The sequence below is a fragment of the Blautia sp. HCN-1074 genome, from assembly GCF_037890165.1.
Lineage (GTDB): Bacteria > Bacillota > Clostridia > Lachnospirales > Lachnospiraceae > Blautia_A.
In genome coordinates, this window is the sequence record NZ_JBBKBP010000005.1 from 57672 (window position 1) to 115342 (window position 57671).

The 57671-nt window shown below is 40.9% G+C and carries 48 protein-coding genes; 36 read left to right on the forward strand and 12 right to left on the reverse strand.

What is annotated here, in order from left to right; all coding sequences use genetic code 11:
• Positions 1 to 179: 179 nt before the first annotated feature.
• The 6 genes from WKT11_RS06210 to WKT11_RS06235 all read left to right on the forward strand — a co-directional run bounded on the left by WKT11_RS06210 (position 180) and on the right by WKT11_RS06235 (position 5892).
• Positions 180 to 1382, forward strand: a complete 1203-nt coding sequence (locus tag WKT11_RS06210; RefSeq protein ID WP_118630357.1) for an NRAMP family divalent metal transporter — start codon at positions 180 to 182, stop codon at positions 1380 to 1382.
• 133 nt (positions 1383 to 1515) lie between these two features.
• On the forward strand, positions 1516 to 2241 hold the full coding sequence (gene pxpB / locus WKT11_RS06215; protein ID WP_117676267.1) for a 5-oxoprolinase subunit PxpB: 726 nt from the start codon (positions 1516 to 1518) through the stop codon (positions 2239 to 2241).
• A 1-nt stretch (position 2242) separates the two neighbouring features.
• Positions 2243 to 3250, forward strand: a complete 1008-nt coding sequence (locus tag WKT11_RS06220; protein ID WP_117676266.1) for a 5-oxoprolinase subunit C family protein — start codon at positions 2243 to 2245, stop codon at positions 3248 to 3250.
• 42 nt (positions 3251 to 3292) lie between these two features.
• Positions 3293 to 3730, forward strand: coding sequence for an acetyl-CoA carboxylase biotin carboxyl carrier protein (accB, locus tag WKT11_RS06225; RefSeq protein ID WP_025577217.1), 438 nt, complete (start codon positions 3293 to 3295; stop codon positions 3728 to 3730).
• An 18-nt stretch (positions 3731 to 3748) separates the two neighbouring features.
• Positions 3749 to 5098 carry an acetyl-CoA carboxylase biotin carboxylase subunit gene (accC, locus tag WKT11_RS06230; RefSeq protein WP_118247566.1) on the forward strand — a complete coding sequence of 450 codons (1350 nt, stop codon included), beginning with the start codon at positions 3749 to 3751 and terminating at the stop codon, positions 5096 to 5098.
• Between the two features lie 23 nt (positions 5099 to 5121).
• Positions 5122 to 5892, forward strand: coding sequence for a LamB/YcsF family protein (locus tag WKT11_RS06235; protein WP_117676264.1), 771 nt, complete (start codon positions 5122 to 5124; stop codon positions 5890 to 5892).
• Positions 5893 to 5998: 106 nt separating this feature from the next.
• Here WKT11_RS06235 and WKT11_RS06240 read toward each other — a convergent pair whose 3' ends face one another.
• Positions 5999 to 6625 carry a cytidylate kinase-like family protein gene (locus WKT11_RS06240; protein WP_117676263.1) on the reverse strand — a complete coding sequence of 209 codons (627 nt, stop codon included), beginning with the start codon at positions 6623 to 6625 and terminating at the stop codon, positions 5999 to 6001.
• A gap of 302 nt (positions 6626 to 6927) precedes the next feature.
• Here WKT11_RS06240 and WKT11_RS06245 point away from each other — a divergent pair, with 302 nt between their 5' ends.
• A complete protein-coding gene (locus WKT11_RS06245) occupies positions 6928 to 7929 on the forward strand; it encodes a TAXI family TRAP transporter solute-binding subunit (RefSeq protein WP_118609623.1) in 1002 nt (333 codons plus the stop codon).
• Positions 7930 to 7934: 5 nt separating this feature from the next.
• Entirely contained in the window at positions 7935 to 9893 is a 1959-nt protein-coding gene (locus WKT11_RS06250) for a TRAP transporter permease (protein WP_117844957.1), read from the forward strand.
• A gap of 56 nt (positions 9894 to 9949) precedes the next feature.
• Here the strand turns inward: WKT11_RS06250 and rfbD are convergent, their stop codons facing one another.
• The 4 genes from rfbD to WKT11_RS06270 all read right to left on the reverse strand — a co-directional run bounded on the left by rfbD (position 9950) and on the right by WKT11_RS06270 (position 14407).
• On the reverse strand, positions 9950 to 10891 hold the full coding sequence (gene rfbD, locus WKT11_RS06255) for a dTDP-4-dehydrorhamnose reductase (protein ID WP_118410956.1): 942 nt from the start codon (positions 10889 to 10891) through the stop codon (positions 9950 to 9952).
• A 3-nt stretch (positions 10892 to 10894) separates the two neighbouring features.
• A complete protein-coding gene (rfbB, locus tag WKT11_RS06260) occupies positions 10895 to 11923 on the reverse strand; it encodes a dTDP-glucose 4,6-dehydratase (RefSeq protein WP_019161142.1) in 1029 nt (342 codons plus the stop codon).
• Positions 11924 to 12082: 159 nt separating this feature from the next.
• Positions 12083 to 12979 (reverse strand): glucose-1-phosphate thymidylyltransferase RfbA, encoded by an 897-nt coding sequence (gene rfbA / locus WKT11_RS06265; protein WP_117676257.1) that lies wholly within the window; start codon positions 12977 to 12979, stop codon positions 12083 to 12085.
• 246 nt (positions 12980 to 13225) lie between these two features.
• Positions 13226 to 14407 carry a MerR family transcriptional regulator gene (locus tag WKT11_RS06270; protein ID WP_117844959.1) on the reverse strand — a complete coding sequence of 394 codons (1182 nt, stop codon included), beginning with the start codon at positions 14405 to 14407 and terminating at the stop codon, positions 13226 to 13228.
• Positions 14408 to 14951: 544 nt separating this feature from the next.
• Here WKT11_RS06270 and WKT11_RS06275 point away from each other — a divergent pair.
• From WKT11_RS06275 to WKT11_RS06290, 4 genes are all read left to right on the forward strand, one after another.
• A complete protein-coding gene (locus WKT11_RS06275; protein ID WP_242986785.1) occupies positions 14952 to 15707 on the forward strand; it encodes a DUF3825 domain-containing protein in 756 nt (251 codons plus the stop codon).
• A gap of 210 nt (positions 15708 to 15917) precedes the next feature.
• The gene (locus WKT11_RS06280) at positions 15918 to 16940 is read left to right on the forward strand and encodes an acyltransferase (RefSeq protein ID WP_118410958.1); all 1023 of its coding nucleotides are present in this window, start codon (positions 15918 to 15920) and stop codon (positions 16938 to 16940) included.
• Between the two features lie 85 nt (positions 16941 to 17025).
• Positions 17026 to 17769, forward strand: coding sequence for a hypothetical protein (locus tag WKT11_RS06285; protein WP_340283261.1), 744 nt, complete (start codon positions 17026 to 17028; stop codon positions 17767 to 17769).
• A gap of 231 nt (positions 17770 to 18000) precedes the next feature.
• The gene (locus WKT11_RS06290; RefSeq protein WP_340283263.1) at positions 18001 to 19326 is read left to right on the forward strand and encodes an MATE family efflux transporter; all 1326 of its coding nucleotides are present in this window, start codon (positions 18001 to 18003) and stop codon (positions 19324 to 19326) included.
• A 13-nt stretch (positions 19327 to 19339) separates the two neighbouring features.
• On the opposite strand, the gene WKT11_RS06295 is transcribed toward WKT11_RS06290, so the two are convergent.
• Together WKT11_RS06295 and WKT11_RS06300 are read right to left on the reverse strand one after the other, a co-directional pair.
• Complete coding sequence (locus WKT11_RS06295) at positions 19340 to 20701, reverse strand: MATE family efflux transporter (RefSeq protein ID WP_340283265.1); 1362 nt, start codon at positions 20699 to 20701, stop codon at positions 19340 to 19342.
• Between the two features lie 155 nt (positions 20702 to 20856).
• Positions 20857 to 22569 (reverse strand): hypothetical protein, encoded by a 1713-nt coding sequence (locus WKT11_RS06300; protein WP_340283267.1) that lies wholly within the window; start codon positions 22567 to 22569, stop codon positions 20857 to 20859.
• Positions 22570 to 23024: 455 nt separating this feature from the next.
• Here WKT11_RS06300 and WKT11_RS06305 point away from each other — a divergent pair, with 455 nt between their 5' ends.
• The gene (locus WKT11_RS06305) at positions 23025 to 24260 is read left to right on the forward strand and encodes an O-acetylhomoserine aminocarboxypropyltransferase/cysteine synthase family protein (protein ID WP_340283269.1); all 1236 of its coding nucleotides are present in this window, start codon (positions 23025 to 23027) and stop codon (positions 24258 to 24260) included.
• A 66-nt stretch (positions 24261 to 24326) separates the two neighbouring features.
• Here the strand turns inward: WKT11_RS06305 and pdxR are convergent, their stop codons facing one another.
• Positions 24327 to 25724, reverse strand: a complete 1398-nt coding sequence (pdxR, locus tag WKT11_RS06310; protein ID WP_340283271.1) for a MocR-like pyridoxine biosynthesis transcription factor PdxR — start codon at positions 25722 to 25724, stop codon at positions 24327 to 24329.
• A 236-nt stretch (positions 25725 to 25960) separates the two neighbouring features.
• Here pdxR and pdxS point away from each other — a divergent pair, with 236 nt between their 5' ends.
• Positions 25961 to 26833 carry a pyridoxal 5'-phosphate synthase lyase subunit PdxS gene (pdxS, locus tag WKT11_RS06315; protein WP_117676311.1) on the forward strand — a complete coding sequence of 291 codons (873 nt, stop codon included), beginning with the start codon at positions 25961 to 25963 and terminating at the stop codon, positions 26831 to 26833.
• Positions 26833 to 27399, forward strand: a complete 567-nt coding sequence (gene pdxT / locus WKT11_RS06320; RefSeq protein WP_117844968.1) for a pyridoxal 5'-phosphate synthase glutaminase subunit PdxT — start codon at positions 26833 to 26835, stop codon at positions 27397 to 27399. The genes pdxS and pdxT overlap by 1 nt, the downstream gene beginning before the upstream one ends.
• Before the next feature lie 169 nt (positions 27400 to 27568).
• Here pdxT and WKT11_RS06325 read toward each other — a convergent pair whose 3' ends face one another.
• Both WKT11_RS06325 and WKT11_RS06330 read right to left on the reverse strand, forming a co-directional pair.
• On the reverse strand, positions 27569 to 28360 hold the full coding sequence (locus tag WKT11_RS06325; protein ID WP_334295137.1) for an ABC transporter permease: 792 nt from the start codon (positions 28358 to 28360) through the stop codon (positions 27569 to 27571).
• Positions 28353 to 29120, reverse strand: coding sequence for an ABC transporter ATP-binding protein (locus tag WKT11_RS06330; protein ID WP_117844972.1), 768 nt, complete (start codon positions 29118 to 29120; stop codon positions 28353 to 28355). The genes WKT11_RS06325 and WKT11_RS06330 overlap by 8 nt, the downstream gene beginning before the upstream one ends.
• A 536-nt stretch (positions 29121 to 29656) precedes the next feature.
• Here WKT11_RS06330 and WKT11_RS06335 point away from each other — a divergent pair.
• From WKT11_RS06335 to WKT11_RS06415, 17 genes are all read left to right on the forward strand, one after another.
• Positions 29657 to 30688 carry a lysylphosphatidylglycerol synthase transmembrane domain-containing protein gene (locus tag WKT11_RS06335; RefSeq protein ID WP_117676245.1) on the forward strand — a complete coding sequence of 344 codons (1032 nt, stop codon included), beginning with the start codon at positions 29657 to 29659 and terminating at the stop codon, positions 30686 to 30688.
• Between the two features lie 9 nt (positions 30689 to 30697).
• Positions 30698 to 31318 (forward strand): CDP-alcohol phosphatidyltransferase family protein, encoded by a 621-nt coding sequence (locus WKT11_RS06340; protein ID WP_340283276.1) that lies wholly within the window; start codon positions 30698 to 30700, stop codon positions 31316 to 31318.
• A 153-nt stretch (positions 31319 to 31471) separates the two neighbouring features.
• Positions 31472 to 32365: a phosphatidylserine decarboxylase gene (locus WKT11_RS06345; RefSeq protein ID WP_118247574.1), complete on the forward strand. Its 894-nt coding sequence runs from the start codon at positions 31472 to 31474 to the stop codon at positions 32363 to 32365.
• Positions 32366 to 32433: 68 nt separating this feature from the next.
• Entirely contained in the window at positions 32434 to 33039 is a 606-nt protein-coding gene (locus tag WKT11_RS06350; RefSeq protein ID WP_117676242.1) for an epoxyqueuosine reductase QueH, read from the forward strand.
• 102 nt (positions 33040 to 33141) lie between these two features.
• A complete protein-coding gene (gene argH, locus WKT11_RS06355) occupies positions 33142 to 34521 on the forward strand; it encodes an argininosuccinate lyase (protein ID WP_117676241.1) in 1380 nt (459 codons plus the stop codon).
• A 228-nt stretch (positions 34522 to 34749) separates the two neighbouring features.
• Positions 34750 to 35835, forward strand: a complete 1086-nt coding sequence (asd, locus tag WKT11_RS06360) for an aspartate-semialdehyde dehydrogenase (RefSeq protein ID WP_117676240.1) — start codon at positions 34750 to 34752, stop codon at positions 35833 to 35835.
• 83 nt (positions 35836 to 35918) lie between these two features.
• A complete protein-coding gene (locus tag WKT11_RS06365; protein ID WP_117676239.1) occupies positions 35919 to 36155 on the forward strand; it encodes a DUF3343 domain-containing protein in 237 nt (78 codons plus the stop codon).
• 243 nt (positions 36156 to 36398) lie between these two features.
• On the forward strand, positions 36399 to 37442 hold the full coding sequence (gene selD, locus WKT11_RS06370; protein WP_117676238.1) for a selenide, water dikinase SelD: 1044 nt from the start codon (positions 36399 to 36401) through the stop codon (positions 37440 to 37442).
• A 182-nt stretch (positions 37443 to 37624) separates the two neighbouring features.
• On the forward strand, positions 37625 to 38515 hold the full coding sequence (locus tag WKT11_RS06375; RefSeq protein ID WP_117676237.1) for a Fic family protein: 891 nt from the start codon (positions 37625 to 37627) through the stop codon (positions 38513 to 38515).
• 135 nt (positions 38516 to 38650) lie between these two features.
• Positions 38651 to 40504 (forward strand): class I SAM-dependent DNA methyltransferase, encoded by a 1854-nt coding sequence (locus WKT11_RS06380; protein WP_117676236.1) that lies wholly within the window; start codon positions 38651 to 38653, stop codon positions 40502 to 40504.
• Positions 40501 to 41658 carry a restriction endonuclease subunit S gene (locus tag WKT11_RS06385; protein ID WP_117676235.1) on the forward strand — a complete coding sequence of 386 codons (1158 nt, stop codon included), beginning with the start codon at positions 40501 to 40503 and terminating at the stop codon, positions 41656 to 41658. The genes WKT11_RS06380 and WKT11_RS06385 overlap by 4 nt, the downstream gene beginning before the upstream one ends.
• Positions 41659 to 41907: 249 nt before the next feature.
• Positions 41908 to 42990 carry a hypothetical protein gene (locus WKT11_RS06390; RefSeq protein WP_117676234.1) on the forward strand — a complete coding sequence of 361 codons (1083 nt, stop codon included), beginning with the start codon at positions 41908 to 41910 and terminating at the stop codon, positions 42988 to 42990.
• 20 nt (positions 42991 to 43010) lie between these two features.
• Entirely contained in the window at positions 43011 to 46151 is a 3141-nt protein-coding gene (locus tag WKT11_RS06395) for a type I restriction endonuclease subunit R (protein ID WP_117676233.1), read from the forward strand.
• Positions 46152 to 46547: 396 nt separating this feature from the next.
• Entirely contained in the window at positions 46548 to 46730 is a 183-nt protein-coding gene (locus WKT11_RS06400) for a hypothetical protein (RefSeq protein WP_117676232.1), read from the forward strand.
• 143 nt (positions 46731 to 46873) lie between these two features.
• On the forward strand, positions 46874 to 47629 hold the full coding sequence (locus WKT11_RS06405; protein ID WP_117844977.1) for a formate/nitrite transporter family protein: 756 nt from the start codon (positions 46874 to 46876) through the stop codon (positions 47627 to 47629).
• Position 47630: 1 nt separating this feature from the next.
• Positions 47631 to 49775 (forward strand): DNA topoisomerase, encoded by a 2145-nt coding sequence (locus tag WKT11_RS06410; RefSeq protein WP_117676230.1) that lies wholly within the window; start codon positions 47631 to 47633, stop codon positions 49773 to 49775.
• Between the two features lie 64 nt (positions 49776 to 49839).
• Positions 49840 to 50508, forward strand: a complete 669-nt coding sequence (locus WKT11_RS06415; RefSeq protein ID WP_117676229.1) for a UDP-N-acetylglucosamine pyrophosphorylase — start codon at positions 49840 to 49842, stop codon at positions 50506 to 50508.
• A gap of 98 nt (positions 50509 to 50606) precedes the next feature.
• Here the strand turns inward: WKT11_RS06415 and WKT11_RS06420 are convergent, their stop codons facing one another.
• A complete protein-coding gene (locus WKT11_RS06420) occupies positions 50607 to 51347 on the reverse strand; it encodes a TraX family protein (RefSeq protein WP_117676228.1) in 741 nt (246 codons plus the stop codon).
• Positions 51348 to 51858: 511 nt separating this feature from the next.
• On the opposite strand from WKT11_RS06420, the gene WKT11_RS06425 reads away from it, so the two are divergent.
• The 4 genes from WKT11_RS06425 to WKT11_RS06440 all read left to right on the forward strand — a co-directional run bounded on the left by WKT11_RS06425 (position 51859) and on the right by WKT11_RS06440 (position 54827).
• Entirely contained in the window at positions 51859 to 52551 is a 693-nt protein-coding gene (locus tag WKT11_RS06425) for an iron-sulfur cluster assembly scaffold protein (RefSeq protein WP_019161164.1), read from the forward strand.
• Between the two features lie 18 nt (positions 52552 to 52569).
• On the forward strand, positions 52570 to 53580 hold the full coding sequence (locus WKT11_RS06430; protein ID WP_117844979.1) for a GGGtGRT protein: 1011 nt from the start codon (positions 52570 to 52572) through the stop codon (positions 53578 to 53580).
• 383 nt (positions 53581 to 53963) lie between these two features.
• Positions 53964 to 54266 (forward strand): STAS domain-containing protein, encoded by a 303-nt coding sequence (locus tag WKT11_RS06435; RefSeq protein WP_118419948.1) that lies wholly within the window; start codon positions 53964 to 53966, stop codon positions 54264 to 54266.
• A 150-nt stretch (positions 54267 to 54416) separates the two neighbouring features.
• A complete protein-coding gene (locus WKT11_RS06440) occupies positions 54417 to 54827 on the forward strand; it encodes an ATP-binding protein (RefSeq protein ID WP_117677720.1) in 411 nt (136 codons plus the stop codon).
• A 200-nt stretch (positions 54828 to 55027) separates the two neighbouring features.
• On the opposite strand, the gene WKT11_RS06445 is transcribed toward WKT11_RS06440, so the two are convergent.
• Positions 55028 to 57463 carry a GH36-type glycosyl hydrolase domain-containing protein gene (locus WKT11_RS06445; protein ID WP_117677719.1) on the reverse strand — a complete coding sequence of 812 codons (2436 nt, stop codon included), beginning with the start codon at positions 57461 to 57463 and terminating at the stop codon, positions 55028 to 55030.
• Positions 57464 to 57671: the final 208 nt, after the last annotated feature.

The following is a 57671-nucleotide window of genomic DNA, read 5'->3' on the forward strand; positions in this document are numbered from 1 at the left end:
GAAAAAAACAGCAAGGGAGCTGTATCGGATGGGAATCCGGGCACTCCTTTGCTGTTTTTTATTACAAAATATAGATTATAAAAATTCGATATCAAAAGTTGTCAAAACAACTTTTGCTTGTGTAAATATTCATTTTTTAGTATAATGAGCAATAATAACATGAAAAGGGGGCAATAAAAATGAGCGAAAAGAAAAAAAGTGGTGGAGCCTTACTTGGCGCAGCGTTTCTGATGGCCACATCTGCAATCGGACCTGGATTCCTGACACAGACAGCAACCTTTACCGGGCAGTATCAGGCAAGTTTTGGATTTGTTATCCTGGTTTCCGTAATCCTTGCAGCCATTGCACAGATGAATATCTGGCGCGTGCTTTGTGTAACCGGACTTCGTGGACAGGATGTTTCCAATAAGGTACTTCCGGGACTGGGATATCTGGTATCTATACTGATTGTATTTGGTGGTCTGGTATTTAATATCGGAAACGTAGGTGGCGGAGCACTTGGTTTTAACACATTGCTTGGAATACCTACCAAAGTTGGTTACATACTGGCAGGTCTTTTGGCAATCCTGGTATTTGTACTGAAAAATGCCAAAAGTGCCATGGATACTATTACCAAGGTACTGGGTGCCATTATGATTATCGTAATCTTTGTTGTGATCATTGTGGTAAAACCACCGGTAGGAAGTGCATTGAAGAATACATTTGTACCGGAAGCCGGTGCCACAAATCTGATTCCTGCAATCCTTACACTTCTGGGAGGAACTGTTGGAGGATATATCACTTTCTCAGGCGCACACCGTCTGATCGATGCAGGAATTACAGGCGAGAAGAACCTGAAAGAGATTAATAAGAGTTCTGTTATGGGTATGATCATTGCCACTATTGTACGTATTTTCCTGTTCCTGGCTGTTCTGGGTGTTGTTGTCAAGGGTGTAACACTGGATGCTGCAAATCCTGCAGCAGATGCCTTTAAGCAGGGGGCTGGTGAAATCGGATACCGGTTTGCAGGTCTGGTTCTTCTGTGCGCGGCCATCACATCCATCATTGGTGCGGCTTATACTTCTGTTTCTTTCCTTAAGACTTTCAGTAAGTCTATTGAAGAAAATGAAAATAAAGTGATCATCGGATTTATCATTATTTCCACAGCAATTATGTTTATTCTTGGCAATCCGGCAGTACTTCTTGTGCTTGCAGGTGCTGTGAACGGTCTGATCCTTCCGATCACCCTGGCAATCTGCCTGATCGCTGCACATAAGAAATCCATTATGGGAGAGAATTATCATCATCCGGTAGTACTTACCATTCTTGGAGTGATCGTGGTAGTTCTTACAGCATACCTCGGTGTAACTACATTTGTATCTAAGATCGGTACATTGTTATAATTGAGGAAAATGTATCCGGTTTTCAGACTGGAGAGTATATCAAAAAGGTGTGATCGTCCAGGTTACACCTTTTTGGTTCATTAACAGCTATAAAAACATATGGTAAAAAAGATTAAGAAAAGAGGAGCAGATTATGCCGGACATTAGAATTTTAACAGAAGGTGATTCTTCTGTTCTGGTTGAATTTGGCAAAGAGATCAGTCCGGAGATCAACCGGAAGATCACTGCCATTGTACAGCTTATGAGAGAACAGCATATAGAGGGAGTTGTAGATATGATCCCTGCGTTCTGTTCTCTGCTGGTTAATTATGACCCGCGTGTGATTTCCTACGATGACCTGAAAAAAAGACTGGAAATTCTGTTAAAGATGGAAGTTACAGCAGGTGAAGGATGCAGAAAAGTTTATGAGATTCCTGTATGCTATGGAGGTGAATATGGTCCGGATATTGAGAATATTGCAGAACATGCCGGACTTTCTGTAGAGGAAGTGATAAAGATTCATTCTTCCAGAGATTACCTGATCTATATGCTTGGTTTTCTTCCGGGCTTTTGTTATCTGGGCGGGCTGGATGAAAGGCTCCATACACCCCGTCTTGCCAATCCCAGAATCAAGATCAATGCAGGAAGTGTGGGGATCGGTGGTTCACAGACAGGAATTTATCCCCTGGATTCTCCGGGAGGATGGCAGCTAATGGGAATGACACCCGTAAAAACCTATGATCCGGACCGCAACATCCCGATTCTGGTAGAGGCAGGAGATTATATCCGCTTTGTACCGATCGATGAAGAGGAGTACAAACGGATCAGAGAATTAGTAGAACGTGGCGAATACCAGTGCACCGTTCATGAGGAGGCATAAAATGGGAATTCGTATATTAAAAGGCGGAATGATGACAACGGTTCAGGATCTGGGACGTTATGGATATCAGAGTCAGGGATTCAGTGTAGCAGGAGTCATGGATGTCCGTTCATTCAAAATAGCCAATCTTCTTCTGGATAATCCGGAGAATGAGGCAGTATTGGAGATAACGCTGATAGGTCCGACCCTCGAATTTACATCAGCTACTATCATCGCGATCACAGGCGGAGATTTCCAGCCAACCATTAATGGAGAGCCGGCTCCCATGTATACAGCCCTGTATATGAATAAGGGAGATGTACTGAAATTTGGAAGTGCAAGAACAGGAAGCAGAGGTTATATTGCTTTTTCCAGTTATCTGGATATTCCGGTAGTGATGGGAAGCCGATGCACCAATTTAAAGAGTGGTCTGGGCGGATTTAAGGGAAGAAAACTGGAAGCGGACGATTATATCGGATTTCGTATTAAGAGACGTTATCTGCCGTTTTTCCTTTCCCGAAAGCTTGATATGGATGAGTTTGATCAGACAGAAGCAACACTGCGGGTAGTAATGGGACCGCAGGATGGTATGTTCAGCAAACAGGGCATCCAGACTTTCCTGTGCAGTGAGTATACGGTGACAAATGAATTTGACCGTATGGGCTGCAGGCTGGAGGGACCGTTTATTGCACCTAAGGAGACTTCGGATATTATTTCCGACGGAATCGCATTTGGGGCTATACAGGTACCTTCCCATGGTAAACCTATCATTCTGCTGGCTGACCGTCAGACAACAGGCGGTTATGGGAAAATTGCCACAGTAGCATCTGTGGATATTCCCAAGCTGGTACAGAGAAAAACAGATGATAAGATACATTTCAAGGCAATTACCGTACAGGAGGCTCAGGCTCTTTATGTTGAGGAAATGAAAGAACTTGACGGGCTGAGAAAGATCATTCATCAGCCATGTAAAGAGGTTCTGGATTGCCGTCTGGTGGCAAAGAGACTGCGTAAGCTGTTTGAAGAATAACTATAAAAAATAATATAGAATAGACAGAAAGGATAATGTTCGATGGATTTAGAGAAGATTGAAGGATTGGTAAAGATTATTGAGGATTCATCCCTTAACGAATTCACATATAAGGACAAGGATGTAAAGATTACAATGAGCAAGCTGGATCATCCTCCTGTAGTTGCAGCGGGAGTACCTGTGGCTGCATCTGCACCTGTGAATACAACTGTGGAAAAGGCTGAGGAAGAAGAGGAGGAGAGTCTGTTTATCACTTCTCCTATCGTAGGAACTTTCTATTCTGCTGCTGCTCCGGATGTACCTGCTTTTGTAAAGGTGGGAGATCAGGTAAAAGCAGGACAGACAGTCTGCATTCTGGAAGCTATGAAGCTTATGAATGAGATCCAGAGTGACTATGACTGTGAGATTGAAGCAGTTCTGGTAAGCAATGAACAGAAAGTAGAATACGGACAGCCTCTGTTCCGCGTTAAGAGACTGTAGGATAAGGAGGCTTTCATATTGTTTAATAAAATTTTGATCGCCAACCGTGGGGAAATTGCAGTCCGGATTATACGTGCCTGCAGGAATCTGGGGATCCGAAGTGTGGCTGTTTATTCAAAAGAAGATGCTAAGAGCCTTCATGTACAGCTGGCAGACCAGCGTATCTGTATCGGAGAAGGTCCTGCCAGAAACAGCTACCTGAACATGGACCGGATCATTGCTGCAGCAGAAAATATGGGAGCAGATGCTATCCATCCCGGTTTTGGCTTTCTTTCAGAAAACAGTGAGTTTGTACGTAAATGTAAAGAAAACGGAATTACTTTTATCGGACCGGATGCAGATGTTATTGATAAGATGGGAAATAAATCCCATGCCCGTAAAACCATGATGGATGCCGGTGTACCGGTTGTACCCGGAACAAAAGAACCTGTATACGATGCAGAAACAGGTAAAAAGCTGGCTGAAGAGATCGGATATCCGGTTATGATTAAGGCTTCATCAGGAGGCGGCGGTAAGGGTATGCGTGTAGCTGCCAATGAGGATGAATTTGAGTTTCAGTTTAATATGGCACAGAGAGAATCAGCCAATGCTTTCGGAGATGATACCATGTACATTGAACGTTTTGTAGAAAATCCCCGCCATGTGGAAATCCAGATTATGGCAGACAGTCATGGAAATGTGGTGGCACTGGGAGAGCGTGACTGTTCGGTACAGAGAAATCATCAGAAGCTGATTGAGGAATCCCCGTCCCCTGCCATTGATGAAGAAACCCGCAGGAAAATGAATGAATATGCAGTTCTTGCTGCGAAAACAGTAGGTTATACCAATGCAGGAACTATTGAATTTATCGTAGATCCAAAAGGCAACTTCTATTTCATGGAAATGAACACCAGAATCCAGGTTGAGCATGGAGTAACAGAGATGGTTACAGGTACAGATCTGATCATTGAGCAGATCCGTGTGGCTATGGGAGAGGAGTTAAGCTTTAAACAGGAAGATATCCGGATTAAAGGACATGCTATTGAATGCCGTATCAACGCAGAGATTCCAGAAAAGAATTTCATGCCAAGTCCCGGAGTAGTACAGCATATGCATCTTCCGGCAGGCAACGGAGTCCGGGTGGATACTGCCCTTTATACAGGTTATAAGATTCCGTCAGAGTATGATTCCATGATCGCGAAGGTAATCGTCCATGCACCTGACAGAGAGGCAGCACTGCAGAAAATGCGCTCTGCGCTGGATGAGATGGTGGTCATGGGTGTGGAGACAAACCTTGATTTCCAGTATCAGATTATGAAGAATAATGTATTCTGTGAGGGAAAAGCAGATACCGGATTTATTGAGAATGTGCTGAAAATTAAGGGATGATAAATAAAAAAGAGGTAAGGTAAATGTATACAGTAGATTTAAACAGTGATCTGGGAGAAAGTTTTGGAAACTATAAAATCGGTAATGATGATAAGATCATTCCGCTGATCTCCTCTGCAAATGTAGCCTGCGGTTATCATGCTTCAGATCCGGTAGTTATGGGAAATACGCTGGCAATGGCAAAGGAAGCGGGAATCCGTATAGGAGCACATCCGGGTTTTCCTGATCTGATGGGCTTCGGAAGAAGAAATCTGAGTGTTTCTCCTGCAGAGGCAAAAGCCTATGTGCTCTATCAGCTGGGTGCACTGGATGCATTCTGCAGAGTAACCGGTGTAAAAATGCAGCATGTAAAGCCTCATGGAGCCTTATATAATATGGCTGCAGAAGATTATGCTCTTTCTACTGCGATCTGTGAGGGAATCAAAGAATTTGACAGCAGTCTGATCGTACTTGCTCTTTCCGGCGGACAGCTGGCAAAGGCAGCTCAGGATATGGGTCTGCGTACAGCTATGGAGGTTTTTGCAGACCGCGCCTATGAAGAAGATGGTACTCTGGTAAACAGACGTAAGGAAGGTGCTGTGATCACTGATGAAAATGAGGCTATTGCCAGAGTGATCCGTATGGTCAAGGAGAAAAAGATTACTGCAATTACAGGAAAAGACATTGATATTCAGGCAGATTCCATCTGCGTTCATGGAGATGGAGCCAAGGCTCTGGAATTTGTGGAAAAAATCAGAGAAGCTTTTGCAAAAGAAGGAATCCAGATCAGTTCTCTGGATGAGTTTGTGAAATAAAAGAAACTGAGAAACAATTATTAAAAGGAATGAAATAAGGAGGCTGTGGCGCAGATTTTCTGATTGCCACAGCCTTGTTGCTGTTTTATAGCTGACAGTGATCCTTCTACTGATGCTTCAGATTCAACCCCTGCTGTTTTGCAAGTGAAGTGATAATCTCAATACAGTTATCGTATCCAAGGCTTCCGGTATCCAGACACAGGTCATAATCATGATAAGTGCCAAGCTCATGTTTTGTATAGGTTTTGAAATAGGTTTCACGCAGGTTATCCATTTTTGTGAGATATTTTCTGGGATCTTCCTTTCCGTTTAAGCCTAATTTCTGAATATGTTCTGTGCGGAGATTTACATCTGCATGAAGGAAAATATCCAGACTGGGAATACCGGCGTTTCGCAGGATAAGATTGGAACAGCGGCCGATAATAATACAGTCCTGTTCTGCTGCGAACTGGAGGATCAGCTCTTTCTGAGCCTGGTAAATGGCATCATGGGAACTGAAATAGCTTGCAGAGTTATTCAGAATGTTGTCCAGAAGTCTGGCACTGCGGCTCAGATTTTCACCCTCACGATCAATATCCTCCTGGGAATATCCGCTTCTGGCAGCAGCCTGTTTTGCGAAATCCCGATCGTAATATGGGATACCAAGCCTTTCTGAAACTACTCTTGCAATACTGTGTCCCCCGGCACCAAACTCCCGGCTGATTGTGATGACAGGGTATTTTCTTTCGGACATAATAGATACCTCCATTGGGTTATTATTTATTTTGTTATCCATGTTTTTTTTATTGTAACGTTTTTTGTAAGATTATTCAATAAAGATTATCATTTTTTGAAAAAATATGATATAATTCAGTTATTGTTCGCTGGTAATATCCCGCGAGGTGTTTTTTGTGAGCGAAGGTCACAGAAAACCCGAGACATACCGCGCGAATTTATGCGATGAGCATAAATTCTGTGCATCGCGAAGCGTGTTGCTGTGAACGGAGTGAACAGTAACATAATTTGAAATATTATGTACCTGAAGGAGATGGATTTATGAGAAACAAAGAGCTTTTCAGAGGCAGGAGAAAAGCTGGCAGGCTTGTTGGCCTTGTTTTGACTCTTGCACTTGCAGTCAGCCTTCTGAGCGGCTGCGGACAAAGTAAAGAACGTCTGACGTTCGGTACCGGCGGTACGGCGGGAACGTATTATTCCTACGGTGGTGTGCTGGCCCAGTATATTACCAATAATACAAATGTAAAGGTTACAGCAGTTTCTACAGGTGGTTCCAAAGCGAATCTGCAGTCAGTACAGGACGGAGATTTCCAGCTTGGATTTGTCCAGTCAGATGTAATGGCCTATGCATGGGACGGCGTAAGAGCATTTGAACAGGACGGTGCAACCCATGATTTCAGGACTCTGGGTGGCCTGTATGCAGAGACTGTCCAGCTGTTTACCATGGATCCTGACATTAAGACAGTGAAAGATCTGAAAGGCAAGAGCGTATCTATCGGTGCGGCAAATTCCGGCGTATATTTCAATGCGCTGGATGTTTTAAATGCAGGCGGCATTACCCTGGATGATATCCATCCCCAGTATCTGTCTTTTGAGGACAGCAAGGAATCTTTGAAGGATGGAAAAATTGATGCTGCATTTATTGTTGCAGGTGCACCTACGACAGCTATCACAGAGCTTGCAACTACCAATGGTGTCTATATGATCAATATTGACGGTGCGATCAGGGATTCAATTTTGAGTGACTGTCCATATTATACATCCTACCAGATCCCGGCAGGAACCTATCCGGGACAGGATGAACCGGTAGAGACAATCACCGTTAAGGCAACAATTGTTGTATCTGAGAATCTGGACGATGATACAGTGTACGATATGACGGCTGCTATTTTTGACCATGCAGATGAGATTGCATCCGAGAATGCAAAGGGAGAGGAGCTTTCCCTGGAGAATGCCACTACAGGTATGACGATACCGTTCCATGAAGGTGCTGCACGTTACTATGCAGAGCATGGAATTACAGTTGACACGAAAGGGGAATAACCGGTATGAAAGAATATAACAGTAAAAAAGTAAATACATCTCCGGTGGGACAGTCAGAGTCTGAGGGAGCTGATGTAGATGCGGTTATGAAAAAATATGACCGTGAGTCTAATATCCGTATATGGACAGGAAAATATAAGATTGCTATCCGCGGAATTCTCATCGCCTTCTCACTGTGGTGTATTTATGTAACACTTTTTGCAACCTTCCTGGAGGAAATCCGACTGACTTCTTTCCTGGGACTGATCGTTCTGATCGGGTTTCTGACTTATCCTGCAAAGAAGTGTGACATCAGAGAGAATTATATGCCGATAAGCGATATTATTTTTATGTTGCTTGGCACAGGTGCTTTTTTGTATTTCACCTTTAACGCAAATAAGATTATCAATCAGGGTACCAGATTTGAAATCTATCAGATTATCATCGGCATTATTGGCATTCTGGCACTTGTTGAGCTTACCAGACGTTGTGTTGGTTTGCCAATCCTGATTGTAGCCGGCTTTTTCCTGATCTATGCGCTGGCTGTAGGACTTACAAACCCGGCGTTTTTTGGCAGGGTGAAATTCCTGGTACGCAACCTTTTTTATACAAAAGAGGGTATTTTTTCCACACCTGTAAATGTATGCTCTAAGTATATTGTAGTGTTTATTATTTTTGGGGCATTCCTGGAGAGAACAGGAATTTCCAATTTCTTTATCCAGCTTGCGAACTGTGTGGCCGGAAAATATGCAGGTGGCCCTGCGAAGGTAGCAGTTATCAGTTCTGCTCTTTGTGGAATGGTTTCAGGTTCTTCTGTAGGTAATACAGTTACCACAGGTTCTGTTACTATCCCTATGATGAAAGAGACCGGATACAAGCCGGAGTTTGCAGGTGCAGTAGAAGCGGCTTCTTCTACAGGCGGACAGATCATGCCGCCGATTATGGGCGCTGCTGCATTCCTTATGGCTGATTTTATAGGAGTACCCTATTCACAGATCATCGTCAGGGCAATCCTGCCGGCATTGCTGTATTTTACTGGAATCTTTATCGCAGTTCATCTGGAAGCTAAGAAACTGGGGCTCTCCGGTATTCCGAAAGAAGAACTTCCTGTATTTAAGATCCTGATTCGTAAGATTTATTTGTTATTACCGTTGATCATGCTAGTTATCTGGGTATCAGGAAACTATATGACAATGCAGAAAGCCGCAAGTTATGCAATCGTTCTTTCTATTATAGTAAGTCTGTTTGATAAAGAGAACAGAATCAGTGTTACAAAATGTCTTGATGCCTTGGAAGCAGGTGGAAGAGGTGTTATTTCTGTAGCTGTAGCCTGTGGTGTTGCAGGTATTATTTCCGGTTCCATTACTATGACAGGTCTTGCAAATGACCTGATCAACGGAATCATCAGTGTTGCAAACGGAAAGTTAATCATTGCGCTTCTTTTGACAATGCTTTGCTGTATTGTTCTTGGTATGGGTGTTCCGACTACTGCAAACTACTGTATCATGGCAGCAACCTGTGCACCGATTCTGGTACGTATGGGAGTGCCGATTATGGCAGCTCACTTCTTTGTATTTTACTTCGGCATTGTAGCAGATATTACACCGCCGGTAGCACTTGCTGCTTATGCAGGTTCTGCAATCGCAAAATCGAACCCAATGAAGACTGCATTTACAGCTTCGAAATTGGCTATCGCGGTATTCATTGTGCCGTATGTATTCTGCTTCAATCCGTCCATGCTTCTGATCGATACCACTGCTGTCAGTGTAGTTCAGATTTTTATCACTTCACTAATCGGCGTATTTGGTCTGTCAGCATCACTGGAAGGTTTTCTGTTTGTGAAGATGCCTGCAATTGTCCGCGTTATGTTGGCTGTAGGAGGACTGATGCTTATCAATCCAACGCTTATGACGGATATTTTGGGACTGCTTCTGATCGTGGGATGCTGCGTATGGCAGACAGCGCAAAAGAAGAAAACTGCATAGAGAAGAATAGAAAATCCGGCAAAACACCAGGCTTTTGAGTGTTTTGCCGGATTTTTTCAGAAATCCAGTTCTTTCAGATACCGTCCAAGTGCATCCTGCCAGGTGGGGAGTGGTGTGAAACCATTGGCTGTCAGTTTGCTCTTATCCAGACGGCTGTTAAACGGTCTGGCTGCTTTGGAAGCGCCATACTCTGCAGTTGTGACGGAGTTGACTGTCATGTTTTCCGGGAGATATTCCGGGTGTCCCATGGCAGCGGCCTGACGGAAGATTTCTTTTGTGAAATCATACCAGCTGATATATCCGCCCTCATTGGTTGCGTGGTAATAGCCGTATTTCTCTGTCTCGATCATATCTACCAGAAGTCTTGCCAGATCATAAGTATAAGTAGGTGTGCCGATCTGATCATTTACAACTGATAGTGTGTCGTGAGTTTTTCCAAGGTTGATCATGGTCTTGATAAAGTTCTTACCATTTTTGCCAAATACCCATGCAATACGGACGATAAAGAATTTATCAACAGTATCGGATACGGCGAGTTCACCGTCCAGCTTCGTCTGTCCATAGACATTTAATGGTTTATAGTCCTTGCAGTCCGGCTCCCATGGAGTGGTTCCCTGACCATCGAACACATAGTCAGTGGACAGATACAACATCTTGATGTCAAGCTCTTTGCACACATCAGCAATATTCTGGGTTCCGGTTACATTTACCAGACGGACCTTCGGCTGATTTTCTTCATCCTCGGCAGCATCTACAGCTGTCCATGCAGCACAGTGGATCACAGCGTCAACATTTGCTTCTTTGATGACTTTTTCTACAGAAGTCTTGTCAGTGATATCCATCTGCACATAAGGCATTGTGGTAACTGCAGTGCCGTCTGCGATTCCGCTGTAGGAAGGAGCAATGTCGCTTCCCACACCTTCATAGCCGCGTCTCGCAAGTTCGTTCATAACATCATGTCCAAGCTGACCGCCTACACCTGTTACAAAAATCCTCATAAATTATGCCTCCCCGCGGTTTGCGTACATTTTTTCGTAGTAGTTCTGGTATTCGCCGGAGATGATAGTTTCCCACCATTCTTTGTTATCCAGATACCATTTGATGGTCTTCTTGATACCGTCTGCAAATTTTGTTTCCGGTAACCAGCCGAGTTCGTTGTGAATCTTGGTGGGGTCAATGGCATAGCGCATATCATGACCTTTACGGTCTGCCACATATGTGATCAGACTTTCCGGTTTGCCAAGCTCTTTACAGATGATCTTAACAATATCAATGTTTGTCATTTCGTTGTGACCACCTACATTGTAAACTTCGCCTACACGTCCTTTGTGGATGATCAGGTCGATCGCGCGGCAGTGATCCTCTACATACAGCCAGTCACGTACATTTTCACCCTTTCCGTAAACAGGAAGTGGTTTGTCATTTAATGCGTTGGCGATCATTAACGGAATCAGTTTCTCCGGGAAATGATATGGTCCGTAGTTATTGGAGCAGCGGCTGATAGATACAGGCAGTCCGTAGGTTCTGTGGTAAGCCAGTACCAGAAGGTCTGCAGAAGCCTTGGAAGAGCTGTAAGGGCTGCTTGTGTGGATCGGAGTTTCCTCTGTGAAGAACAGGTCAGGTCTGTCTAATGGAAGATCTCCGTAAACTTCATCAGTGGATACCTGATGATAACGCTTGATACCGTATTTGCGGCATGCATCCATAAGAACAGCAGTACCGATGATATTTGTGGTAAGGAAAACTTCCGGGTTTTCGATGGAGCGGTCAACGTGACTCTCTGCTGCGAAGTTTACAACCATATCAGGGTGTTCTTCTTCAAAGAGTTTGTAAACTGCTTCGCGATCTGTGATGCTTTCTTTTACGAAACGGAAATTTGGGTTGTCCATGACAGGTGCAAGAGTGGAAAGATTTCCTGCATAGGTCAGACAGTCCAGACAGATGATGCGGTAATCCGGGTATTTTTTTAACATGTGAAAAATAAAGTTACTTCCGATAAATCCGGCACCGCCGGTTACGATAATGTTCATTAAAATTCTCCTTTGATTTTGAAATTATAATTACATCTTCTGCTGTAATCTGTCAGAAACAGAACTGCTGACAGATTACGGAAAGAAAGGATTACGGGCAAATAGTTCAATTTCTGTTTAACTGAAAAAATACGGCAAAATCAGAAAACAGATTTTGAATCAGTGAAGTACGTCTAAATATTTACCATCCAGAACGTCTTTTAAATACTGGCCATACTGATTTTTCTTCAGTACCTCATAAACCTTCAGTACCTCGTCTTTGGTGATCCAGCCGTTGAGATATGCAATCTCTTCCAGACATCCGATCTTACGGTGCTGGTGGCTTTCCATTGTTTTTACGAAATTGGTAGCTTCTACAAGACTTTCATGTGTGCCGGTATCCAGCCATGTGAATCCCTGTCCGAGAAGCTCTACGTTTAATTCGCCCTTTTCCAGATAGATGCGGTTCAGGTCTGTGATCTCAAGTTCGCCTCTGGCGCTTGGTTTCAGATTTTTTGCATACTCTACGACGCGATTGTCATAGAAGTATAAACCTGTGACACAGTAGTTGCTCTTCGGATGCTCCGGTTTCTCTTCAATTGAGATAGCCTTGCCTTCATGGTCAAATTCTACAATACCGAATCTCTCCGGATCATCTACATAGTATCCGAAAACAGTAGCACCTTCGCCGGATTCTGCGTTCTTTACAGCAGCTTTCAGTCTTTTCTTCAGTCCATGTCCTGCGAAGATATTATCGCCGAGAACCATGGCAACTGTATCATCACCGATAAATTCCTCGCCGATGATAAATGCCTGAGCAAGTCCGTCAGGGCTTGGCTGTACGGCGTAAGTAAGGTGTACGCCAAACTGATGTCCGTCACCAAGAAGTTCCTCAAAACGGGGAGTATCCTGCGGCGTAGAGATGATCAGGATATCGCGGATTCCTGCGTTCATCAGTACAGACATGGGATAGTAGATCATTGGTTTATCATAGATTGGCAGAAGCTGTTTGGATGTTACCATTGTAAGCGGATAAAGGCGTGTGCCGGAGCCGCCTGCTAAAATAATACCTTTCATGCGTATTCTCCTTTTTCATTTGTCAGTGCAGTGAAAAATTGATGACTCTTTTAAACATATAATGTAGTCAATCGGATATTCGCAATCCGCTTTCGCTACTTGCTCATAACCAATAAGTCACTGTACTTATCGAGTTCAATATAGTGTCAGTTTGCCGGAAATCTATTTCCCGGCGTTGGTAATTGTATTATAAAAGGTGACCTTAGGTCACCTTCAAGTACTTTTTACAAAAAAGTTAAAATTTGGTTATTTTTCACAAAGAAAAATACCGGCATCTTTTGTGATAAAGAAGCCATCTTTTGTTTTTCGTGATACAAATCCTCGAAAATCTGTATATTTGTCCAGAAGATATTGGTTCTGATTTCCATGGCAGGACAGAATGTAGGAAATCAGTGGCTCTGCATCCGGGACAAGAAGGGAGTCATTATAGGATTCCCAGGAAATATCAGAAAAATACGGTGCAAGGATATCGGCACCGTTTTCTCTGCCGAAACGTTCATAAAGTCTGTCTGCGGAAAGAACGATCCTATTATCGAAATCCTGGACCAGCTGACTGACTTCCTGCATATGATGACTGCCATAAGTGCTGCAGATTAGTTTCCCACCGGGAACGAGCACACGCTGGATTTCATTACACACAGCAGGAATGTCTTCACAGTAAAAGAGAACATGATTGGCAATCACCAGGTCAAAATTACAGCCTTTATGTGGAATTTTCGCACAGTCAAAAACTTCGAAAGAAAAACGTTTGTCTTTTCGCCCGAGTGCACGTCTGGCATCACGGATCATTCCGGAGGAAAGATCAGAGAGGGTAATGGAAATATCCTGTGGAAGAAACTGGATGTTTTGTGTCCAAAGTGCACCGTCACCACATCCGAGCTCAAGAATACGCATGCCTGGATGAATTTGGCATTGTTTATAGATCCATGGAAACCATCCCTGCTTATTTTGGGAGTAGAGACTGTGCAGGTTGATTCTGGATGAGATATTGGAAGCATTCTGGTATTGATTCTTCATACTTTTTTCCATACCGGTGAGGTGAATCAGGTCAAGCATCTGATTCCAGTCTATCGCATGCTGTGAACGGATTGCTTCGGTTGTATCCTGAATGGCTTTTTCTACCAGCTGCATCTGCTCGATGCGGTCGCGGACGAGTTTCAGCTGAATATTCAGGGAGTTTTCCATGAAATGGTAATCAGAATCATCAATAGTCATTTCACGGATATCGTCAAGGGAAAAGCCAAGATATTTCAGAAGCAGAATCTGGGAAAGTCTTGCGAAATCTTCGTCTGTGTAAAAACGAGCGCCGGATTCCGTCACATAGGATGGTTTTAGAATATTTTGTTTATCATAGTAGCGAATGGTACGTAGTGTTACATGTGCCATGCGTGCAAATTCTCCGGAGGAGTAATAGCCATCTTTTTTCACGAAATAACCTTCTTTAAATAGTATTGTTCAAAAATAAACTGGATTACAGGAAAAGGATCACATTAGTTGAATTTTTTGCCTGTTGCCAGAAGTATAACATAGTTTACTGACAGGTTACAAGTAGCAGGTAAGAGGAGAAAATGTTGGTTACTGTTCACAGGTAGTATCCCGCGAGGTGTTTTTTGTGAGCGAAGGTCACCTACAGAACCTGCCACCGGCAGCTTCTTACGGATGCCTGGCAACAGAAAACCCGAGACATACCGCGCGAATTTATGCGAATAGCATAAATTCTGTGCATCGCGAAGCGTGTTACTGAGAACGCAGTGAACAGTAACAAATGTTGAAATATTGATATTTTTGAAAGATAGTAAAGCTTGTCTTTTCGTGGTGATTGTGCTATGGTAAATAAAAATCAAGTCAAAGATATCAATATACTTGTGGATTTTTTATACAAATCACAATATGGCAGTTCTGCCATAGCTTTTCCAAAATACAATAAATAAAAAGAAAACAATATCAAAGGTGCAGGAACAGGAGGAGCCTGATGATTAATTTATTCGATTTTACTTACTGCGGCGATTATAACCGGCAGATTCAGAATCTTGCAAGGATGGTGCCGGAGAAGTGGAGCTTTTCGGATACAGATGATAACGGAATCCTGAAAGGATACCTGGAACATACATTTAAACGCCTTTACGAAGAAAATAAGGTGTGTGAGAGAAAGAATTATGCAATATTCAATACAGGACTCTTTAATTACTATTATCAGCCGATTTATGCGTACTTTATTCCCAATCTGGTGCCGGACAGGCAGTTGTGGTTTCTGGATGGCTTTTACACAGAATATTATTTATTAAAAGAAGGAATCACCAACCTGCCACCAAAGGCATGTTATGTGGAAAATCCCGCTGATCTTGTATTTGACACGAAGCTTCCGGTGATTCCGCAGTATGAGCACATTTTTGGAGATGAGGAGAATGCATCACGTCTGCCAAAAGAGGTCAGGGACAGCAGTATGAGGCTGCAGCTGTTTGATGGTGCACTAAAACAGACCAGAAGAATGCTGGAGGCAGATTATAAGACTGCAATTCCACAGTACTATAATCACTCGATTCAGCTATTGATCCCAATCTGCCTGAGGCATCCGGGAAAACCTGATCTGGCGCTTGCATGTATGAAAACACCGGATGGAAGTAAATATCTGGGGCGAACTTGCCTGACATTGCGTATGGCATATCATAACGCGAGACTTCTTGCCAGAGTAGACAGAAGCTGGCTGATGTCTTCGCCCTCGGCCTGAAGATTGACATGTCTTGAAAGCTTTGCTATATTTAAAAACCAGCTATTGAGATATTTTTACGAATTTTGGTTTGTAATTGGAAGTACGATTCAATGGAATACAAGCCAATCTCTACTTGTGGTTTACTGTTTTTTGCAATTGAAACAGGGTACTTACTTGATTTGGTTAAATCATTATATAAAAATTACTACAGATAAGGAATGGTGGGAAATGAGAAATAAAAGTCTGGATGCGGCGAAGGCGGTTGCTGCATGCCTCGTGGTGTTTATTCATGTAAGCTTTCCGGGGCAGGTGGGACAGATCATAAAGGTTCTGGCCAGATGTGCAGTTCCGTTTTTCTTTATGATATCGGGATATTTTTGCTATTATGAAGGGAAGACAGCAGAGGATAAAATACCATCTAAGATTTTGCATATTTTAAAACTTTTTTTCATATCGCTTTTGTTTTATCTTGTCTGGGAATATATTATGAAGTTTCTGTCTGGGGAAGATACAGGAGAATGGCTGAAAGAACTTACGGACAGTAGTCATCTGAAAGAATTTGCTTTATATAACAGTACTTCTGTAGTGAGAGCTCATTTGTGGTTTTTGCCGGCGCTGATTTATTGCTATGCAGTTGATTTCTTTGTTGAAAAATGGAAACTTAGGAAAGCTGCATATTGTTGTATACCTGTATTGCTGGCAATGCTTTTGTGGCGGGCGGAATTTTGCAGATTTTTCGGGGGATTTTATCATACGATGGAATACAGAAACTTTCTGTTTACAGGATTTGGTTTCTATCTGACAGGACAGATGATTCATGAATATCAGGATAAGATGTATCAATGCTTTGTTCAAAAGCATACAGAAAGACATATAAAATGGCTGCTTATTGTTGGTATGGCAGCAGGGGCAGCGCTTAGTATTCTGGAATATTCTTTTCAGAATGCGAGAGAAATTTATCTGGGAAATTGTATCGCGGTCATCTGCCTGTTTTTATGGCTTGTCTTATATGGCAAAGAAAAGAAAATTTCACCGATACTGGCGGAAATAGGGCGAAAGTACGCATTTTTGATTTATCTGCTTCATCCGGCGGTTGCTGATGTAATGAAAAAGATTTCGCATCATGTGGGAATTGACAGCAGTTTATGCTATTTATGGCTGCGTCCGCTTTTGGTGTATGGGATTACTCTGGGGATGATACAGGGCGTTTTTACGTTAAATATGCGTTTAAAAAACTGTTCACGAAGATAGAAATATGTTATAGTAATCAGTAATTCGGCACACTGGTTACAGTAAATGCAGTAATGAAATTTGCAGAATGCACAAAGGAGAAAAAATGGCAGAACAAGATCAGGACACAAGACAGAGGGAGAAGAGAGTGAATCAGACAGAGCAGCATGATGAGAGTGTACTCAATCCGGAGATCAAGGATGAGCTGGATCTGTCGAAGAAGGAAAGACGCCTGATTGAAAAAGAAAAGTTAAAAGGAATGGGAATGAAAAAGAAGCTGGAATATATCTGGATGTATTATAAACCAGCTATCTTTGGAGTGATCATAGCAATTGCACTTATCTTTGGCGTGAAAGATTTTTACGAACAGTCCAAGATAAAAACAGTCATGTCCATTTCAGTGGTAAATTCAACAGTAAGTGATACCGATGAGTTCGAACAGGAAATCAAGGAAGCACTTGGTAATGGCGATGATAAGTACAGCAAAGTAGAAATAGGAGTCAACCTTACTACGGATGCTGATCCGTCAGAGTTCAATTATACTGCGCAGATGGCTTATGTGACACAGGTTCAGGCAGGAACGATCGATATTATGGTCATGCCGGAGGAACTTTATCAGACTTTAAATGAAAACCAGGTATTTGTGGATCTGAAGGAACTGCTGGGCGCAGATAATTTTGAAGCATTTGGGTCGCAGACAGATACTACACATATTTCAATCACAGACAGTGAGCTTGCAGAGAAACTGGGTGTATCTTATGAACCGATGTGTATTGTAGTGCCATATTCAGCACCTGATCAGGAGAATGTTGTAAAATGGCTGGAAACACTTAATCCGGCTAAAAATTAAAAATATAAGAGATACTTGACAGATATCAGGAATCTATGGTATGTTTATCACGCCAAAATTGGTGTGGACTTTTTAGTCTTATGATAAACATAAACTTTTTTCGCCACACAATTATCATACATTAACTGTAATGATAATTGTGTGGTATTTTTTTGCGGTAATTACGGCAATAATGCAAAACTACGGGTTGTTGTAAGCGGTAGCAGATATTTTTAAAGAAAGGGGAAAAGAATGAACAATACTTTTATGAAAGAAAAACCGGTACTGCCACTGTTGGCATCTATGGCCCTGCCGATGGTACTGTCCATGCTGGTAAATTCACTGTACAACATTGTAGACAGTTTTTTTGTTGCAAAAATCAGTGAAGAGGCCATGACGGCATTGTCTCTGGTGTATCCGGTACAGAATTTTATCAATGCGATTGCGATTGGTTTCGGTGTTGGAATCAATGCACAGATATCCTTCCACCTGGGGGCAAAGAATTTAAGGAATGCAAATACGGCTGCCACGCATGGTATGCTTTTTAATATTATCCATGGCATAGTGATCACCGCGTTATGTATTCCGTTTATGCCGGTATTCCTTAAAATGTTTACAAAAGAACAGGAGGTCATTACGCTTGGAACACAGTATTCCACTATTGCCTTTGCATTTTCGGTAGTGATTATGGTCAGTCTGTCTTTTGAAAAAATTTTCCAGGCAGTAGGAAGAATGAAAATCACAATGATCAGCCTTCTGGTAGGATGTATTTCCAATATTATCCTGGATCCACTTCTTATCTTTGGCGTAGGATTTTTTCCGAAAATGGGAATTAAGGGTGCAGCACTTGCAACAGGGCTTGGTCAGGTGTTTACAGTTATTGTATATCTGATTGCATATGCGAAATGCAGTCTTCCTGTAGAAGTCAGCAGAAAATATCTGAAATTGAACAGGAATCTGGATGCCAAGTTATATATGGTCGGAGTTCCTGCGATACTGAATATTGCACTTCCATCCGTGCTGATTTCTTTCCTGAATCAGATCTTGTCCGCTTTCTCAGAAAGTTATGTAGTAGTGCTGGGAATCTATTATAAATTACAGACATTTCTGTATCTGCCGGCAAGTGGTATCGTGCAGGGAATGCGTCCTCTGATGGGATATAATTACGGAGCCGGAGAGACAAAGAGAGTAAAGAAAATATTCGGACTTTCTCTTTGCCTGAATGGAATGATCATGCTGGCGGGAACGATTATCTGCTTCGTAGCCTCAGGACCATTGATGGGATTGTTTACTGAGAATCCGGAAACAGTGAGACTGGGAACAGCAGCACTGAGAATCATCAGTATCGGATTTATTCCATCTGCAGTTTCGGTTACCGCTTCCGGTGCATTGGAAGGACTGGGAAAAGGTACCCAGTCACTGGTGATTTCTTTATTAAGATATATTATCGTGATCATTCCGGCAGCTTATGTGCTGTGCTTCTTTGCAGGAGCAGGAGTTGTGTGGAATGCGTTCTGGATCTGTGAGCTTGCAACAGCAGCAGTAGTATGTATCGGTATTAAATACTATTGGAACTGACTTCTGAAATAAATCAGACTGTCTGGCAGCGCTTTTGCAGGTGACGGTTGATCAGGAGCAAAAATACAACCGTAGAGAGAACGGAGCAGACTCCGTCAGCTACAGGTTCCGCAAAAAATGCAGCTTTTGCGTCAAAGAAAACAGGCAGGATGGCAGCACTGAGAACGAAGAGTGATTTTCTGGTTACGGAGAGTGCAAGTCCTGTTTTAGGACGATCTAGGGCAGTCAGACCGTCTACGAATACATATTGAAAGCTCAGTGGAATGATCATCAGAGTATAAGTATGGATTGCCCAGACAGAGAAACTGATATATTGTGGATCTGATGTAAATAACAGAACAAAGTACCGGGGAACAAGCCGGGAGAGAAGGAACATAATGATGGTAAAGATAAGCATTACTCCCAGAATGTTCCTTTCTGCATCTTTGACTCTGTCAGCACGTCTGGCACCATAATTATAACTGAGGATTGCCTGTGTACCTCCGCTGATTCCAATCATCGATGAGGTGATCAGAAGCAGGTAACTTTGTGCGATGGTTGCGCAGGTAATAAACATATCTCCCTGAGATTTCCCGCCATATTTTTGAAGAATTGTGTTCAGCAGAATCAGAATGAGACTGTCAGTAGCAAGAATCAGGAAGGGCGAAAATCCCAGGGAAAGAATCCGATTCATGATTTTTGTATCATACTGTCCGAATGTAATCTTCACAGGGACTTTTTTACCAAACAGAAATCTCATGGCAAATATACATGAGAGAATCTGTGAAATCACAGTTGCAACAGCGGCACCTGCGATTCCCATATGAAAGCCAAAGATAAAAACAGGATCCAACAGGATATTACACCCTGCACCGATGAGAACGGTAAACATTCCTACAAGCGGAAAGCCCTGACAGTTGATAAAGTAATTGAGTCCTGTAGCCATCAATGCAAAGAAAGTTCCCACAGTATAAATAGTCAGATATGTATTTGCATATGGAAAAGTAGCTTCGCTTGCACCAAACCACATGAGCAGCTTATCTTTTAGTAAAAGAAAGCTGATAGTCAGCAGAATAGAGAAAATACTGAGCATAAGAAAAGAATTTGCCAGTATCTGTTCTGCTTTTTTTGTATTTTTTTCACCCATTCGGATTCCCATGGTAATGGAACCTCCGATTCCTACCAATGTGCCAAATGAAGTGAGAAGCGTGACAATAGGGCCGCATACCCCTGCACCTGCAAGTGCGAGCGTACCATGACCGGCAATATGACCGATGTACATTCTGTCAATGATGCTGTAAAGTACATTGACAAACTGGGCTGTCATGGAAGGAATGGCAAGCTGAAGCACCAGGGTGCGTATCGGAGCTTTGCCAAGATCTGCTGTTGTATTCATTTTAATTTCCTCATCCGTTTGAAAGGGACTGCTGCATCAATCTTTGCAACAGTCCCTGTTATGAAAGGTCAGATATCCTCTACGATATCTGACCTTCTATTATATATTTTACTTTCTGATTGTGTAACCGAATTAAGCAAGTTTCCTATCTGACATCAGGCTGCAGCATCTGTATCAGAGCCATCAGATGTATTATCGGAAGTTTCGCTGTTTTCTGAAGCTTCTGTGTCGGAACTATCTTCTGTAGCGCTTCCTCCACTGAGAATATAAGTGATGACCTCATCCGGTACTCCTGCTTTTGACAGATTATCCATAATTGAAGTAAAGTCAAGTGTAGCAGCATAAGCATTCATATCATCGTTGTTGTTTGCATCATAAACATCTTTCAGTGAAGCCAGATCCGGAATCTCAACAGCTTCGCCGGCACCGCCTGTAATGCTGAGAGTACCAAGCGTACTGCCCGCGTTTTCTATTGAGAGAGCAACAGAACCGGAATCTTTTTCGGAATTCAGATCCAGAACAAGTGCAAAGTTCTCAAGTATTGAGCTATAGTAATCATCTTCATTGTCTGTATCGGAAGATGGGAAAGTAATCTTATAATTACCATTTAAATTGCCTTCCTTTGCAGAAACTGTATCATAATCTTTTACTTCAATAATGGCTGAAATACTGTCAGCAAGGGAGAGTTCATAAGTTCCGTTTAATTTATCTCCATCAATCTGACCGGAGCCGGACAAAGAGTAAGTGTTGATATCATCTGATGCGATGGTAAGAAGATAACCAAAATCGGAACCATTTTCAGGCATCTGCCAGGTGAGAATTGGTGTTGTGGTGTCACCTTCCTGAATTTCAAGTGCGCGTCCTGCGATTCTGCCGTTTTCATCTACCCAGATTTTAGTGGAGAGGTAAGAATCTTCGGAATCACTGGTGTCAGTGTCTTTCAGGGCGTTAAGACCTTTGTCCACAGCAGTAGTGAAACTTTCGTATAGATTTTCGCCACTGGAGAGTTTATCGTTCCAGGTATTGAGAATGCTTTCGATGTCGCTGTCTGATTTGGCTGCTTCCAGGAGTTCAGTTGCGGTTTTGACAGCGTCCGCAGATGAAATCTGTCCTTCATATACGGTACAGTCCTGACTGATATCTCCGGCAGTAAGAGTTTCCTGACTGCTTTCGCCCTCGGTCAGATTATCAAAGAGCATGGAACCGTACTTGTCCAGAAGCGCCTCAATTACAGATGCTTCCGGCAGTGCTGATGACAGATCAGACATCAGGGAAGCTGACAGGCTGATACTGTCTGAATATGCTGAGGCAAAATTATCAGTTGGAATATCAACATCTGTATCATCAGGAGTTAACTCTTCAATATCACTTTCAATATTGGAAGCCTGTTGATCAGCCGCTTCTTTCAGATTTGTTTTAAAATATTTATCGGAGAGTTCTGGAATACGCATGTAGACATCCTGACTTTCCGGATCAAGATAATATTCTAAAGAACAGATCTGATTATCATTGAGGAGGACTTTCATCAGAAGCCCCTCTTTTCCATCAGTAAAAGAGACGGTATTGGCAAGTGTGATGTCATTTAACCAGGAAATATCAAACGGTGCAACAAATCCAAGAAGAGAGCGACCGGAATCTTCGATTTTCAGAGATATATCGCTCTGCATTCCAGACACAAGAGCCTGGCTTTCTTCTATAGAGGCTGCATAGGAAGATGCCATATTTTTTACTTCCTCTGCCCATGCATTTTTTTCAATGGAAGCATAGTCGTCTGCAGCAAACGCTGTAGATGGAATGACAGCGGTGCCCAGAAGAGCTGCTGTACAGATTGCTGTTGTTTTTCTTAACCATTTTTTCCTTGTTTTCATAAAGAGCCTCCTTCTGTTCTTATATGAATCTTATGTAGTAGTTTTTGCTTTCAGAATATCTGTTTTCGCAGTATTGGAAAGCAAAAGAATATTATTCAGACAAAAATATTGGCTGAAATTATAATCTACAACAATTTTACCAGATGTGTATGAAAAAAGCTATGAATTTTCGACAAATTGTGAAAAAATATCGATTTTTTGTTACTGGTCACGTAGTGAACAGCAATAATTTTTTAAAAAATAAATGTTATAGAAAGATATCAATATATAAATTAAAACTATATATCCGTATAAAAATTTGGTATATGCAGATTTCTTGACAGTTTCACATAAAAATAATATACTACTATTCATACTAAAACACTATGAAATAATAAAAACAGAAACTCTATATGTTGATACAGATATTTTGGAGCTTCTGATATGATTATATATTTTACAAGGGGAATATGGACATGGAATTTCAGACTAAATTATTACATGGAAAATCAGTAGATAATTACGCAAATGGCTCCACAGTGCCGCCAATCAGTCTGGCAAATGCGTTTGCCTATGAGTCATCAGAACAGCTGGAGAAAGTATTTCAGAACCGGGCACCGGGTTTTGCGTATACCAGAATTGCAAATCCTACAGTGGATGCCTTTGAACGAAGAGTAAATGAGCTGGAAGGCGGAATCGGAGGTGTAGCCTGTTCCTCCGGAATGTCAGCAGTTACCTTGTCACTGCTTAATATTCTACAGGCGGGCGATGAGGTGATTGCCGGAAGCGCATTGTTTGGAGGAACTTTGGACCTTCTTCATGACTTGGAGGCATTTGGAATCAAGGTACATTTTATTCCGAGAGTAGAAAAAGAACTGATTGAGCCGCTTCTGACTGAGAGAACTAAGGCGGTATTTGGTGAAATCATAGGAAACCCGGCGTTGAATGTAATGGATGTGCGTGAGACTGCAGATTTCCTCCATGGAAAAGGTGTGCCGCTGATCGTAGACAGTACAACGGCTACTCCGTATCTTCTCAATCCGATTCAGTATGGTGCAGATGTGGTCGTACATTCCACTTCAAAGTATATAAACGGAAGTGGAGATGCCATCAGCGGAATTATTATTGACAGTGGAAACTTCTCGTGGAATCCGGAGAGATATCCGGGAATGAAAGAATATAAAAAGTATGGAAAATTTGCTTATCTGGTGAAGCTTAGAAATGGAATCTGGCGAAATATGGGAGGCTGTCTGGCTCCGATGAATGCCTATCTGAATATTATCGGAATGGAGACACTTGGTCTGCGTATGGAGCGGGTCTGTGAGAATGCTTTCCAGCTTGCGCAGGCATTGGAGAAGCTGGAAGACGTATCTGTCAATTATCCGTTGTTGAAATCCAGTCCATACCATGAGCTTGCCCAAAAACAGCTTCATGGAAAAGGTGGCGCGATTCTGACTATCCATACCGGCTCGAAAGAACGGGCATATCAGCTGATCAATCATCTGAAATATGTAAAGATCGCCACGAATATCGGAGATGTGAGAACACTGGTAATTCATCCGGCGTCTACGATTTATATTCACAGTACGCCGGAAGCAATGGCTGAGGCCGGTGTATATGCTGATACGATCCGCATCAGTGTGGGAATTGAGGATGCGAAGGACCTCATTCAGGACTTTACAGAAGCTGTAGAGAGCCTTAAGGAAGACTAAGTAAAATATGTGGCTCGATACCGAATAACTGCTCCGCGTTTTATCAGGAGGGACTTGCCGATTCGGTTAAATGCACAGGTTCAGTCTGTGAACGATCTCCTTGATATCATCTATTTTTATAGAAGAATAATTCATAATATATACATTATCGGGCGCCTCGCCGGGAACATGATAGTAACCGGACAGAGGCGCCATTTTTATGCTTTGCGTACCGGCTGACTGGATCAGTTTTTCTTCTGGTTGTGAGGTTTCAATTTTCATAAGAAAATGAACGCCGGCCTCCTCGCCTGAGATTGTGACGAAATCATTTAACCGGCTGTTTCTGATAGCAGTAATCAGGGCATCACGCTTGGAATGATAATAGTTTCTAAGTCTGTTGATATGTTTTTCAAAATAACCCTCCTGAATAAACTTTGCAAGTGTATACTGTTCGAAATTAGACACAGTGCAGGAATAGAAGGAAAGCTTTTTATAAAATTCATCCAGAAGTTGTCTGGGCAGGACCATATAGCTGATACGGACAGTTGAGGAGAGTGTCTTGGTAAAAGTGTTCATGTAAATGACCTTATCAGAGACATCAATGCTCTGTAATGTGGGAATCGGCTGCCCGCTCAGGCGAAGCTCGCTGTCGTAATCGTCTTCGATAATATATCGGTTTTCTCCCCTGGAAGCCCAGCCAAGAAGCTCATAACGTCTGCTGATTGGCATGACGATTCCGGTAGGGTAGTGATGGGATGGGGAGATATGCAGGATATCAGCCTTCTTTTCTTCCAGTTCGGAAACTTTTACCCCGTCATTGTCCATATCAATATACTGGCATGGTACCTGCCAGCTCTTATAAATCTGAGGAATCTTTCTGTATCCCGGATTTTCCACTGCGTAAACCTTGTCTTTGCCAAAAAGCTGGATCAGAAGTCCGTACAGGTATTCCGTACCGGCACCTACGATGATCTGTTCCGGCAGGACGGTCATTCCACGGAATTCTTTTAAGTATGTGGCGATAGCCTTGCGGAGGAAAAAAATGCCGCCGCATGGAGGGTTCGTCATCAGCTGCATCTGATTTTCATTTAAAACTTCGCGGACCATTTTTGTCCAGATGGTGAACGGGAAAAGCTCAGATTGTGTCTGATTACTGGAAAAATCAGCCAGATATCCGGAATCTCCGCTTGTGAGAGGAATCATTTCTTTTGTGATATTTTTTTTTTCGATTTCCACAGCTTTCTTAAAATCGGTAACATAGAAGCCACGTTTTGGCATGGAATAGATATAACCTTCTGCAATAAGCTGTTCGTAAGCATTTTCTACAGTAATCACGCTTATACCCAGATTTTTTGCAAAAGAGCGCTTGGATGGTAATTTTTCCCCAGGCTTGATATTTCCCTGTAAAATGTCATTTTTGATGCATTTATATAAATATTCATACAGAGAATCTGACCCTGTATTTGTGAAATTATAGGTAATCATTTGTAATATTTTCTCCAATCTGACCTTACTGAATATATCTGAATTGACGATTTAAATATATTCACTTTTGCATTATACTCTGTCCATGCTGATTCGTACAGAAAAAATTGAAATAAATTCTATGCATCGCGAAGCGTGTTACTGAAAACGGAGTGAACAGTAACATGATTACTACGATTAACGGTGGAAAAGAGAATCAGAAAATTACAAGATACGAAACAGAGAGGAGATTTCACATGGAAAACAGATATGAATTAAATAAGCAGCTTGCACAGATGTTAAAAGGCGGTGTCATCATGGATGTTACCACACCGGAGCAGGCAAAGATCGCAGAGGCAGCAGGTGCATGTGCAGTTATGGCACTGGAACGAATTCCGGCAGATATCCGTGCAGCAGGTGGTGTTTCCAGAATGAGTGACCCGAAGATGATCCAGGGAATCCAGAATGCAGTTTCGATTCCGGTCATGGCGAAATGCAGAATCGGACATTTTGTGGAAGCACAGGTACTCGAAGCAATCGAGATTGACTATATCGATGAGAGTGAAGTGTTATCTCCTGCTGATGATATTTATCATATTAATAAGAGAAACTTCAAAGTTCCGTTTGTATGCGGTGCAAAAGATCTGGGAGAAGCACTTCGAAGAATCAATGAAGGCGCGTCCATGATCCGTACAAAAGGTGAGCCGGGAACAGGAGATATCGTACAGGCAGTACGCCATATGCGTAAGATGAACAGTGCGATCGCACAGCTTACAAGTATGAGAGAAGATGAACTTTTCGAGGCTGCAAAACAGTTCCAGGTACCATACGAACTGGTAGAATATGTACATAAAAACGGCAAACTTCCGGTAGTAAACTTCGCAGCGGGTGGTGTTGCGACTCCTGCCGATGCAGCTTTGATGATGCAGCTTGGCGCAGAAGGCGTATTCGTTGGTTCTGGTATCTTCAAATCCGGTAATCCTGCAAAAAGAGCCAATGCGATCGTAAAAGCAGTGACAAACTATACAGATGCAAAGATGATCGCAGAATTATCCGAAGATCTTGGAGAGGCCATGGTTGGTATCAATGAAAGTGAAATTCAGATCCTTATGGCGGAAAGAGGCAAATAATGACGATAGCAGTTTTGGCAGTACAGGGCGCATTTATTGAACATGAGAAAAAACTGGAGAAACTGGGTGCAGACTGTATTGAACTTAGAAAAGCAGAAAATCTGTCACAGCATTATGACGGGCTGGTGCTTCCGGGAGGCGAGAGTACTGTACAGGGGAAACTTCTGAAAGAGCTTGGAATGTTCGATACCATTAAATCCCAGATAGAATCAGGAATGCCGGTTCTGGCTACCTGTGCGGGAATGATTCTGCTTGCAGAAGAACTGGAAGGCGGCGAGGAAGGGCATTTACAGACCATGCCGGTGACAGTGAAACGAAACGCTTACGGAAGACAGCTTGGCAGCTTTCATACAGAAGCCAGACTGGAAGGAATTGGAGAAATTCCTATGACATTTATCCGTGCTCCATATGTGGCAGAAGTGGGAGATGGAGTACAGATACTTGCGAAAGCAGAGGAAAAAATCGTGGCAGTGAAATATAAAAATCAGCTGGCACTGGCATTTCATCCGGAACTGGACGAAAATGATGAAATTCATAAAGTGTTTCTGAAAATGTGTGAGAGATAAAGAAAAAAGAAATCCTGAAGATCAGATTTAAATGAAGCAAGAGAGCTGCTGAGATATCTGATTTTTCAGGATTTCTTTTTTATCAGAACATTAAATTTAATTTGAAGTTAATTTGAAGTTAATTTTGCGGCTGCCTCGTTATAACTGGTAGCGGTAAAGAAAATAACAATTATCTGTGAGTCCTTTTTTCAATAAGTCCAAGGATTCCGTACAGGATAATGGCGATGATGCACAGGATGATAATGGACATCAGCACCCAGGTAAGTTTAAAGGTCTGGCTGGAATAAATGATCAGATAGCCAAGTCCTTTCCGGGCACCGATAAATTCTCCTATGATCACACCTACCAGACACAGACCTATGTTTACTTTCATAACACTAAGCAGCAGCGGAACAGAAGATGGAAGAATAATTTTTGTAAGTTTTTCTTTCTTGCCGCCGCCGAGTGTTTCGATGAGCTTGAGTTTTTCCGGGTCTGCTTCACAGAATCCTGTATAGAGATTCAGAATCGAACCAAAAACAGCGACTGACATTCCACAGACGATAATTGTCCGCTCATTGGCACCAAGCCATACGATAAGCAAAGGTGCCAGTGCCGATTTTGGAAGGCTGTTCAATACAACCAGATAAGGCTCTGTGATTTTCGCAATTCTGGGACAGATCCACAGAAGAACTGCCATACCTGCACCCAGAAGCACCACGAAGAGAAAACTGATCAGAGTTTCTGTGATGGTTACAGTAAGGTGCGGAAAAATAGAACCATCTTTGCACATGCTGTAAAAACTATGCCAGATCATACATGGACTGCTGAAGATAAAAGAGTCGATCAGTCCTGCTCTGGCGGAAATTTCCCACAGAATCAAAAAGAGAAGAAGAATAAAAATTCTCAGGAAACTGATGAATTTCTTTTCTCTTTTCTGACGGCATATATATTGTTGCTGATAGTATGAAGATTCAGGCATCATGGTTTAACTCCTTCCAGATGAGGTTAAAGTAGAATTTGAAATCTGGTGCATTTCTGGAAGACATCGGGGTACGGTTTTCAAGATTGAAATGGATTGGTACGATTTTACGAATAATGGCAGGCCGGGATGAGAGAATAATAACCCGGTCTGCCATGCTGATGGCTTCTGAAATGTCATGTGTGACAAGAATCGCAGTTTTTTTCTCCTGCTTAAGGATTTTACCGATGTCATCGCTGACATTGAGCCTGGTCTGATAATCGAGGGCAGAGAATGGCTCATCAAGCAGCAGAAGCTCCGGCTTTAATGCCAGAGTCCGGATCAGTGCAGCTCTCTGGCGCATTCCGCCGGATAACTGCGAAGGGCGTGCCAGACGGAATTTGTCCAGACCGTAATCAGAAAGAATCTGATCGACATAGGAAAGTTTTTCGGTGGTAAGTTCTCCGCGAATCTCCAGTCCAAGAAGAACATTTTTATAAATTGTCCGCCACTCCAATAGATGGTCTTTCTGCAGCATATATCCGATACGGCGGTCACCGGAAGTGACAGGGATGCCATCGAGAAGAATCTGTCCCTGTTCTGGCTGGATCAATCCGCAGATCAGATTCAGTAATGTGGATTTTCCACATCCGGAAGGCCCGACAATGGCGAGAAATTCGCCGGGCATCAGTTGAAAGGATATATGAGAAAGAGCAGGGGTTTCCCCCGTTAAGTCGTGGTAGGAGAGACTGACATCTGTAATATCCAGCAGTGGTTTCATACAGATACCTCCATTTATAATAGTGGGATTATAAGTTTTATATTATCGGATAAAAAACGGTAATGATTTAGTATCCTGAGGAATTTTGACATTTCCATGCCAAAACGCCTCGCGGGATAGTGTCGTGTGAATAGTAACGACGTATGAACAGTAACGTTTTTTATAATTTATGATATGCAGAAAGCGTAAGGTATGATATAATGGATAAACTATAGTATTTTGACTGTAATTACAAGTAAGACCGAAAATCATACTAACATAAAGTATAAAAGGGTTACTGTTCACTCGCCACTATCCCGCGAGGTGTTTTGGCATGAGAATGCCAAAATCCCGAGACATACCGCGCGTATTTATGCGAATAGCATAAATTCTGTGCATCGCGAAGCGTGTTACTGGGCACGGAGTGAACAGTAACATAAAAGGTGTTTCTGAGAACGGAGTGAACAGGAACTAAAAGGTTACTGCGCATACAGTGAACAGGAACTATAAAAGATCAGACGGATGCTGTAAGAAACTGTAAAAGAAAGTGTAAACAAATGAGAGATAAGAAAAAAGCGATACTTAACACCGTCTTTCTGATCCTTGTGTTTTCCCTGACCGTATATATGGTATTTCGGGGCGAGGATCTGGGCGAGATCATTCATACAGTGCAGCAGGCTGATCTGGTTTATCTTCTGATCAGTGTGGTTTGCGTAGTATTATTTATACTTGGGGAGTCAGTGATCATTTTTTATATGATGCGAACCCTGGGAGCAAAAGTGAAGATGGGACATTGCGCTCTGTATTCTTTTGTAGGTTTCTTTTTCAGCTGCATCACTCCGTCAGCATCCGGCGGACAGCCAATGCAGATTTATTATATGAAAAAGGACAAACTGCCGATACCGGTCACTACACTGGTTCTGATGATCGTTACCATTACTTACAAGGCGGTTCTGGTTGTAATCGGTCTGGTGATCTGGCTGTTTGGAAAGGGATTCCTGAAAGGCTACCTCGGACAGTATATGTGGGTGTTTTACCTGGGAGTAGGGCTGAATATTTTTTGTGTTACCTTTATGCTGATCCTTGTATTTGCTCCGGGTCTGGCGAAATGGATCATGGTAAAAGGTCTGAAACTGATTGAGCATTTTCGTTTTCTTAAGCCCAAGAAGACAAGACTTGAGAATCTGGAAGCATCTATGGATCAGTATCATGAGACAGCTGCTTTCTGGGCAGGACATAAGATGGTGATTTTGAAAGTATTTCTGATCACAATGGTGCAGAGAATTATGTTATTTACAGTTACATACTGGGTATATCGTTCGCTGGGATTTCGAGGATATTCGATCGTGACCCTTACGATTTTACAGTCAGTTATATCTGTTTCTGTTGATATGCTGCCTTTGCCCGGGGGAATGGGGATCAGCGAATCTCTTTATCTGGTGATGTTTGCGCCGGTTTTTGGAGAGGCATTGCTTCCGGCTATGCTGCTTAGCAGAGGAATTTCCTATTATGCACAGATGCTGATCAGTGCGGCAATGACCTGTGTGGCACATCTCGTGATAGGAAGAAAAGAACAAGAAGAAAAGTAGGGGGGAATTATGTTATTAGGATTTTATGATTATACGGTGGTGCTGACATATATCAGTCTTGGAATCTCAGTATTTGGAATTACAAGAGCGTTGGAGGGGAACTTCAAGATTGCGATTTTCTGTCTGGCACTTTCCGGATTGTGTGATATGTTTGATGGAAAAATCGCCAGGACGAAGAAGAATCGTACAGATGATGAGAAAAGTTTTGGAATCCAGATAGATTCTCTGTGTGATGTGGTTTGTTTCGGAATCTTTCCGGCAATGATCTGCTATTGCCTTGGAGTTAACACATCAGGAGGAGTCGCAGCATTGATCTTTTACAGTGTTGCATCAGTGATTCGTCTTGCATACTTCAATGTGACAGAAGCAAAAAGACAGAGTGAAACCTCTGAGAACAGACAATATTATCAGGGGCTTCCGATTACATCTATGGCGATCATCCTGCCATTTCTCTATCTTATGAGACGGTATTGTGGATTATATTTCCTGATTGTGATACATATTGCGGTAATCGTAGTAGGTATTCTGTTTATCTTAAATATTAAGGTAAAGAAACCGCAGAATCCGGTGCGTGTTCTGCTGGTAGCAGTGGTGGCACTTGCACTTGCGAAGATGTTCCGTTTGATATAAAATGAATATGACTGTTGACTGGCCGCAGCGGTTCCTGAATGTAGGGAGGCTGCGGCTGTATTTTATTTTGCTGGCATATTACTGTTCAATAGTGCATAGTAATATGATTTGCAGTGAACGGCATCACATGCAGTTACAATTGGAGGAAAACAAATGAAGTATATTGACAGAAAAGGGAATATAACCATTGAAGAAAACAGTCAGGATAAACTCCTGAGACATTTATATAATGATCGTGGCGGACGACTTTGCCTGAAGCTCCTGATCAGGCCTTTTGTGTCAAAAGCGGCGGGAATAGTATTGAACACCAGACTTTCTGCCAGATTTGTACCTGATTTTGCAGAACACAATAAAATAGATCTGAGTCTTTATGAGAAACAGAACTTTTCTTCATGGAATGATTTTTTCAAAAGGCGTATCCGAAAAGAGGAACGGCCGATAGATATGCGGGAGAATATACTGGTAAGTCCCTGTGATGGAAAACTTTCTGTACACAGGATCAGTTCGGATTCCCGCTTCAATATCAAAGATACAGAATATACAGTCGGACAGCTTCTGAAAAATGAACAGCTTGCCAGACGATACACAGATGGATATGCACTGATTTTCCGCCTGACAGTGGATGACTATCACCACTACTGTTACGTTGCGGATGGCAGAAAGTCCGAAAATGTGACACTTCCCGGAGTTTTTCATACAGTAAATCCGGCGGCAAATGATGTATACCCTATCTATAAAGAAAATGCCAGAGAATATTGTCTGTTGAAGACGGAGAAATTTGGTACGATCCTGATGATGGAAGTTGGAGCGATGATGGTTGGGAAAATTTCGAATCTTCAGAAAAAGACTGCTACAGTAAAGAAAGGGCAGGAGAAAGGCAACTTTGAGTTTGGCGGTTCTACAGTAATTCTGTTATTACAGCCAGGAAAAGTCCGTATCGATTATGACTTGCTCGATAATACGGAAGAAGGATATGAAACCATTGTAAAAATGGGGGAACGTATCGGAGAATGTAAAAAAGCATTACGTTTTGTAAAAAACAGCTGAAAAATGAAATATGCATCAAATATGCATCTGAAAGATATACGGTGCTAAAAGAGAGGAATAAAAAAGCATTGAATAAACGAAATTATCAGAAAGAACTGGAGAAACTTATAGATCAGGCACAGAAAGAACAGAAAGTCCCAAGTCTGTTTCTTCACAGTTGCTGCGCACCTTGCAGCAGTTATGTGCTTGAATATCTGTCTCAATATTTTAACATTACAGTTTTTTATTATAATCCAAATATTTATCCGGAAGAGGAATATCAGAAACGTGTACATGAGATCACACGTCTGGTAAATTCCATGGAATTTGTTCATCCGGTAAAACTGGTAGAGGGTCACTATGATCCACAGGAATTTTTCCAGATGGCAAAAGGCCTGGAGAATGTACCGGAAGGTGGCGAACGCTGCTTTAAATGTTATCGTCTGCGAATGGAAGAAGCGGCACGTCTGGCAGCAGAAGGTGGATTTGACTATTTTACGACCACTCTGTCAATCAGCCCACTCAAGAATGCTGCCAAGATTAATGAAATCGGAGAAGAACTGGCAGAAATCTATCATGTAGAGCATCTTCCATCTGATTTCAAAAAGAAAAACGGCTATAAACGCTCTATAGAACTCTCACATGAATACGACCTCTACCGCCAGAATTATTGTGGCTGCGTCTACTCCAGGTGAGAGTCAGAAGATCGAAACTACTACTTTGCAATCCAGAAAAAATATGATACACTGACACATAAAAGTAATTATGAAAAATAAGAAGAAACGAGGAAAAATACTATGGCACAGCTTTGGGGCGGACGTTTCACTAAAGAAACAGACAAACTTGTATATAACTTTAACGCATCAATCTCCTTCGACCAGAAATTTTACGAGCAGGATATCAGAGGAAGCAAAGCACATGTAGCGATGCTTGCAAAACAGGGAATCCTGACATCAGAAGAAAAAGATCAGATTGAAGCAGGACTGGACGGAATCCTTGAAGATGTAAAATCTGGAAAACTTGAGATCACATCTGAATATGAAGATATCCACAGCTTTGTAGAAGCAAACCTCATCGACAGAATCGGAGATGCAGGAAAGAAGCTTCACACAGGAAGAAGCCGTAACGACCAGGTAGCTCTGGATATGAAACTTTATGTAAGAGATGAGATCGACGAGACAGATGAGCTTGTGAAGAAACTTCTCGAAGCACTTCAGAAAATCATGGAAGAAAATGTCCACACATATATGCCAGGCTTTACCCATCTTCAGAAAGCACAGCCAGTTACATTGGCTCATCATGTTGGCGCATACTTTGAAATGTTTGTACGTGACAGAAGCAGACTTGCAGATATCCGTAAGAGAATGAACACCTGTCCTCTGGGTGCAGGTGCTTTGGCAGGAACAACTTATCCACTTGACAGAGAATACACCGCACAGCTTCTTGGCTTCGACGGACCGACAAGAAACAGTATGGATTCCGTTTCAGACAGAGACTATGTAATTGAACTTCTGTCTGCATTCTCCACGATCATGATGCACATGAGCCGTTTCTGCGAAGAAATCATCATGTGGAACTCTAACGAATATCGTTTCGTGGAAATCGATGATGCTTACAGTACAGGAAGCAGTATCATGCCGCAGAAAAAGAATCCGGATATCGCAGAGCTGGTAAGAGGAAAGACAGGACGTGTATACGGTGCGTTAACATCCATCCTTACCACCATGAAAGGAATCCCGCTTGCATACAACAAAGATATGCAGGAAGATAAAGAACTTACCTTTGACGCAATCGACACAGTAAAGGGTTGCCTTGCCCTCTTTACAGGAATGATTTCTACCATGCAGTTCAATAAACAGAACATGGAAGCAAGTGCAAAGAATGGCTTTACAAATGCAACAGATGCAGCAGACTATCTGGTAAATCATGGAGTGCCTTTCCGCGATGCTCATGGTATCGTAGGCCGTCTGGTGCTTACATGTATTGATAAGGGAATCTCTCTGGATGAACTTCCACTTGAAGATTATAAAGCAATCAGCCCTGTATTTGAAAACGACATCTATGAAGCAATCAGCATGCGTACCTGCGTAGAGAAACGTATGACCATCGGAGCTCCGGGACCGGATGTGATGGAGAAAGTGATCGCAGAGAATAAAAAATATCTGGAAGAAAATTAAAAAAATACTTGCATTTTACTTTAGTTTGGTATAGTATGTACAAGAAAGACAGATGTGCGTAATATAAAGACACGCAGATAAAAATGTCCGCGAGAGATATCAGGTCGCTGATAAGTATCAGGGTATTTTCCAGATGCAGATTTATGTAGCGAAGTAGATGGAGAACATCCAGCTGGTTAGATTAGTACAATGAAAATGCGGATAGTAGATAAAGAGGAGAAAGATATTATGAGTGAGAAGCTTAGAGTTGGTATTTTGGGTGCTACAGGTATGGTAGGTCAGAGATTTATTTCTCTGCTTGAGAATCATCCATGGTTTGAAGTAGTAACTGTAGCTGCAAGTCCAAGAAGTGCAGGAAAAACATACGAAGAGGCAGTTGGCGGAAGATGGAAAATGGATACTCCAATGCCGGAAGCTGTAAAAAAACTGATCGTTATGAACGTAAATGAAGTAGAGAAAGTTGCTGCAACAGTTGATTTCGTATTTTCTGCAGTAGATATGTCAAAAGAAGAGATCAAGAAGATCGAAGAAGAATATGCTAAGACAGAGACACCGGTTGTTTCCAACAACAGTGCTCACAGATGGACACCGGATGTACCTATGGTAGTGCCGGAAATCAACCCGGAACACTTCGATGTAATCGAATCCCAGAAGAAACGTCTTGGAACAACACGCGGATTTATCGCTGTTAAACCAAACTGCTCTATTCAGAGCTACGCTCCTGTATTAACTGCATGGAAAGAATTTGAGCCATATGAAGTAGTTGCTACTACATATCAGGCAATCTCCGGAGCAGGTAAAACATTCAAAGACTGGCCGGAAATGGTTGGAAACATCATTCCATACATCGGCGGCGAGGAAGAGAAGAGTGAGAAAGAGCCGTTAAGAATCTGGGGTAAAGTAGAAGACGGTGTGATCAAACCGGCTACAGAACCTGTTATCACATGCCAGTGCATCCGTGTACCGGTATTAAACGGACATACAGCAGCTGTATTTGTTAAATTCCGCAAGAAACCAACAAAAGAACAGCTGATCAAAGCATTGGTAGAGTTCAAAGGACTTCCACAGGAATTAGAGCTTCCAAGTGCTCCGAAGCAGTTCATCCAGTACCTTGAAGAGGACAACCGTCCACAGGTTACAGAGGATGTAAACTTCGAACATGGTATGGGCGTATCCGTAGGACGTCTTCGTGAAGATACTGTATATGACTGGAAATTCGTAGGACTTTCTCATAACACAGTAAGAGGTGCAGCAGGTGGAGCAGTTCTCTGTGCTGAGACATTAAAAGCTAAAGGATATATTCAGGCGAAATAATAAATAAAATTATTGAAAAGGGGCACTGGTTTTTGGTGCCTCTTTTTTCTGGATTATTTCACAGATAGGGGAGATAATGAAAGGTGAGAGAAAAAGTTCTGACGACAGTAGTAACTTTTGGAACAACCACACAGGCAATCGCAATGGAACGTGAATGTAAAAAGGCTGGATTTGAAGGAAGGCTGATTCCTGTACCCAGGGAAATTTCTGCTTCCTGCGGACTTGCGTGGAAATGTATAGAACAAGGAGAAGAAGAAACAGATTCTTATATGAAAGAACAGGATTTAGAGTATGAGAAGATTTATCGAATCCTTATATAAAATCCTTATATTTATTGATTTATCCAATAAGTAACATCGGCTCTGAACTTTGACGGGCTTATAAATGCATGGTACAATCAGGTAAACAGACAGGCAAGTTTTCATCCACTGCTTAGTGCTCTTTGAAATCTGGTGTACCAACAAGATTATTTTGAGAACCAACTAGCAGGGAGACTGCTTGATTTAATTAAAGGCGGATGATGGATGTTTGCTTGGAAGATTAATATATTGGGGGCGAAGTTTATGAAAAAAGAAACAGATAATGTACGTTTGACACAGCTTGCCAGTGCAGCGGGCTGCGGTGCGAAGATTGGACCGAAAGTACTGGCAGAGGTAGTTGGGAAACTGCCGAAATTTACAGATCCGATGTTATTAGTAGGACCGGAAACATCAGACGATGCGGCGGTATACAAAATAAATGATGAGCTGGCAATGATTCATACGGTAGATTTCTTTCCGCCGGTGGTAGATGATCCATATATGTATGGACAGATTGCAGCAGCCAATGCGTTGAGCGATGTCTATGCAATGGGTGGTGTTCCAAAACTGGCATTGAATGTAGTAGCATTTCCAAACTGCCTTGGACCGGAAGTTCTTGAAGAAATCCTGCGCGGCGGTGCAGACAAGGTTATGGAAGCCGGTGCAGTTCTTGCTGGCGGACATACGATCAATGATAAAGAACCGAAATATGGACTCTGTGTCACCGGTTTTGTACACCCAGATAAAATGTGGAAAAACTATGGCGCCGAGGCAGGAGACATTCTGATTCTTACCAAGCCATTAGGATGTGGAATCCTCAATACTGCCATCAAAGCAGAGATGGCCTCCCGGGAAGAAATTGAAAGAGTACAGAAAGTTATGGCGAAGCTGAACAAATACGCAGCAGAAATTGCATTAAAATATACGATTCACAGCTGCACAGACGTAACCGGATTCAGCCTTGCCGGACACAGCCTGGAGATGGCAAAAGGAAGCCATAAGACATTGGTGATCCAGACAGAAAACCTTCCGATTATAAAAGGCGTTGAGGAATATGCACAGATGGGCCTGATTCCTGAAGGGGCATACAGAAACCGTGACTTCGCAGGCAGTGAAGTAAGAAGTGAGATCAAAGAACTCTGGATGGAAGATCTGGTATTTGATCCTCAGACATCCGGCGGACTTCTCCTGGCAGTACCACCGGAAGAGGCAGATGCTCTGGCGAAAGAACTGTCAGGAATGGATATTTTTGGAGGTATCATTGGATATGTAACAGAACCGCAGGATAAAGCGGTGATTTTCGAATAAGAAATAAATGGGACTGGATGTAGTTTCGCAAGGAACTGCATTCGGTCTTTTTTAGAAAAGAATTAATATTTTTGCATCGGCAAAAAAATAGGTATAACAAACGAACATGTAGATTTGTTGCCGATAATATGGTATACTAATTGTAGTTAATATAGTTTTAAAATTTGGCAGGAGGGGAGCAGATGCAATATCTTTCAGTTGCTGAGACGGCAAAAAAATGGAATGTATCTGAACGTAGTGTAAGAAATTATTGTTCTCAGGGACGAGTCCCAGGAGCATTTCTTGCTGGGAAGACATGGAATATTCCTGGGAATGCAGAAAAACCGGAACGTTCTAATAAGAAAAAAAGTCAAACGATTACTTTGTTGGATATTTTACAGGATGAAAAAGCAAGCAAGTATGCCGGGGGTATTTATCATAAGACACAAATTGACTTAACATATAATTCAAACCATATGGAAGGTAGTAGACTGACTCACGATCAGACCCGATATATATTTGAGACAAACACCATTGGTGTAGAAAATGAAGTGCTTAATGTAGATGATGTGATTGAAACAGCAAATCATTTCCGATGTATTGATATGGTTATTGATCATGCCAAAATGGTACTGACAGAAAAATTTATCAAGGAACTGCATCTGATCCTGAAAAATGGTACCAGTGACTCCAGAAAGGATTGGTTTGCTGTTGGCGATTATAAGAAATTACCAAATGAAGTCGGCGGTATGGATACTACACTGCCGGAAGAAGTTGCCTATAGAATAAAAAAACTGCTGACAGAATATAACGCTAAGGAAGAAAAAACATTTGAAGATATTTTAGACTTCCATGTAAAGTTTGAGCGAATTCATCCATTCCAAGACGGCAATGGTCGAGTAGGTCGACTGATTATGTTTAAGGAATGTCTGAAATACAATATAGTTCCATTCATCATTGAAGATAATCTGAAAATGTTTTATTATCGCGGTTTGAAAGAATGGAATAATGAAAAAGGCTATCTGATGGATACCTGCCTGACTGCGCAGGATCGATATAAGGCGTATTTGGATTATTTTAGGATTGAATATTAAGAAAGTAGATTTATTAAGTGCCAAAAGGATGTTTTTAAATATCAATTCGATATTAAAAAAGGCTTTGAGGAATTATACTTTGAATTGCTATTTGAGGTAATGTGAATAACAAAATAATGAAGATGAGGAAAAATAATGATTAATATTCGTAAATTAGAGGCAGAATTATGGGAATCAGCAGACTTGCTTCGTGCGGGGTCAAAGCTAACTTCCAATCAGTATTGTATGCCAGTACTTGGTTTGATTTTTCTGCGTTATGCATATAGCAGATTTAAAATGGTAAAAGCGGAAATTCTCAAAAATCGTCCGTCTCGCGGTGGAAGAGTAATGCCGGTAGAAGCAAGTGATTTTGTAGCTAAAAGTGCGCTGTTTCTTCCGAAAGAAGCACAGTATGATTATCTGCTTAATCTTCCTGACGATATTAAATCAGCAGATTTGGTAAATAAAGATGGGCAATCAATGTCCAGTCTTGGTGAAGTAGTAAATAACGCAATGGCACTGATAGAAGAACAAAGCGAACAGCTTACAGGTGTATTACCCAAAGGTTATACTGATTTTTCTGATGAGCTTTTGTCTGAACTTCTTCGTATTTTCAATAACAGTGCACTTGATGAAGTTGGTGGCGATATTATTGGACGTATCTATGAATACTTCCTTAATAAATTTGCTAAAAATATTGCATCAGATGATGGAGTATTTTTTACACCCAAATCATTGGTGAAAATAATTGTGAATATTATTGAACCAAAGAGTGGTATTTTGCTTGATCCTGCATGTGGCTCAGGGGGTATGTTCGTTCAATCCGGTGATTTTATAAATCAATCCGGTATGAGTGCAAATAGTGCAATGACATTCTATGGACAGGAAAAGGTAGAATATAATGCCCAGCTCTGTTTGATGAATATGGCTGTTCATGGCCTTACTGGTGTTATTAAATCTGGTGATGAAGCTAATAGTTTTTATCATGATGCACACAATCTTGATGGCTGTTGTGACTATGTAATGGCAAATCCACCTTTCAATGTAGATAAAGTTAAAGCAGAGTCTTGTGAAAGCGCGAAACGTCTTCCATTTGGCATGCCAAGTGTTAATAAAAATAAAGAAGTTGGTAATGCAAATTATTTATGGATTTCTTATTTTTACAGCTATTTGAACGAAAAAGGTCGTGCCGGTTTTGTTATGGCTTCGTCTGCAACGGACAGTCAAGGTAAAGATAGAAATATTAGAGAAAGCCTTGTTAGAACTGGTGCTGTAGATGTAATGATTAGTGTGGGAAACAATTTTTTCTACACAAAATCCTTGCCTTGTTCTCTATGGTTTTTGGATAAAAATAAGAACGATGAAATTAAAGATAAAGTATTGTTTATAGATGCGAGAAATTATTATACGGTAGTTGATCGTACATTAAATGAATGGTCAGAATGGCAACTGAAAAATTTAAATGCTATTGTATGGTTGTATCGTGGTGAGACAGAAAAATATACTGAACTTCTGGATGAGTACAGAAGTATATTAGGCAATGAAAATTCATTTGAAGAATATCTTGGGTTATTGAAGGAAGAATTAAAAGATTTACAGATGCGTGCAAAAAATAAAATACAACATGCAGGACGCAATGATAAAAAGCGAATTCATGCTGAATACGATGAAATGATTGCTGATAGAAATGAAAAAATTACTATTGCAAAGGAAGCCAACTGGTTGTATGAAAAATTTGGTGACGGTGAATATAAAGATATCCTCGGACTTTGTAAAGTAGCTTACAAAACAGAAGAAGCAAAAGACGAAGATAAAGACGGAATCAGTATTGAAGAAAAAGGCTGGTCATTGACACCGGGAGCTTATGTTGGTGTTGCACCAGTAGAAGATGATGGCGTAGATTTTAAAGAACGTATGATTGAAATTCATTGTGAACTTTTATCTCTACAGGCAGAATCAAATGATTTGACGGATACGATCTCTAAAAGTTTGGAGAAGATGGGATTATGAGTTGGGAAAATGTAAAATTAGGTGATATCGCAGACTTTAGTAATGGGATTAATTTTGGAAAAGAGGCTTATGGTAAAGGTGTTAAACTTATAGGTGTATCAAATTTTGGAAACAGATTTTCACCAGATTATGATACTCTTGAAGAAGTAAAAGAGGAGGTGGTAAGAGAGAATGATTATCTTTCCGCAGGTGATATTGTTTTTGTTCGTTCAAATGGTAATAAAGAACTTGTTGGAAGATGTATGCTAGTGGATTCACCGAAAGATAAAATTACATACTCTGGATTTTGTATTAGAGCTAGAATTAAAGATATAACAAAGCATCATCCTGTTTTTTGGACATATCATTTCAAAGGCAAATCATTTAGAAAATCTATGTCAGGAACTGCAATAGGTGCAAATATTCAAAATCTTAGTCAAGGTCGTCTTGCCTCTTATGAGACAAGTGTTCCAGATCATGAGACACAAGTGCGTATAGCTGATATTTTATTTGCTTACGATAGCCTCATTGAAAACAATCAAAAACAAATCAAACTTCTTGAAGAAGCGGCACAGCGTCTTTATAAAGAATGGTTTGTGGATTTACGTTTTCCGGGATATGAAGATGTGGAGGTTGTTGATGGTGTGCCGGAGGGGTGGAAGAAAGAACATATTGGTAACTTGATAAAGAAAGTTACACGTACAAAACAAATAAAAACAGCTGAGTACCTGCCGGAAGGCACTTTTCCAATTATTGATCAAAGCCGTGATTTTATTGCTGGATATACAAATGATCAAGAAGCTGTGGTTGATATGGGCTGTCCGGTAATTGTATTTGGCGACCATACTCGTATTTTGAAATATATTCAATTTCCTTTTGCAAAAGGGGCTGATGGTACTCAACTAATTATAAGTAACAACGAAAATATGCCGCAGTCACTACTGTACTCTAGTCTTGTTGCTGTTGATCTTTCAAATTATCATTATGCTCGACATTTCAAGTACTTGAAAGCGGAAAATATTTTGGTGCCTTCAAGGGAAATTGCAAAGGAATTTGATTGGTATGTGTCACCAATGTTGCTTCAAATACAACAATTACGTAATATGGAAAATAAAGCGGCAGAAGCTCGTGACCGTTTGTTGCCAAAACTGATGAGCGGAGAAATTGAGGTGTAGTTTTTCTTGAAAGTAAATGAGGGATAGAGTGAAGGATAATATTTTTCCAATTCAAAGATTCTTTCAGATAAAATGGCAGAAATGTAGAATATGTTAATAAGGTAGAAGCGGAGAGGGTATATTGAGGAGATGTTAAAAGAATATCACTATATTGATTGGGTGTATTGAATAGTTAGAGACAATGCCGGACAGTTGATTTCTTGAAAGATTTATGTATAAATTGTTCAGGTATAGCCGTTAGGAGGTAACATGAGTGAGTTGGCAGAAGTTGAACGATTAATATCTATTCTCGTTATGCAAGAGGATGCAGAAACGATATATTCTCTGATACAGACTGAAAGAAATCCTATTTTTTCAATGGAGATAATTCCTTATTATGCATTGTTTGTTCAGTCGTGTCAGGAATTTATAGGTAAGAATTCCTTGCCTGAATTAATAGCTAAAGATTTAAGAGATATTCGCAATCATATCAAAGGATATGCATGTAGTTTTGGAAAAACCCAAAAAAGGGTAGCATTTGTTGATGATACCCAAAATAGGGATTTTAAAGAACAGCTTAAATTTGAATTTCTAAAAAAAATAAATATTCATTTGAATTTAGGAACATATTGGACAGATGATAAGAAAGTGATTGGTAATACACAACAGTTAGCAGACTTTTTAGCTGTAGAGAGTATGTTTGATCCTAAACTTAAGGAAAAAAACTATCAAATGGGTTATCAGATAGGATCATTTGTTTCATCAATTAGAGATGGGTTTGCCAATTCTTTTAATTATCATCCAATTATAGAAAGAAAATATACGTCTGTAGCTATTAATTATTATTGTGATATAAATACAAATAAAAAAAACGATTTGTTCTCAAAAGAATTATCAAAAGAAATTAATCTATTTTATTTGCATTTATTATGCAATATGAATTTTGTGAAGCATATATTGAAACCGTTATTTACAGATGGTAACACGTGGGTCTTTAGAGTTGAATATATTGTGACGTATTACACATTACGTGCATTAGAACGCTTAAAAAACCATTGTGAAAGCAACAAGGATATAGTCGTTGAAATGAAAGATATTTCTGATATTTCTAAGGATGGAAACAAAATTTTTAAAACACAATTACGAAATTGTATGATGCATTATAATCTTGAAAATGCAGAGGTTATAACCTTAAAAAATATTGATAAGCCTTTCTATGGAATTATCGAGAATTGTTTTGATGGGATGAGTTATCAAGATTATTTGTCAGATTTACATAGCTTATCTGATAAGATAATAAATTATTTGGAGACACGATTTGATTTTTCGAATGTGAAATTAGAAAAATTGTAGGAATCAAAGGAGAAATAAATATGAGCTACGATTATTCCGAAAATATACTTGTTCAGGAAAGTGCCGGTAATCTGCTCCGTGACGAATTGGGCTGGGATGTTCAGTTTGCTTACAATACAGAAGTTTTAGGGAGAGACGGCACTTTCGGTAGAGAAAGCTATAAAGAAATACTGCTGCTTCGTTATTTTTGTGAAGCACTAAAAAAATTGAATCCATGGATAAACGAAAGTCAAATTACTGAAGCACAGAAAGTATTAGAAAGCAGACTTTCTACATCTTCTCTTTTACAGGTGAATGAAGAAAAATATTTCCTTATTCGTGATGGTATTCCTGTTACAGTAAAGAAGCCCAATGGACAGACAGAAACAAAGAAAGCAGCTGTAATTGACTTTCAAAATCCAGATAATAACTATTTTCTTGCTATTAAAGAATTAAAAATCTACGGTGACTTATATCGTCGCAGAACAGATATTGTAGGGTTTGTAAATGGCATTCCATTGCTTTTTGTGGAATTGAAAAAGAATACTGTTGATATTCAGAATGCATATGATGATAACTATACAGATTATCAGGATACTATTCCTCATCTATTTTATTATAATGCGTTTCTTATGTTATCTAACGGTATGGAAGCAAAGGTCGGTACCCTTGGCAGTAAATATGAGTTTTTTCACGAGTGGAAGCGTCTTGCAGAGGAAGATCAGGGAAATGTAGCACTTGAGACGATGCTTCGTGGTATTTGTAAGAAAGAAAACTTTCTTGATTTGTTTGAAAACTTCATTCTATATGACCATTCCAATGGACATACAGCTAAAATTCTTGCTCGTAATCATCAATACCTTGGTGTAAATGAGGCAATGAAGGCGTACGCCGCAAGAAAACTAAATGATGGCAAATTGGGAGTATTTTGGCATACGCAAGGATCAGGAAAGAGCTATTCTATGGTGCTTTTTGCACAGAAAGTGCGTAGAAAATTTGCAGGTTCTCCGACATTTGTTATTCTTACTGATCGTGAAGAATTGAACACCCAGATAAGTGATACGTTTGAAAATTGTGGTTTGCTTGGTAAAACAAAAGCAACACAGTTTATTGCTACAAGTGGGGATGATCTTGTGCAGAAACTGAAGGGCAATCCGAGTTTTATCTTTACGCTTATCCAGAAATTTAATGAACCAAATGCAGAACCGATATATCCTGATCATGATATTATTATTATGTCTGACGAAGCGCACCGTAGTCAGTATGGTATCTTTGCAGATAATATGATGAAATTATTGCCTACCGCGGCACGTATTGGATTTACCGGAACACCATTGTTGTCCAGTGACAATATTACTGCTCGTACATTTGGTGGTTATGTGTCTGTTTATGATTTTAAAAGAGCAGTAGAAGATGGTGCTACGGTTCCGCTGTATTATGAAAATCGTGGCGAAAAAATTGTAGACTTACATAATCCGGAGATTACAGAACAGATTTTAAACGCTATTGAAAGTGCTGATCTCAATGTAGATCAACAGGATAAATTGGAAACAGAATTTTCAAAAGAGATTCATTTGTTAACAGCAGAGCCGAGATTAAGATCTATTGCTTATGATTTTGTAAATCATTATTCGGATTTATGGACAAGCGGAAAGGCTATGTTTGTTTGCCTGAATAAGGTTACCTGTGTTCGTATGTATAATTATGTACAGGAACACTGGAAAGAGAAAATCAAGGAGTTGAAAGCAAAAATAAAAACGGCCACTCAACAGGAAGCACAGGGACTTGAACGTAAGCTGAAGTGGATGCAGGAAACCGAAATGGCTGTAGTTATTAGCCAGGAACAGAATGAAATTCAAACTTTTAAAAAGTGGGATTTAGATATTAAATATCATCGTGCAAAGATGGAAAAACGTGAATTGGATAAGGAATTTAAAGATTCAGAGAATCCACTTCGAGTAGTTTTTGTTTGTGCAATGTGGCTTACTGGATTTGATGTAAAATGCCTGTCATGTCTGTATTTGGATAAACCATTGAAGGCGCATACATTGATGCAGACAATTGCTCGTGCAAATCGCGTCAGTGAAGGCAAGAGCAACGGTCTGATTATTGATTATATAGGTATTGTAAAAGCACTCAGAAAAGCATTAGCAGATTATACGGCTAATGTCGGTGGAAATAGAGGAACAGATCCTACAGTAGATAAAGAGAAACTGATAACCCGTATTATTGAAACCATTGCCAAGACAAAAGCGTTTTTATTAGAACATGATTTTGAGTTGCAGAAGTTGATTGATGCCTATGATTTCATGAAATTGTCGTATCTGCAAGAAGCTGCGAATGCTGTTTGCGGAATAATTGAAGATAAGAAAACTTTTACTACCTATGCTTCAGAACTGAACCGGCTTATGAAATATATTGATCGTGATGACATTACGGATAATACCCGCAAGGAATACGAGGCAATATCAGCTATTTATTCAGAACTGCAAAAAAAGCGTAAACATATCAATACAACAGATTTGATGGTGGAAATTAATGCAATTATAAGTTCATATGTTGAAATTCAACATACTCCGATGATGGTGCATGAAGAACCACGTCGTTTTGATATCAGTGCTATCGATTTTGATTTGCTTCGCAGAGAGTTTGCAAAAGTTAAGAAAAAGAATCTGGTATTAAAAGATTTGGACGAGCTTATTCAGAAAAAATTGGATAAGATGCTGTTTACCAATCCGGATCGCATTAATTATTATGAAAGATACCAACAGATTATCAATGAGTACAATAGTGAACAGGACAGAGCAACAATCGAAAAGACCTTCATGGATTTGATGAATCTGGCAAGTAGTATGAATCAGGAAGAACAGCGTTATGCTCGGGAAGGCTTTAACAATGATGAGGAACTTTCGCTCTACGATATGCTGTTCCGAGAAGATTTGAGCAAGAACGATATTAAAAAACTGAAAGAGATTGCGGCCGCATTGCTTCAGAAAATCAAAGTAAAAATTTCAGAGTTGGATCATTGGACAGATAAACAGGAAACGAAAGCAGCTGTAGATAACTTGATTCGAGATACTCTTTGGGCAGAATTGCCGGAATGTTATGATGAAATGAGTATTTCAACATATCGTCAGAAGATTTACGAGTATGTTTATACACGATACAAAGAGGTTGCGTAGAATAATAATTGGCAATCCATGATGTGTTAAGGATATATATTGTTCATCACTGGGTATAAAAAGCCATATGGGATTGCGCACTCTTGCCGAAGAAAGACTAGGTGTGGCTGGTTCTGACGGTTGAATTTTATTTGGAAAGAGTTAATCTATCATAAATGGTTTTTGCTGATATATTATTGGATAAGTACATTGAGTTCTTAAAAAAATATGTTATACTAAAATTAATCATTTAACAGAGAAATATCTAAAAATATATTTTTATTCACTTAACTTATTTATAAATAGCCATATTCTAATTGTAGCTTGTATAAATCAGGTGGCAAATCTGCACAGTATCTGTGCATAAATCGATTACATAATTATATACAGGAAACAGAGAGAGGTGGAGAAGTGGATATGTGTAAAGCGTTAGATGATATTTATAATGATGGAGTAAAAAAGGGTACTGAAGAAAATGAAAGTATCAATGATGCATTGATAGTTGCGCTGGCAAATGCAGGCAGGGTGCAGGAAATCGTACGCTGTACATCAGATAAAGAGTATAAGAAGAAATTGCTTGCAGAGTTTAATTTAAACTGATAGTAGTCGCTTGCATTTGTAAGTTTTACAGATAATTACAAATCCGTGCATAAAATTCTGGAATTGTATGACGATTTCGGTTGTACAATAGATATGAAAATGCTATAATGTATGAAAATAAATACATTTGCGGAGGTGTAATTATGAATTATGAAGATGTACAAAAAGTGTCAAATGCGGCGAAGGCCAAGAGCAATCTGGTAAACACCAACTTCTTCAAGTACTTTGTACGCGCGGTCATGGCGGGATTCTTTATTGATATGGCCATGATCTACAGTAATGTAGTTGGAAATGTTTTCTCCAAGACCACGCCGGAATGGGGAAAATTTCTGGGAGCTTTGGTATTCTCGATTGCAGTACTTTTGATCAGCTTCGTAGGCGGTGAACTTTTTACCGGTAATAATATGGTAATGGCATTCGGAGCCTTTGATAAACAGGTAAGCTGGAAAGAAGCTGGCAAGGTATGGGGTGTAAGCTACCTCGGAAACTTTGTAGGATGTTTTATTATGGCAGTGCTTTTTGCATGGGCAGGAGCATCCGGAACTGCAGATTATTTTGCGGGATTTATCGGAAACAAGCTGAGTATCTCGCTTGGACAGATGTTTTTCAGAGCAGTGCTTTGCAACTTCTTCGTCTGTCTTGGTGTACTCTGTGGTATGAAACTGAAAAGTGATGCAGGAAGATTTCTGATGATTACCATGTGTATCTCAGGATTCGTTGTAAGTGGATTTGAGCACTGCATCGCAAATATGGGAATCTTTGTTACCGCATACTGTCTGGTACCTGGATTATCCATCGGAGCCATGGTTAAGAGCATGGTAGTTGTAACATTAGGAAATATGGTGGGTGGTGCCTTATTACTGGCATGGCCGCTTAGAAAGATGAGTGCAGATAAATAATATGTCAAAAGCTTTATACATAGCCGAAAAGCCCAGTGTGGCACAGGAATTCGCGAAAGCTTTGAAAATCAACGGACAAAGACGGGACGGCTACCTGGAATCTTCAGACAGTGTGGTGACTTGGTGTGTCGGACACCTGGTCACCATGAGCTACCCGGAAAAATATGATATCAAATACAAAAGGTGGAGTTTAGATACCCTGCCTTTTTTGCCGCGCGAATTTAAATATGAAATAATCCCTGGGGTACAGAAACAGTTTGAGATTGTAAAAGGACTGTTAAACAGGGAAGATGTGGATACTATTTACGTGTGTACCGACTCCGGACGTGAAGGAGAATATATCTATCGTCTGGTCGCACAGATGGCAGGTGTCCATGGAAAGAAAGAAAAGAGAGTCTGGATCGACTCTCAGACAGAAGAAGAAATCATGCGAGGAATCAGAGAGGCAAAAGATCTGTCTGCTTATGACAATCTTTCCGCTTCAGCCTATCTTCGGGCGAAAGAAGACTATCTGATGGGAATAAATTTTTCCCGCGTGCTGACACTGCGATATGGAAACAGTGTGTCAAATTATTTAAATACGAAACATCAGGCCATTTCCGTTGGGCGTGTGATGACCTGTGTGCTTGGAATGGTAGTGCGAAGAGAACGGGAGATTCGGGTATTTGTAAAAACACCGTTTTACCGGGTGCTCAGCAGCATTGCGCTTGAGGGAGAAAACTTTGAAGGGGAGTGGAGGGCTGTTAAGGGCAGCCGGTATTTCCAGACTCCTTATCTGTATAAAGAAAACGGATTTAAAGAGAAAGCATACGCAGAGAAGCTGATACAGGAGTTGTCTGTCAACCAGCCGTTGCAATGTGTGGTGGACAAGGTTGAAAGAAAGAAAGAAAATAAAAATCCCCCGCTTTTATTTAATCTGGCAGAACTTCAGAATGTATGCTCAAAGCTGTTTAAAATCAGTCCGGATGAAACGCTGAAAATCGTACAGGAACTGTATGAGAAGAAACTGGTCACATATCCGAGAACCGATGCGCGTGTGCTCTCAACAGCGGCGGCTAAAGAGATTTATAAAAATATTTCCGGATTGCGCAATTATGAACACACAACAGAAATCGCGCAGCACATTATTGAGCAGGGAAACTATAAGAATCTGGCAAAGACCCGATATGTCAATGACAAACAGATTACAGACCATTATGCCATCGTTCCGACTGGACAGGGACTAAATGCATTGAGAAGCGTTTCTCTTACTGCGCAGCGTGTATATGAGACAATCGTAAGGAGATTTCTTTGTATTTTCTATCCGCCGGCAGTATATCAGAAGGTCAGTCTTGTGACAAAGATACAGGGAGAGAGCTTCTTTTCTTCATTTAAAGTACTGCTGGATGAAGGTTATTTAAAGATTGCCTCAAATTCTTTTGCGAAACGAAAGGCAGCAGACGCAGTAAATGGAGCAAACCAAGCCAGCGCAGCTGGAAATGCCGGAAGTGATGCGGATTCAGATAATGAAAAAAATGGCTCAGATAATTCTTCAGAGGATATGGCGTGCGACACCAGACTACTGGCTGCATTGCAGAACCTGAAGAAAGGTGATATACTCTCGGTAGATGACCTGAGTATCAAAGAGGGTGAAACATCACCGCCGAAGCGTTACAATTCCGGTTCTATGATTCTTGCCATGGAGAATGCCGGACAGCTGATCGAGGATGAGGAACTTCGTGCTCAGATCAAGAGCTGCGGAATCGGCACCAGTGCAACCAGAGCTGAGATTCTGAAGAAACTGTTCAATATCAAATATCTGGCACTGAATAAGAAAACGCAGATGATCACACCGACACTTCTGGGTGAGATGATTTTTGATGTGGTAAATTGTTCTATCAGACAGCTTCTGAACCCGGAACTTACAGCAAGCTGGGAAAAAGGTCTCAATTATGTGGCGGAGGGAAGTATCACAGAGCAGGAATATATGGATAAGCTGGAACATTTTGTAAGAGTGCGTACGAAACAGGTGGAGGACAGTAATTTCCAACCTTATCTGCGACAGTTTTTTGACGCGGCAGCTGTTAATTATAAAATCCAAGTTGGCAAAACCAATACAAAAACAACAGCCAGAGCAGGGCGGTCACGTACTTATCAAAAATCATAAAATGTTTATCCGGGCAAAATATGAGAAAAATGAAAATAATAATTAAAGAAAAGAGGAAAACAGGATGTTAAAGGATTTCACGATTGCGAATCTTCTGGATTTAAATGAAACGATTGCAAAGGATTTATTTGAAGGAAAAACCTATCCATGGGAAGTGTTACCGGAGATTGGCGATTTTATCCTGAAACTGGGACAGACTTTAAGTGAAGAAGAATATAATCATCCGTCAGAAGATGTATGGATTGCAAAGAGCGCGAAAGTAGCACCGACAGCCTGCATTAACGGACCGGTCATTATCGGAAAAGAAGCAGAGGTACGCCACTGTGCATTTATCCGCGGAAAAGCTATTGTAGGTGAGGGAGCAGTAGTAGGAAATTCAACAGAGCTTAAGAACGCAGTGCTTTTTAACAAAGTGCAGGTTCCTCATTATAATTATGTGGGTGATGCGGTTCTGGGTTATAAATCCCATATGGGAGCAGGCTCCATCTGTTCCAATGTAAAATCAGATAAAAGGTTAGTTATCGTAAAAGATGGTGAAGAGAAGATCGAGACAGGACTTAAGAAATTTGGCGCTATGCTGGGAGATAATGTAGAAGTAGGATGCGGTTCTGTATTAAATCCTGGAACTGTAATCGGACGCTGCTGCAATATTTATCCGCTTTCCTCTGTAAGAGGCTGTGTACCTGCAAACCATATCTATAAATCAAAAGCTGAAATTGTAGAGAAACAGTGAAATAGAAAAAGGTGTTAAGAAACGGATGAAGAACAGAGGTTTCTTAACACCTTTTTCTATGAAGAATAACAAAAGCTCAGGACGTTTTCAAACGCATTTTACCGGAAGAACAGAAGCTGTCTGAGAATCACCAGAATTATGATATGTACCGGATAAAACCAGTAAAAGACATATTTCAGAAATTTTCCTTTCACAAATCCACGTTCTCCGTTATACATATTAATGGAGAGAAATGCAAAGCAGGCTTTCCATTCATAATAAAGCCAGCAGCTTCCGATGATAGCCTGGGCAGTTTTTTCATTGCGAAACCAGTACATGATAAGCAGGAAAACAAACCCCCTCCATCCGTAATCTGCCTTAAGAAAAACGGAGACAGCGAGTAATGCCAGTATGCATACAAACTGCATCTTCTGATTATCCCAGAAGTATTCAAGGGCGCAGAAGGCCAGATATCCCAGAAACAGGGTAAAAAAGACGTTCTGTTTCTCGTATCGCCAGGTATTTGTAAACATGAAATTCCACGGAATTTCAGAAATACATGCGAATAAAAAGAGATTTCGTCCGTATTTTCTGCGGTTATGGGTGTGCAGAAATCCTTCGACTAACAGAAAACAGAAAATAGGAAAAGCCGCCCTTCCGATATCACGGAAAATACGATACCAGCTGTAATCCACTCCACCAAAACTGAAAAGTATTGCATTTGCAGGTGGATAGTTATACAGAATCATTACACCTGTATGGTCGATAAGCATCAGGATGATCGCGATTAATTTTAAAGCACTTCCGCTCAGAACCCGAAATCGTTCGGGAAGAAAAGAAGCAGGTAATGATGTTGTCATGATGAAAATCCTTTCTTTGGTAATACAATTTCTGATATACTTGCTTTTTTATAATTTAGTATGGCTGACAAGTTGATTTTTGAAACAATTTCACTGAATAAATTTTTTGTTTTAGAGCGAAAGAAGACATGGCGGTGGCTATGGCAACCGACGACAACGCGGAAATTTAAATGTAAGATTATTTTAGAAATCAACTTATTGGTATATTTGTCTATTGTATCACATAAACGCTATAAATTGTATCTGTTTATGCAAATTGCCTAAAAGGCTGACAAATCAGTAAAGAAAGTATCTGCCAGAGACAAAAAAATCAAAGATAGTTAAAAATTTTACAAATTATGACTGGACGAATCTCCACTTTTGTGAGAAAATAACACTAGGTTGTTAGGCATACTCATCTGCAGTCATTCAGCAGACGGCAGAGATCTGCATTATGTGGTTCATTCAGCAGTTCCGCATAGTGGCGGGTATAACAACATGAAGTTAATCTATACTTGAAAGGAGTTTTACAATGATTTATTCACGCGAAGTAGAAGAAATGTGCCCAGTTGCACAGGGCGTTCATCATGGCGCCGCTCCAATCCCAGAAGAAGCTAAATGGGTACAGGCAAAAGAAGTCAAAGACATTTCCGGTCTTACACACGGTGTTGGCTGGTGTGCACCACAGCAGGGTGCCTGCAAGCTTACATTAAATGTTAAAGAAGGTATCATCCAGGAAGCACTGGTTGAGACTATCGGATGTTCAGGTATGACTCATTCAGCAGCTATGGCTTCCGAGATTCTTCCGGGCCTGACTGTAATGGAGGCACTGAACACTGACTTAGTTTGTGATGCGATTAATACAGCTATGAGAGAACTCTTCCTTCAGATCGTTTACGGACGTACACAGTCTGCATTCTCAGAAGACGGACTTCCGGTAGGCGCTGGACTTGAGGACCTTGGTAAAGGACTTCGCTCTCAGGTTGGTACAATGTATGGAACTCTGAAAAAAGGACCTCGTTACCTTGAAATGGCAGAAGGTTATGTAACAGGTATTGCTCTTGATGCAGATGATGAGATCATCGGATATCAGTTCGTAAGCCTTGGAAAAATGACTGATTTCATCAAAAAAGGCGATGACCCGAATACTGCATGGGAAAAAGCAAAAGGTCAGTACGGCCGTGTTGCAGACGCTGTTAAAATTATCGACCCAAGAAAAGAATAATTTAGGAGGTAACAGGAAATGGCTTTATTTGAATCATATGAGAGACGAATTGACAAGATCAATTCTGTTTTAAACAGCTATGGCATTGCTTCTATCGAAGAAGCTGAGAAAATCACAAAAGACGCAGGTCTTAATGTTTACGATCAGATCAAAGGCATTCAGCCGATCTGTTTCGAGAACGCTTGCTGGGCATATACAGTAGGTGCTGCTATCGCAATCAAAAAAGGATGCAAGAAAGCAGCAGACGCAGCAGCAGCTATCGGTGAAGGACTTCAGGCTTTCTGTATTCCTGGATCCGTTGCTGATACACGTAAAGTAGGTCTTGGACATGGTAACCTTGGCAAAATGCTTCTTGAAGAAGAGACAGAGTGCTTCTGCTTCCTGGCTGGACATGAGTCTTTCGCAGCAGCTGAAGGTGCTATCGGTATCGCTGAGAAAGCAAACAAAGTTCGTCAGAAACCATTACGTGTTATCCTGAACGGTCTTGGAAAAGATGCTGCTCAGATCATCTCCCGTATCAACGGCTTTACATATGTAGAGACAGAATACGATCCATACAAGAACGAAGTTAAAGAAGTATTCAGAAAATCCTATTCTGAAGGTCTTCGTGCAAAAGTTAACTGCTACGGCGCAAACAGCGTTCCGGAAGGTGTTGCTATCATGTGGAAAGAAGACGTTGACGTTTCTATCACAGGTAACTCCACAAACCCGACACGTTTCCAGCATCCGGTTGCAGGTACATACAAGAAAGAACGTCTTGAAGCAGGAAAGAAATACTTCTCTGTTGCTTCCGGTGGTGGTACAGGACGTACACTTCACCCAGACAACATGGCAGCAGGCCCGGCTTCCTATGGTATGACAGATACATTAGGACGTATGCACTCTGATGCACAGTTCGCTGGTTCTTCTTCCGTACCGGCTCATGTAGAGATGATGGGTCTTATCGGAGCAGGTAACAACCCGATGGTTGGTATGACTGTTGCAGTAGCTGTTTCCATTGAGGAAGCTGCTAAAGCTGGCAAGTTCTAATTCATATAAAAGAAAATAAAGTGTAAGCGCGTTGAAAGTGCCGCAAACTCAAGGGTTTGCGGCACTTTTGTTATGTGGAGATAAAAGGTACGGCTTTAGAACGAAACAGTTTCAAAAAGCACAAAAAAATTTGAGTAGCTAACACGTAGCTAACACACGTAGCTAACACTTTTGGACATGAAAAAAGCGGCAGATAAGCTCTGCCGCAGGATGTCATTTCTTTATTTTTTCAATTTCATTTTTCGGATCATCAAACGTACATTGCTTTGTTTAGAAACGCAAAAAATTACTTCTTCAAATCTCAGAAAAAATCATGTATAATATAGGCAATATAATTTGAAGGAAATTTAATAGAAATTTTTATAATTTGAAGGGAGAATAAAATGAGTCTTAAGATCGAAAAGCAAAGTGAAGGAACAAAAGATACTGTATTATTATCAGGCAGATTAGATACAACGACGGCGCCGGAACTGGAAGCCTTTATGGAAAAGGAACTGAAAGATACACAGGAGCTTGTATTTGATCTGACGGATCTGGAGTATATTTCATCAGCAGGCTTGCGTGTACTCCTGAAAGTACAGAAATATATGAATAAAAAAGGAGATTTCAAATTGACCCATGTCAGCGAGGTTATAGAGGAAATATTTGAAATTACAGGATTCAGTGATATATTAACAATCGAGTAATTTATAAAAAGGGTTTTGTGATGAGAACAGAACCCTTTTTTGGAATTTGTTAGTGCACTGGTTATTATTAGAGGCAAAAAGAACCAGCTGTATTTCGGAATGATTTTTTAAACACACTCCAGAAAACAACTTGCAGGAAGGAGAAGGGATTTGAAGGATATTACAGTTGAAGCAAAAGTAGAGAACATTGATGTTGTAACAAATTTTGTAAATGATATTTTAGAAGAAAATTGCTGCCCTATGAAGATTCAGATGCAGATAGATGTTGTTATTGATGAAATATTTGGAAATATTTCATATTATGCTTATGGCGCTGATGGTGGAAAAGCTTCGGTACAGGCTGGAATAGAGAAAGGAATGATCGTTCTGGTTTTTATTGATCAGGGAATTCCCTATAATCCGTTGGAGAACAAAGATCCGGATATAACCCTGAATCTGGAAGAGAGAGAAATTGGTGGTCTTGGAATTTATATGGTTAAGAAAATAATGGATGAAGTTTCCTATGAATATATGGATGGACAGAATATCCTGAGAATGAGAAAAAGTTTAAGTAGCAGATAAAATTTTTTCTGAACTTATAGAAAGTTAAAAAACCAGCTATCTGATAATATTTCATCGAATTGCAAAATACGCCAGACGAAATATTGTCATTAGCTGGTTTTACTTTTATGAATTGTACCAAATAGTAAAAGCAGATTGTACATATCTCTTGCTTGCAAAAGATATGTAGTGCTGTACAAGTTTGCGACAGATAGTTTCTATTATCCCATGTATACAGTTACATGATATTCTTTCTTGCCTTCTTCAAATGGAATCAGGCATCCTTCATGTTCTTTTCCGTCTACAACGACTTTCTTAACACCCTTCTGAACATTATCAGGATTTTTAACGTCGATATAATAAACAGCATCTCTGAAAGTTCTGGTAAGTTTGAAATCACCGAAGCCTTCCGGAATACATGGATTGATGCAGAGTCCATCATAGGATGGCTGTACACCCAGGATTGCCTGAGACAGATTCCAGAAAGTCCATGCTGCTGTACCGGTCAGCCAGCTGTTCTTTGCCTGACCATGGAAGACTGCGTCAGCACCTGCAACCATCTGTGAATATATGTACGGCTCTGTGCAATGAATCTCACTTATGCCCTCGATATAGGACGGACAAGTCTTCTTGTAAATCTCAAACGCCCTGTTACCGCGTCCGATTACGGTTTCTGCGATAGAAACCCACGGATTGTTGTGGCAGAAGATACCTGCATTTTCTTTATATCCCGGCGGGTAGGAGGAAATTTCTCCAAGATTCAGATAATACTGGGTATAAGCCGGCTGCAGGATCATAATGCCATATTTCGTATCAAGACGCTCTTTGACAGAATCCAGAGCTTTTTCGGCAAGGCCTTCTTTGACCCCGATTCCAGCCATAACGCAGAAGCCCTGTGGCTCGATGAAAATCTGTCCCTCTTTACATTCTTTGGAACCGACTTTCTGAGATTCGGCATCGTATGCACGGAGGAACCATTCTCCATCCCATCCAGCATCAAGTACTGCCTGATACATCTGATCTACTTCTTTTTCTGCTCTTTCGGCAGCCGCGGTGTCACCTATATGACGGCTGATTTCTGCGAATTCTTTTCCGTATTTTACGAACATACCTGCGATAAATACGGATTCTGCAACAGGTCCTTCAGATGGGCCAGTTGTCTGGAAGGATTCTCCTGGTTCTGTGGAGAAACAGTTCAGGTTCAGACAGTCATTCCAGTCTGCGCGTCCGATCAGTGGAAGTTTGTGCGGCCCGAGATGAGTTGCTGTATATTCGAAAGAACGATGCAGATGCTCATACAGAGGAGCTGCCTTTTCTTTCTGATTATCAAAGTCAACCATTTCATTTAAGATAGAGAAGTCTCCGGTTTCTTTCAGGTAAGCGGAAACTGCTGCAATCAGCCATAACGGGTCATCATTGAAACCGCTTCCGATATCCAGGTTACCCTTCTTGGTAAGTGGCTGATACTGATGATAAGCACTTCCGTTTTCAAACTGAGTGGCAGCAATATCGAGGATACGTTCTCTTGCGCGTTCCGGAATCAGATGTACGAAACCAAGGAGATCCTGACAGGAATCACGGAATCCCATTCCGCGGCCTGTACCGGATTCATAATAGGAAGCGGAACGAGACATATTAAAGGTGACCATACATTGGTACTGATTCCAGATATTTGCCATACGATTTACATGCTCATCGTTACTCTCTACATGATAACGGGAGAGAAGCTTGTCCCAGTAAGCATTCAGCTCGGCAAATGAAGCATCAACCTGTTCGGTTGTCTGGAACTGTCTGAGAATCTTATGAGCGCCGTCCTTGCGGATTACGTTTGGAGCGATAAATTTCTGATCCTGTGGATTTTCGCTGTATCCCAGAACAAAAATAAAATCCTTGGATTCTCCTGCAGAAAGTGTTATATTAATCTGGTGGCTTGCGATTGGATACCATCCGCTTGCAACAGAATTTCTTGCTTTATTCTCTTTTACAGCAACAGGAAAAGCATTTCCGTTGTTCATACCAAGGAAAGCATCTCTGCTTGTATCAAAACCATCCACCGGGCTGTTTACGCTAAAGAAACTGTAATGTCTGCGGCGTTCGCGATATTCGGTTTTATGGTAAATAGTGCTGCCTTCGATCTCAACTTCACCGATACTTAAATTTCTCTGGAAGTTTGTACTGTCATCTACGGCATTCCAGAGGCAGAACTCTACATAAGAGAAGAGAGAAAAGGTTTTCGGAGCATCAGTTGTGTTTGCGAGAGTCAGTTTATTAATCTCACAGGTTGTGTTTACAGGAACAAAAGCAAGAAGATCAGCTTTTAATCCATTTTTGGAAGACAGAAAACGGCTGTAGCCGATTCCGTGATGGCATTCATAAGAATCCAGTGGTGTCTTGGAAGGCATGGAACCTGGGTTCCAGATTTCTTCTCCATCATGGATATAGTAATATTTTCCGTTGGAATCTACCGGAATATTGTTGTAGCGGTAACGGGTGATACGAAGAAGTTTGGCATCTTTGTAGAAACTGTATCCGCCACAAGTGTTAGAAATCAGGGAGAAAAAGTCCTGAGATCCCAGATAGTTGATCCATGGAAGCGGAGTATCTGGGGTAGTGATGACATATTCTTTGGCGTTGTCATCGAAATAACCGAATTTCATAAGAAGTCCTCCTGTTTTATTATGATTTTGCGTCAGTTGTTTTAAATATACAGAAAATTCAAACACGAAAACGAATAAGTTTAGAATAAAAACAGACGATTATCGTGGCATTACTGCTATTTGTCTCTAGTATAGCGGAAGACAGTGATAAAATCAATTGTTTTACAGAAAAATAAGTGTCAAAAAATAAGAGGGTATTTTCGTTAAA

What these genes read in the sequence shown, in the direction of transcription:
- WKT11_RS06305 (WP_340283269.1), top strand. Translation starts at nt 23,025, where the DNA reads ATGGAATTTCAGACTAAATTATTACATGGAAAATCAGTAGATAATTAC.
- WKT11_RS06415 (WP_117676229.1), top strand. Translation starts at nt 49,840, where the DNA reads ATGTTAAAGGATTTCACGATTGCGAATCTTCTGGATTTAAATGAAACG.
- WKT11_RS06410 (WP_117676230.1), top strand. Translation starts at nt 47,631, where the DNA reads ATGTCAAAAGCTTTATACATAGCCGAAAAGCCCAGTGTGGCACAGGAA.
- WKT11_RS06340 (WP_340283276.1), top strand. Translation starts at nt 30,698, where the DNA reads ATGTTATTAGGATTTTATGATTATACGGTGGTGCTGACATATATCAGT.
- WKT11_RS06385 (WP_117676235.1), top strand. Translation starts at nt 40,501, where the DNA reads ATGAGTTGGGAAAATGTAAAATTAGGTGATATCGCAGACTTTAGTAAT.
- rfbD (WP_118410956.1), bottom strand. Translation starts at nt 10,891, where the DNA reads ATGAGGATTTTTGTAACAGGTGTAGGCGGTCAGCTTGGACATGATGTT.
- WKT11_RS06235 (WP_117676264.1), top strand. Translation starts at nt 5,122, where the DNA reads ATGTATACAGTAGATTTAAACAGTGATCTGGGAGAAAGTTTTGGAAAC.
- WKT11_RS06285 (WP_340283261.1), top strand. Translation starts at nt 17,026, where the DNA reads ATGGCAGAACAAGATCAGGACACAAGACAGAGGGAGAAGAGAGTGAAT.
- WKT11_RS06325 (WP_334295137.1), bottom strand. Translation starts at nt 28,360, where the DNA reads ATGCCTGAATCTTCATACTATCAGCAACAATATATATGCCGTCAGAAA.
- pxpB (WP_117676267.1), top strand. Translation starts at nt 1,516, where the DNA reads ATGCCGGACATTAGAATTTTAACAGAAGGTGATTCTTCTGTTCTGGTT.
- WKT11_RS06445 (WP_117677719.1), bottom strand. Translation starts at nt 57,463, where the DNA reads ATGAAATTCGGTTATTTCGATGACAACGCCAAAGAATATGTCATCACT.
- WKT11_RS06240 (WP_117676263.1), bottom strand. Translation starts at nt 6,625, where the DNA reads ATGTCCGAAAGAAAATACCCTGTCATCACAATCAGCCGGGAGTTTGGT.
- rfbA (WP_117676257.1), bottom strand. Translation starts at nt 12,979, where the DNA reads ATGAAAGGTATTATTTTAGCAGGCGGCTCCGGCACACGCCTTTATCCG.
- WKT11_RS06420 (WP_117676228.1), bottom strand. Translation starts at nt 51,347, where the DNA reads ATGACAACATCATTACCTGCTTCTTTTCTTCCCGAACGATTTCGGGTT.
- WKT11_RS06345 (WP_118247574.1), top strand. Translation starts at nt 31,472, where the DNA reads ATGAAGTATATTGACAGAAAAGGGAATATAACCATTGAAGAAAACAGT.
- WKT11_RS06295 (WP_340283265.1), bottom strand. Translation starts at nt 20,701, where the DNA reads ATGAATACAACAGCAGATCTTGGCAAAGCTCCGATACGCACCCTGGTG.
- WKT11_RS06435 (WP_118419948.1), top strand. Translation starts at nt 53,964, where the DNA reads ATGAGTCTTAAGATCGAAAAGCAAAGTGAAGGAACAAAAGATACTGTA.
- WKT11_RS06405 (WP_117844977.1), top strand. Translation starts at nt 46,874, where the DNA reads ATGAATTATGAAGATGTACAAAAAGTGTCAAATGCGGCGAAGGCCAAG.
- WKT11_RS06210 (WP_118630357.1), top strand. Translation starts at nt 180, where the DNA reads ATGAGCGAAAAGAAAAAAAGTGGTGGAGCCTTACTTGGCGCAGCGTTT.
- WKT11_RS06300 (WP_340283267.1), bottom strand. Translation starts at nt 22,569, where the DNA reads ATGAAAACAAGGAAAAAATGGTTAAGAAAAACAACAGCAATCTGTACA.
- rfbB (WP_019161142.1), bottom strand. Translation starts at nt 11,923, where the DNA reads ATGAACATTATCGTAACCGGCGGTGCCGGATTTATCGGAAGTAACTTT.
- WKT11_RS06400 (WP_117676232.1), top strand. Translation starts at nt 46,548, where the DNA reads ATGTGTAAAGCGTTAGATGATATTTATAATGATGGAGTAAAAAAGGGT.
- WKT11_RS06245 (WP_118609623.1), top strand. Translation starts at nt 6,928, where the DNA reads ATGAGAAACAAAGAGCTTTTCAGAGGCAGGAGAAAAGCTGGCAGGCTT.
- WKT11_RS06290 (WP_340283263.1), top strand. Translation starts at nt 18,001, where the DNA reads ATGAACAATACTTTTATGAAAGAAAAACCGGTACTGCCACTGTTGGCA.
- argH (WP_117676241.1), top strand. Translation starts at nt 33,142, where the DNA reads ATGGCACAGCTTTGGGGCGGACGTTTCACTAAAGAAACAGACAAACTT.
- pdxT (WP_117844968.1), top strand. Translation starts at nt 26,833, where the DNA reads ATGACGATAGCAGTTTTGGCAGTACAGGGCGCATTTATTGAACATGAG.
- WKT11_RS06220 (WP_117676266.1), top strand. Translation starts at nt 2,243, where the DNA reads ATGGGAATTCGTATATTAAAAGGCGGAATGATGACAACGGTTCAGGAT.
- WKT11_RS06375 (WP_117676237.1), top strand. Translation starts at nt 37,625, where the DNA reads ATGCAATATCTTTCAGTTGCTGAGACGGCAAAAAAATGGAATGTATCT.
- WKT11_RS06335 (WP_117676245.1), top strand. Translation starts at nt 29,657, where the DNA reads ATGAGAGATAAGAAAAAAGCGATACTTAACACCGTCTTTCTGATCCTT.
- selD (WP_117676238.1), top strand. Translation starts at nt 36,399, where the DNA reads ATGAAAAAAGAAACAGATAATGTACGTTTGACACAGCTTGCCAGTGCA.
- WKT11_RS06275 (WP_242986785.1), top strand. Translation starts at nt 14,952, where the DNA reads ATGATTAATTTATTCGATTTTACTTACTGCGGCGATTATAACCGGCAG.
- WKT11_RS06330 (WP_117844972.1), bottom strand. Translation starts at nt 29,120, where the DNA reads ATGAAACCACTGCTGGATATTACAGATGTCAGTCTCTCCTACCACGAC.
- accB (WP_025577217.1), top strand. Translation starts at nt 3,293, where the DNA reads ATGGATTTAGAGAAGATTGAAGGATTGGTAAAGATTATTGAGGATTCA.
- WKT11_RS06280 (WP_118410958.1), top strand. Translation starts at nt 15,918, where the DNA reads ATGAGAAATAAAAGTCTGGATGCGGCGAAGGCGGTTGCTGCATGCCTC.
- WKT11_RS06380 (WP_117676236.1), top strand. Translation starts at nt 38,651, where the DNA reads ATGATTAATATTCGTAAATTAGAGGCAGAATTATGGGAATCAGCAGAC.
- pdxR (WP_340283271.1), bottom strand. Translation starts at nt 25,724, where the DNA reads ATGATTACCTATAATTTCACAAATACAGGGTCAGATTCTCTGTATGAA.
- asd (WP_117676240.1), top strand. Translation starts at nt 34,750, where the DNA reads ATGAGTGAGAAGCTTAGAGTTGGTATTTTGGGTGCTACAGGTATGGTA.
- WKT11_RS06425 (WP_019161164.1), top strand. Translation starts at nt 51,859, where the DNA reads ATGATTTATTCACGCGAAGTAGAAGAAATGTGCCCAGTTGCACAGGGC.
- WKT11_RS06395 (WP_117676233.1), top strand. Translation starts at nt 43,011, where the DNA reads ATGAGCTACGATTATTCCGAAAATATACTTGTTCAGGAAAGTGCCGGT.
- pdxS (WP_117676311.1), top strand. Translation starts at nt 25,961, where the DNA reads ATGGAAAACAGATATGAATTAAATAAGCAGCTTGCACAGATGTTAAAA.
- WKT11_RS06390 (WP_117676234.1), top strand. Translation starts at nt 41,908, where the DNA reads ATGAGTGAGTTGGCAGAAGTTGAACGATTAATATCTATTCTCGTTATG.
- WKT11_RS06430 (WP_117844979.1), top strand. Translation starts at nt 52,570, where the DNA reads ATGGCTTTATTTGAATCATATGAGAGACGAATTGACAAGATCAATTCT.
- WKT11_RS06250 (WP_117844957.1), top strand. Translation starts at nt 7,935, where the DNA reads ATGAAAGAATATAACAGTAAAAAAGTAAATACATCTCCGGTGGGACAG.